General features: G+C 56.8%; 52 protein-coding genes, 2 tRNA genes and 1 riboswitch (1 of these 55 running past the window's edge). Of the genes, 31 read left to right on the forward strand and 23 right to left on the reverse strand.

All coding sequences use genetic code 11. The features are described from left to right. The first annotated feature begins 49 nt into the window (after positions 1-49). Positions 50-126: transfer RNA gene (locus IB226_RS21035), tRNA-Asp, on the forward strand. An 8-nt stretch (positions 127-134) separates the two neighbouring features. Continuing rightward, positions 135-210: transfer RNA gene (locus tag IB226_RS21040), tRNA-Trp, on the forward strand. A 105-nt stretch (positions 211-315) separates the two neighbouring features. On the opposite strand, the gene hdfR is transcribed toward IB226_RS21040, so the two are convergent. Beyond that, the gene (hdfR, locus tag IB226_RS21045) at positions 316-1,137 is read right to left on the reverse strand and encodes an HTH-type transcriptional regulator HdfR (RefSeq protein ID WP_192236907.1); all 822 of its coding nucleotides are present in this window, start codon (positions 1,135-1,137) and stop codon (positions 316-318) included. Between the two features lie 121 nt (positions 1,138-1,258). Here hdfR and IB226_RS21050 point away from each other — a divergent pair, with 121 nt between their 5' ends. Beyond that, positions 1,259-1,597, forward strand: coding sequence for a DUF413 domain-containing protein (locus tag IB226_RS21050; protein WP_008106616.1), 339 nt, complete (start codon positions 1,259-1,261; stop codon positions 1,595-1,597). Positions 1,598-1,627: 30 nt separating this feature from the next. Here IB226_RS21050 and IB226_RS21055 read toward each other — a convergent pair whose 3' ends face one another. Beyond that, positions 1,628-3,148, reverse strand: a complete 1,521-nt coding sequence (locus IB226_RS21055; RefSeq protein ID WP_110867717.1) for a YifB family Mg chelatase-like AAA ATPase — start codon at positions 3,146-3,148, stop codon at positions 1,628-1,630. Between the two features lie 328 nt (positions 3,149-3,476). Here IB226_RS21055 and ilvL point away from each other — a divergent pair, with 328 nt between their 5' ends. From ilvL to ilvA, 6 genes are all read left to right on the forward strand, one after another. Further along, the gene (gene ilvL / locus IB226_RS21060; RefSeq protein WP_071531048.1) at positions 3,477-3,575 is read left to right on the forward strand and encodes an ilv operon leader peptide; all 99 of its coding nucleotides are present in this window, start codon (positions 3,477-3,479) and stop codon (positions 3,573-3,575) included. Positions 3,576-3,724: 149 nt separating this feature from the next. Continuing rightward, the gene (ilvG, locus tag IB226_RS21065; protein WP_110867716.1) at positions 3,725-5,371 is read left to right on the forward strand and encodes an acetolactate synthase 2 catalytic subunit; all 1,647 of its coding nucleotides are present in this window, start codon (positions 3,725-3,727) and stop codon (positions 5,369-5,371) included. Then, a complete protein-coding gene (gene ilvM / locus IB226_RS21070; RefSeq protein WP_101762784.1) occupies positions 5,368-5,625 on the forward strand; it encodes an acetolactate synthase 2 small subunit in 258 nt (85 codons plus the stop codon). Before ilvG ends, ilvM begins: the two co-directional genes overlap by 4 nt. Positions 5,626-5,643: 18 nt before the next feature. Next, positions 5,644-6,573 (forward strand): branched-chain amino acid transaminase, encoded by a 930-nt coding sequence (locus IB226_RS21075; RefSeq protein WP_007888821.1) that lies wholly within the window; start codon positions 5,644-5,646, stop codon positions 6,571-6,573. Between the two features lie 62 nt (positions 6,574-6,635). Then, complete coding sequence (gene ilvD / locus IB226_RS21080; RefSeq protein ID WP_008106626.1) at positions 6,636-8,486, forward strand: dihydroxy-acid dehydratase; 1,851 nt, start codon at positions 6,636-6,638, stop codon at positions 8,484-8,486. Positions 8,487-8,489: 3 nt separating this feature from the next. Next, on the forward strand, positions 8,490-10,037 hold the full coding sequence (ilvA, locus tag IB226_RS21085; RefSeq protein WP_101762783.1) for a threonine ammonia-lyase, biosynthetic: 1,548 nt from the start codon (positions 8,490-8,492) through the stop codon (positions 10,035-10,037). Here the strand turns inward: ilvA and ilvY are convergent, their stop codons facing one another. Then, positions 10,038-10,919, reverse strand: a complete 882-nt coding sequence (gene ilvY / locus IB226_RS21090; RefSeq protein WP_110867714.1) for an HTH-type transcriptional activator IlvY — start codon at positions 10,917-10,919, stop codon at positions 10,038-10,040. A 161-nt stretch (positions 10,920-11,080) separates the two neighbouring features. On the opposite strand from ilvY, the gene ilvC reads away from it, so the two are divergent. Next, entirely contained in the window at positions 11,081-12,556 is a 1,476-nt protein-coding gene (gene ilvC, locus IB226_RS21095) for a ketol-acid reductoisomerase (RefSeq protein WP_008106632.1), read from the forward strand. Between the two features lie 273 nt (positions 12,557-12,829). Here the strand turns inward: ilvC and IB226_RS21100 are convergent, their stop codons facing one another. The 3 genes from IB226_RS21100 to IB226_RS21110 form a co-directional block, all read right to left on the reverse strand. Further along, positions 12,830-14,164 (reverse strand): MFS transporter, encoded by a 1,335-nt coding sequence (locus tag IB226_RS21100; protein ID WP_101762781.1) that lies wholly within the window; start codon positions 14,162-14,164, stop codon positions 12,830-12,832. A 289-nt stretch (positions 14,165-14,453) separates the two neighbouring features. Beyond that, positions 14,454-15,461 carry an inner membrane protein YhjD gene (gene yhjD, locus IB226_RS21105; protein WP_110867713.1) on the reverse strand — a complete coding sequence of 336 codons (1,008 nt, stop codon included), beginning with the start codon at positions 15,459-15,461 and terminating at the stop codon, positions 14,454-14,456. A gap of 45 nt (positions 15,462-15,506) precedes the next feature. Further along, a complete protein-coding gene (locus IB226_RS21110) occupies positions 15,507-16,406 on the reverse strand; it encodes a LysR family transcriptional regulator (RefSeq protein WP_101762793.1) in 900 nt (299 codons plus the stop codon). A 115-nt stretch (positions 16,407-16,521) separates the two neighbouring features. Here IB226_RS21110 and IB226_RS21115 point away from each other — a divergent pair, with 115 nt between their 5' ends. Further along, the gene (locus tag IB226_RS21115; RefSeq protein WP_110867712.1) at positions 16,522-17,280 is read left to right on the forward strand and encodes an SDR family NAD(P)-dependent oxidoreductase; all 759 of its coding nucleotides are present in this window, start codon (positions 16,522-16,524) and stop codon (positions 17,278-17,280) included. Between the two features lie 82 nt (positions 17,281-17,362). On the opposite strand, the gene IB226_RS21120 is transcribed toward IB226_RS21115, so the two are convergent. Next, complete coding sequence (locus IB226_RS21120; protein WP_192236908.1) at positions 17,363-18,211, reverse strand: PhzF family phenazine biosynthesis protein; 849 nt, start codon at positions 18,209-18,211, stop codon at positions 17,363-17,365. A 113-nt stretch (positions 18,212-18,324) separates the two neighbouring features. On the opposite strand from IB226_RS21120, the gene IB226_RS21125 reads away from it, so the two are divergent. Then, positions 18,325-18,948, forward strand: a complete 624-nt coding sequence (locus IB226_RS21125; RefSeq protein ID WP_101762777.1) for a glutathione S-transferase family protein — start codon at positions 18,325-18,327, stop codon at positions 18,946-18,948. On the opposite strand, the gene IB226_RS21130 is transcribed toward IB226_RS21125, so the two are convergent. Further along, positions 18,915-20,405, reverse strand: coding sequence for a PLP-dependent aminotransferase family protein (locus IB226_RS21130; RefSeq protein WP_192236909.1), 1,491 nt, complete (start codon positions 20,403-20,405; stop codon positions 18,915-18,917). The genes IB226_RS21125 and IB226_RS21130 overlap by 34 nt on opposite strands. Positions 20,406-20,541: 136 nt before the next feature. Between IB226_RS21130 and IB226_RS21135 the strand changes: the two genes are divergently transcribed. Next, a complete protein-coding gene (locus tag IB226_RS21135) occupies positions 20,542-21,129 on the forward strand; it encodes a LysE family translocator (RefSeq protein ID WP_176972553.1) in 588 nt (195 codons plus the stop codon). Between the two features lie 59 nt (positions 21,130-21,188). Here the strand turns inward: IB226_RS21135 and mqo are convergent, their stop codons facing one another. Together mqo and IB226_RS21145 are read right to left on the reverse strand one after the other, a co-directional pair. After that, positions 21,189-22,799, reverse strand: a complete 1,611-nt coding sequence (mqo, locus tag IB226_RS21140) for a malate dehydrogenase (quinone) (protein ID WP_192236910.1) — start codon at positions 22,797-22,799, stop codon at positions 21,189-21,191. Positions 22,800-23,334: 535 nt separating this feature from the next. After that, positions 23,335-23,574: a DUF1158 domain-containing protein gene (locus IB226_RS21145; RefSeq protein WP_192236911.1), complete on the reverse strand. Its 240-nt coding sequence runs from the start codon at positions 23,572-23,574 to the stop codon at positions 23,335-23,337. 284 nt (positions 23,575-23,858) lie between these two features. Between IB226_RS21145 and mntP the strand changes: the two genes are divergently transcribed. The 10 genes from mntP (at position 23,859) to IB226_RS21195 (ending at position 35,186) form a co-directional block, all read left to right on the forward strand. After that, positions 23,859-24,431 carry a manganese efflux pump MntP gene (gene mntP / locus IB226_RS21150; protein ID WP_101762773.1) on the forward strand — a complete coding sequence of 191 codons (573 nt, stop codon included), beginning with the start codon at positions 23,859-23,861 and terminating at the stop codon, positions 24,429-24,431. 479 nt (positions 24,432-24,910) lie between these two features. Then, positions 24,911-25,918 carry an N-acetyltransferase DgcN gene (gene dgcN / locus IB226_RS21155; RefSeq protein WP_192236912.1) on the forward strand — a complete coding sequence of 336 codons (1,008 nt, stop codon included), beginning with the start codon at positions 24,911-24,913 and terminating at the stop codon, positions 25,916-25,918. A gap of 1 nt (position 25,919) precedes the next feature. Then, positions 25,920-26,885 carry an N-acetyl-D-Glu racemase DgcA gene (gene dgcA / locus IB226_RS21160; RefSeq protein ID WP_192236913.1) on the forward strand — a complete coding sequence of 322 codons (966 nt, stop codon included), beginning with the start codon at positions 25,920-25,922 and terminating at the stop codon, positions 26,883-26,885. Positions 26,886-26,903: 18 nt separating this feature from the next. After that, positions 26,904-28,766, forward strand: coding sequence for an ABC transporter ATP-binding protein (locus IB226_RS21165; RefSeq protein ID WP_192236914.1), 1,863 nt, complete (start codon positions 26,904-26,906; stop codon positions 28,764-28,766). Between the two features lie 21 nt (positions 28,767-28,787). Continuing rightward, positions 28,788-30,329 (forward strand): glutathione ABC transporter substrate-binding protein, encoded by a 1,542-nt coding sequence (locus tag IB226_RS21170; RefSeq protein WP_192236915.1) that lies wholly within the window; start codon positions 28,788-28,790, stop codon positions 30,327-30,329. A gap of 265 nt (positions 30,330-30,594) precedes the next feature. After that, positions 30,595-31,524, forward strand: a complete 930-nt coding sequence (locus IB226_RS21175) for an ABC transporter permease (protein WP_008106670.1) — start codon at positions 30,595-30,597, stop codon at positions 31,522-31,524. Beyond that, on the forward strand, positions 31,524-32,408 hold the full coding sequence (locus IB226_RS21180) for an ABC transporter permease subunit (protein ID WP_007891891.1): 885 nt from the start codon (positions 31,524-31,526) through the stop codon (positions 32,406-32,408). Before IB226_RS21175 ends, IB226_RS21180 begins: the two co-directional genes overlap by 1 nt. Positions 32,409-32,410: 2 nt before the next feature. Beyond that, positions 32,411-33,451, forward strand: a complete 1,041-nt coding sequence (locus tag IB226_RS21185) for a P1 family peptidase (protein ID WP_192236916.1) — start codon at positions 32,411-32,413, stop codon at positions 33,449-33,451. Beyond that, complete coding sequence (locus tag IB226_RS21190) at positions 33,451-34,272, forward strand: M55 family metallopeptidase (RefSeq protein ID WP_110867703.1); 822 nt, start codon at positions 33,451-33,453, stop codon at positions 34,270-34,272. The genes IB226_RS21185 and IB226_RS21190 overlap by 1 nt, the downstream gene beginning before the upstream one ends. A 77-nt stretch (positions 34,273-34,349) precedes the next feature. Next, positions 34,350-35,186, forward strand: coding sequence for a fumarylacetoacetate hydrolase family protein (locus tag IB226_RS21195; RefSeq protein ID WP_192236917.1), 837 nt, complete (start codon positions 34,350-34,352; stop codon positions 35,184-35,186). Between the two features lie 111 nt (positions 35,187-35,297). Here IB226_RS21195 and IB226_RS21200 read toward each other — a convergent pair whose 3' ends face one another. Genes IB226_RS21200 through IB226_RS21225 form a run of 6 tightly spaced genes read right to left on the reverse strand, consistent with a single transcriptional unit; the run spans position 35,298 to position 41,894 of the window. Beyond that, entirely contained in the window at positions 35,298-36,824 is a 1,527-nt protein-coding gene (locus tag IB226_RS21200; protein WP_192236918.1) for a serine hydrolase, read from the reverse strand. After that, positions 36,821-37,561, reverse strand: coding sequence for an ABC transporter ATP-binding protein (locus IB226_RS21205; protein WP_110867700.1), 741 nt, complete (start codon positions 37,559-37,561; stop codon positions 36,821-36,823). The genes IB226_RS21200 and IB226_RS21205 overlap by 4 nt, the downstream gene beginning before the upstream one ends. A gap of 3 nt (positions 37,562-37,564) precedes the next feature. Then, positions 37,565-38,392, reverse strand: coding sequence for an ABC transporter ATP-binding protein (locus IB226_RS21210; protein ID WP_192236919.1), 828 nt, complete (start codon positions 38,390-38,392; stop codon positions 37,565-37,567). After that, positions 38,393-39,292 carry an ABC transporter permease gene (locus tag IB226_RS21215; protein WP_061719814.1) on the reverse strand — a complete coding sequence of 300 codons (900 nt, stop codon included), beginning with the start codon at positions 39,290-39,292 and terminating at the stop codon, positions 38,393-38,395. Beyond that, complete coding sequence (locus IB226_RS21220; protein WP_008106687.1) at positions 39,289-40,299, reverse strand: ABC transporter permease; 1,011 nt, start codon at positions 40,297-40,299, stop codon at positions 39,289-39,291. Before IB226_RS21220 ends, IB226_RS21215 begins: the two co-directional genes overlap by 4 nt. Then, complete coding sequence (locus IB226_RS21225; protein ID WP_192236920.1) at positions 40,299-41,894, reverse strand: ABC transporter substrate-binding protein; 1,596 nt, start codon at positions 41,892-41,894, stop codon at positions 40,299-40,301. Before IB226_RS21225 ends, IB226_RS21220 begins: the two co-directional genes overlap by 1 nt. A gap of 198 nt (positions 41,895-42,092) precedes the next feature. On the opposite strand from IB226_RS21225, the gene IB226_RS21230 reads away from it, so the two are divergent. Beyond that, on the forward strand, positions 42,093-43,148 hold the full coding sequence (locus tag IB226_RS21230; RefSeq protein WP_101762792.1) for a dipeptidase: 1,056 nt from the start codon (positions 42,093-42,095) through the stop codon (positions 43,146-43,148). A 2-nt stretch (positions 43,149-43,150) separates the two neighbouring features. Further along, complete coding sequence (locus IB226_RS21235; RefSeq protein WP_192236921.1) at positions 43,151-44,059, forward strand: LysR family transcriptional regulator; 909 nt, start codon at positions 43,151-43,153, stop codon at positions 44,057-44,059. A gap of 105 nt (positions 44,060-44,164) precedes the next feature. On the opposite strand, the gene IB226_RS21240 is transcribed toward IB226_RS21235, so the two are convergent. Both IB226_RS21240 and IB226_RS21245 read right to left on the reverse strand, forming a co-directional pair. Beyond that, the gene (locus tag IB226_RS21240; RefSeq protein ID WP_192236922.1) at positions 44,165-45,517 is read right to left on the reverse strand and encodes an MFS transporter; all 1,353 of its coding nucleotides are present in this window, start codon (positions 45,515-45,517) and stop codon (positions 44,165-44,167) included. 174 nt (positions 45,518-45,691) lie between these two features. Continuing rightward, positions 45,692-46,594, reverse strand: coding sequence for a GntR family transcriptional regulator (locus IB226_RS21245; protein ID WP_192236923.1), 903 nt, complete (start codon positions 46,592-46,594; stop codon positions 45,692-45,694). Positions 46,595-46,729: 135 nt separating this feature from the next. Between IB226_RS21245 and IB226_RS21250 the strand changes: the two genes are divergently transcribed. From IB226_RS21250 to IB226_RS21260, 3 genes are all read left to right on the forward strand, one after another. Next, positions 46,730-47,758 (forward strand): zinc-binding alcohol dehydrogenase family protein, encoded by a 1,029-nt coding sequence (locus tag IB226_RS21250; RefSeq protein WP_192236924.1) that lies wholly within the window; start codon positions 46,730-46,732, stop codon positions 47,756-47,758. Positions 47,759-47,903: 145 nt separating this feature from the next. Then, positions 47,904-47,979: riboswitch (Fluoride riboswitch) on the forward strand. Positions 47,980-48,069: 90 nt separating this feature from the next. Continuing rightward, complete coding sequence (gene crcB, locus IB226_RS21255) at positions 48,070-48,447, forward strand: fluoride efflux transporter CrcB (RefSeq protein WP_101762757.1); 378 nt, start codon at positions 48,070-48,072, stop codon at positions 48,445-48,447. Between the two features lie 106 nt (positions 48,448-48,553). Beyond that, entirely contained in the window at positions 48,554-49,351 is a 798-nt protein-coding gene (locus tag IB226_RS21260) for a sugar phosphate isomerase/epimerase (protein ID WP_192236925.1), read from the forward strand. Here IB226_RS21260 and IB226_RS21265 read toward each other — a convergent pair. The 3 genes from IB226_RS21265 to IB226_RS21275 form a co-directional block, all read right to left on the reverse strand. Beyond that, positions 49,348-49,953, reverse strand: a complete 606-nt coding sequence (locus IB226_RS21265; protein WP_192236926.1) for an alpha/beta hydrolase — start codon at positions 49,951-49,953, stop codon at positions 49,348-49,350. The genes IB226_RS21260 and IB226_RS21265 overlap by 4 nt on opposite strands. Positions 49,954-49,964: 11 nt before the next feature. Next, on the reverse strand, positions 49,965-50,906 hold the full coding sequence (locus tag IB226_RS21270) for a glutathione S-transferase family protein (RefSeq protein WP_192236927.1): 942 nt from the start codon (positions 50,904-50,906) through the stop codon (positions 49,965-49,967). Between the two features lie 99 nt (positions 50,907-51,005). Next, complete coding sequence (locus tag IB226_RS21275) at positions 51,006-51,905, reverse strand: LysR family transcriptional regulator (protein ID WP_192236928.1); 900 nt, start codon at positions 51,903-51,905, stop codon at positions 51,006-51,008. 195 nt (positions 51,906-52,100) lie between these two features. On the opposite strand from IB226_RS21275, the gene IB226_RS21280 reads away from it, so the two are divergent. Next, positions 52,101-53,225, forward strand: a complete 1,125-nt coding sequence (locus tag IB226_RS21280) for a GNAT family N-acetyltransferase (RefSeq protein WP_192236929.1) — start codon at positions 52,101-52,103, stop codon at positions 53,223-53,225. Here IB226_RS21280 and IB226_RS21285 read toward each other — a convergent pair. Then, on the reverse strand, positions 53,222-55,054 hold the full coding sequence (locus tag IB226_RS21285) for an ABC transporter ATP-binding protein (RefSeq protein WP_192236930.1): 1,833 nt from the start codon (positions 55,052-55,054) through the stop codon (positions 53,222-53,224). The genes IB226_RS21280 and IB226_RS21285 overlap by 4 nt on opposite strands. Before the next feature lie 64 nt (positions 55,055-55,118). Here IB226_RS21285 and IB226_RS21290 point away from each other — a divergent pair, with 64 nt between their 5' ends. Further along, positions 55,119-55,613 (forward strand): GNAT family N-acetyltransferase, encoded by a 495-nt coding sequence (locus tag IB226_RS21290; RefSeq protein WP_110867682.1) that lies wholly within the window; start codon positions 55,119-55,121, stop codon positions 55,611-55,613. An 82-nt stretch (positions 55,614-55,695) separates the two neighbouring features. Here the strand turns inward: IB226_RS21290 and IB226_RS21295 are convergent, their stop codons facing one another. Continuing rightward, a complete protein-coding gene (locus IB226_RS21295; protein WP_192236931.1) occupies positions 55,696-56,610 on the reverse strand; it encodes a sugar ABC transporter substrate-binding protein in 915 nt (304 codons plus the stop codon). 411 nt (positions 56,611-57,021) lie between these two features. Between IB226_RS21295 and IB226_RS21300 the strand changes: the two genes are divergently transcribed. Then, on the forward strand, positions 57,022-57,671 hold the start of the coding sequence (locus IB226_RS21300; RefSeq protein WP_192236932.1) for an MFS transporter. 742 nt of this gene lie beyond the right edge of the window; 650 of the gene's 1,392 nt are visible here — the first part of the coding sequence; its start codon is at positions 57,022-57,024; the stop codon falls past the right edge of the window.

Genomic DNA, 57,671 nt, shown 5'->3' on the forward strand with positions numbered 1-57,671 from the left:
CGAAACACCTGAAATCAGAACGATTGTCTGATATCAGTACAGAATCGGTGGAGCGGTAGTTCAGTTGGTTAGAATACCTGCCTGTCACGCAGGGGGTCGCGGGTTCGAGCCCCGTCCGTTCCGCCACCCTAATTAGGGGCGTAGTTCAATTGGTAGAGCACCGGTCTCCAAAACCGGGTGTTGGGGGTTCGAGTCCCTCCGCCCCTGCCAGAAAATAATCCTTTGCTTCGGCAAAGGATTTTTTTTGTCCAAAATTCAGCAGTGAAATGAGTTTGAGTTTCACTGTGATCCACTCAAACTCCCTCTTTTATTATCTTATTGTGTCAAAACCGGATATTTAAGCAGCTGACGAATGTGACTTTGCTGATCGCTATTCTGCAGCCACACCGCATATAACGGTCGCACGGCGACGGGTGTATCTGGAATAACCATCAAATCACTAAAAATGCCGTGCCAAAAATCAGGTAAAAAGGCACAAGCACCGGTGGTATGCAGTAATTCGCGTGTTAAATGTGCGGATGTGGTGGTTAATACGGGAACATCATCACTAGACAGATAACTTTCATGCTGATGAAAATCTGCGCCCCATTCCAGCTTGATATAGTCATATTTTTCACGCTTCTCGGTTTTACGCGCCCGGAATAATGCGAGCGAAATATGCCCTATTTGCTGGCTGGTTAACTCATCCATTTTTGGCGCTTCAGTTGTGATCAACAGGTCCAACTGACGTTCATGCAATTGCTTAACCAGTAAATGTCGCTGGGCGATACGTGCCTCGAGATGAAGGCTTTCTCGATTCTCATAAAGTGTTTGCAACCAGGGAGTTAAGTACGCTTCCCAAAGGGATGCGCTACCTCCTATTGAAAGCTCATGATGCTGTTGTGTATGCGAAACTTCCTTTTTGGCCATCAGCCAGGTGCTCATCAAGCTTTCGGCATAGGGTAATAAACGCTCGCCTGCTGAAGTCAGCCGGATGTTATTACGGTGACGAGTAAAAAGGTTTACGCCCAGCTGATTTTCCAGCTGACGAATGCGAAAACTAACGGCAGATTGCGTGAGGTAAAGCGCTTCAGCAGCACGCCCGAAATGGCGTGTTCTGCTCACTTCGAGGAAAGTTTTCAGTAATTCCGTATCCACTGCATTCTCCCAAAAATTGTTTGTCGTACTGATTTAAATGTTTTGTTTTACACTCTGTCAAGCCTATCTAATACTCCGCGCCATAAATAGCACGGCCATATGAGAGTCAGGAGCGTGTAAAATGGCGGATAGCTTCGCAACAACGAATCGTTTCTTTGATAACAAACATTACCCACGTGGTTTTTCGCGTCATGGTGATTTCACCATTAAAGAAGCTCAGCTTCTGGAGCGCCACGGTTACGCCTTTAATGAACTGGATCTCGCTAAGCGTGAACCCATTACAGAAGAAGAGCGTTCATTTTTAGAAGTATGTCGTGGTCTTCGTGAGCCACAAACGGAAGCTGAACGTGTATGGTCGAAATATACCGCACGTATCAAGCGACCTAAGCGTTTCCATACGCTATCTGGCGGCAAGCCGCAGATGGATACGGTGGAAGATTTTAGCGATAGCGATGATTAAGAATAGCGGGGCTTATATAAGCCCCGTTTTTTATTCCAGAGTCTTGTGCAGATAGATCATTAAGCGGTCGATACTGCGATATCCCACCGCTTCCTGCAAATGACTACGAGTAATCTGCTCTTCACCTGCTAAATCAGCGATTGTCCTGGCCACCTTTAAAATCCGCTGCCAGGCGCGTACTGAAAGCCCCAACGAATTCAACACTTCTTCCAGCCATTCAGCATCCTGTTGCTTCAATGGACACCAGCGTAAAATCTCTGGGTTAGAGAGATGAGCATTCACTTTTCCGCTGCGTGCTGTTTGAATCTTTCGTGCGGCGAGGACGCGAGTTAAAACTTCAGCGCTGCTTTCGCTGACTTGTTGTTTCTTACTTAGCGATCCACTGGGCAGAAGTGGGACCTCTAACGATAAATCAAAGCGATCGAGAAAAGGTCCTGATAACCGATTGAGATAGCGCAACACTTGCTGAGGTGATGAGCGATTATGGTTGCCCTGATAATGCCCGGTCGGGCTGGGATTCATCGCGCCGATCAATTGAAAGCGCGCGGGATACGTCACTTTAGCGCGCGTGCGTGAAATGGCGATTTCCCCGGATTCAATCGGTTCGCGCAAAGCATCAAGCGTTCTGCGCTCGAATTCTGGCAGCTCATCGAGGAATAACACGCCATTGTGTGCCAAGGAGATTTCTCCCGGCCGCGGCAAGGAGCCGCCCCCAACCAGCGCATAGAGTGATGAACTGTGATGAGGCGCTCTGAACGGCCGTTTGCGCCACTGATGATGGAGATTGCCACTGCTTACCAGACTGGCGATAGCGGCGCACTCCAGCGCTTCCTGGTCGTCTAACGGTGGCATGATACCGGGCAGACGCGTCGCTAACATGGTCTTGCCGGTGCCAGGCGGCCCAATCAGTAATAGGTTATGCCCGCCAGCTGCGGTGATCTCCAGTGCACGTCGGCCCTGATCCTGGCCAATGATATCGCTGAGGTCCTGCTTTTCCTGTTCAAGCGTTTCGGGCTGATAATGCGCGACAGTGAGAGTGGTTTTGTTATGGAGAAACGCACAGATTTCTACCAGATGTTTGCCAACCAGCGTCTCGCCTTGTTGAATCAACCCTACATCCTGTTGATTCTGTTCAGCTAACACCATTTGTCTGCCTGCTTGCAGTGCCGCCATCGCAGCTGGAATAGCGGCCTGAACGCCACAGAGCGCGCCGTTAAGTGCTAACTCACCCAGGAATTCAAATTGCCCCAGTTTTGCGTCTGGCAGCTGCTCAGAGGCCGCCAGAATGGCGATAGCGATGGGGAGGTCATAGCGTCCGCCCTCTTTTGGCAGATCGGCAGGCGCCAGATTGATGGTGACGCGTTTCGCCGGGAAGGTGAACCCGCTATTGATAATCGCGCTTCGCACCCGTTCCCGCGCTTCTTTTACCGTGGTTTCAGGCAGTCCAACCAGCGTCAGGGCCGGTAAGCCGTTGCTGATGTGCACTTCCACCGTCACCAGCGGAGCCTGAACACCCAGCGCAGCTCGTGTTAATACCTTCGATAAAGACATAACCGCTCCTTGTTGTCCTTATCATCAAAGCAGCCAGACAGATGAACAATGGCTTACTGCTCAACTTCAGAGCCAAATTCCTTACATTCCCTGATAATTGCCGCTCTTTCACTGAAAATCAGAGCTTGATCGTAAACTCCAAATGAAGATTACGACGCGGGCGTTATGAATTTTTATCACAAATGTAAATAACCTTTTATTTACAATGTGATAACGGCGGGCCGCCAGCGGCATCATAAAATTTTCCAATGAAAATTATTGTCAACGACACGCTAACTATGGTAACTCTGTAGGTATTACTTCGAACAATCGAAAAAACAAACAACACATGAAAGCCCTTCTACAAGTGATTAGCCTAGTCGTGATTAGCGTGGTGGTGATTATTATCCCACCGTGCGGGGCATCGCTTGGAGAAAGAAAGGCTTAAAAATCAAGTCTGGAATTCCAAAAACCCCCGCACCGAAAGGTCCGGGGGTTTTTTTTTGACCAGGCTAAATATCAGCAAATTAGCGAGGAACAGATTATGAGCAGTAGCATAAAATTCTGTTGTTCCCCTAGGAATACAGGAGAATAACCATGACAGGTGCACAGTGGGTAGTTCAGGCTTTACGCGCGCAGGGTGTCGATACAGTGTTTGGCTATCCTGGCGGCGCAATCATGCCAGTGTACGATGCGCTCTACGATGGCGGCGTGGAACACCTACTGTGTCGTCATGAGCAAGGTGCGGTGATGGCTGCTATCGGTTATGCCCGCGCAACCGGCAAGACTGGCGTATGTATCGCCACTTCGGGGCCCGGCGCCACCAACCTGATCACCGGTTTGGCGGATGCGATGATGGATTCGATCCCGGTAGTGGCGATCACCGGCCAGGTATCATCGGCCTTCATCGGCACCGATGCCTTCCAGGAAATAGACGTTCTTGGTTTATCGTTAGCCTGCACCAAACACAGTTTCCTCGTTGAATCGCTTGATGATTTACCCTCTGTGATGGCAGAAGCTTTTGCCATCGCGCAATCGGGTCGTCCCGGCCCGGTACTGGTCGATATCCCTAAAGACATTCAGATCGCCAATGGCGAACTGACGCCTCATCTGCTGCCAGTTGAGGAAGAAATCGGCCACTCCGCGCAGCACATTGCAGAGGCGCGCACATTGATGGCGCAATCGCATAAGCCGATGCTGTATATCGGTGGCGGCGTGGGTATGGCGCAGGCGGTTCCAGCCTTACGTGCCATGGCGCAGGAAACCGGTATTCCGATGGTTTCTACGCTGAAAGGTCTTGGCAGCGCGGATGCCAGCAGCGATCTCTATCTCGGGATGCTGGGCATGCACGGCACCAAAGCCGCTAACCTCGCGGTACAATCCTGTGATTTGCTGATTGCGGTTGGCGCGCGTTTTGACGACCGCGTTACTGGCAAGCTGGACACCTTCGCGCCGCACGCCAGCGTCATCCATATCGATATCGATCCTGCCGAGCTGAACAAACTGCGCCGTGCTCACGTTTCACTACAAGGCGATATGAATCAGGTGCTGCCGGCACTGAGCATGCCAATGCACATTGATGGCTGGCGCAAAGAAGTCAGCGCGATGAAAAGCGAATTCGACTGGCGCTACGATCATCCCGGCGAAGCGATTTATGCGCCGTTGTTGCTGAAGCAGTTGTCTGACCGCAAAGCGGACAGCGCCGTAGTCACCACCGATGTAGGTCAACACCAGATGTGGGCCGCTCAGCACATGAGTTTCACCGCGCCAGAAAACTTCATCACCTCGAGCGGTCTCGGCACTATGGGCTTTGGCCTGCCGGCGGCGATTGGTGCGCAGGTGGCACGTCCAGATGACACAGTGATCTGCGTGTCTGGCGATGGTTCTATCATGATGAACATTCAGGAGCTGGGCACCATCAAGCGCGGCAAGCTGCCGGTGAAAATTCTGCTGCTGGATAACCAGCGTCTCGGCATGGTGCGCCAGTGGCAGCAACTGTTCTTTGATGGTCGCTACAGCGAAACCATTCTGACCGACAACCCCGATTTCCTCACGCTGGCCAGCGCGTTTGATATCCCAGGCCAGCGCATTAGCCGTAAAGATCAGGTCGACGCCGCCCTCGATGCTCTGCTGAACAGTGAAGGTCCTTACTTCCTGCATGTTTCGATAGATGAGCATGAAAACGTCTGGCCATTGGTACCGCCAGGTGCCAGCAACGCAAACATGATGGAGAAAACCGCATGAATCAGCATCAATTGTCTATCGAAGCCCGCTTTCGTCCTGAAATATTGGAGCGCATTTTACGTGTCGTGCGTCACCGTGGTTTCCAGGTGTGTGCGATGAATATGGCCACCGCGGTCAATGCGGAGAACATTAATATCGAAATGACCGTTGCCAGCCAACGCTCAGTCGATTTACTGTCTTCGCAGTTAAGCAAACTTATGGATGTCGCTTGCGTCGAGATCCAACAACAGACAACACAACAAATCCGCGCATAGTCGCCAAAGGAAAAAGCAATGAGTACGAAGAAAGCAGACTTTATTTGGTTCAATGGTGAGATGGTTAAGTGGGAAGACGCCAAGGTCAGCGTTATGTCTCACGCCCTGCACTACGGTACTTCTGTGTTTGAAGGCGTGCGTTGCTACGACTCACACAAAGGTCCAGTGGTGTTCCGCCACCGTGAGCATATGAAGCGTCTGCATGAATCCGCTAAAATTTATCGTTTCCCGATTAAAGCCAGCGTTGATGAGTTGATGGAAGCGTGCCGCGAAGTGATCCGCGTGAACAAACTGAAAAGCGCTTATATACGTCCGCTGGCCTTCGTGGGCGACGTGGGTCTGGGTGTGAACCCGCCAGATGGCTACACCACCGATGTAATCATCGCTGCCTTCCCTTGGGGTGCTTACCTGGGCGCTGAAGCGCTGGAAAACGGTATCGATGCCATGGTTTCTTCGTGGAACCGCGTTGCACCAAACACCTTGCCAACCGCCGCGAAAGCGGGTGGTAACTATCTCTCCTCTCTGCTGGTAGGCAGCGAAGCGCGCCGCCACGGCTATCAGGAAGGTATCGCGCTCGACACCAACGGCTATATTTCAGAAGGTGCTGGCGAAAACTTGTTCGAAGTGAAAGATGGCATTCTGTTCACGCCGCCGTTCACCTCTTCAGCGCTGCCGGGCATCACCCGTGACGCCATCATCAAGCTGGCACAAGACATGGGTATCGAAGTGCGTGAGCAGGTTCTGTCGCGCGAATCCCTGTATCTGGCCGACGAAGTCTTCATGTCAGGTACTGCAGCGGAGATCACCCCGGTGCGCAGCGTCGACGGCATTCAGGTCGGCGAAGGTAAACGTGGTCCGGTCACCGGTCGTATCCAGAAGGCATTCTTTGGCCTGTTCACTGGCGAGACGGAAGACAAGTGGGGCTGGTTGGATCCGGTTAACGCATAACGAGATTTTTTGCGGGCGTCAGATGGCGCCCGCAACCTTATTATTACTGGAGTAAATAGAGCATGCCTAAGTACCGTTCCGCCACCACCACCCATGGACGTAACATGGCCGGTGCCCGTGCCTTGTGGCGCGCGACAGGAATGACCGACGACGATTTCGGTAAGCCGATTATCGCCGTGGTCAACTCATTCACCCAATTCGTACCGGGCCACGTGCACCTGCGCGATCTTGGCAAACTGGTTGCTGAGGAAATCGAAGCAGCCGGCGGCGTGGCCAAAGAGTTCAACACCATTGCGGTGGATGACGGTATCGCCATGGGTCATGGCGGCATGCTGTATTCACTGCCTTCACGTGAGCTGATTGCCGATTCAGTGGAGTACATGGTCAACGCGCACTGCGCCGATGCTATGGTATGTATCTCCAACTGCGACAAAATCACTCCAGGCATGCTGATGGCGTCACTGCGTCTCAACATTCCGGTGATCTTTGTGTCTGGCGGTCCGATGGAAGCCGGTAAAACCAAACTGTCTGATCAAATCATCAAGCTGGATCTGGTTGATGCAATGATTCAGGGCGCCAACCCGAACGTCAGCGATGCCGACAGCGATCAGATCGAACGTTCTGCTTGTCCAACCTGCGGTTCCTGTTCCGGTATGTTCACCGCCAACTCGATGAACTGTCTGACCGAAGCGCTGGGCTTGTCGCAGCCGGGTAACGGTTCACTGCTGGCCACACACGCCGATCGTAAAGAGCTGTTCATCAATGCTGGTAAGCGCATCGTTAGCCTGACCAAACGCTACTACGAGCAGGATGACGTCAACATGCTGCCGCGTAACATCGCCACCAAAGCGGCGTTCGAGAATGCGATGACGCTGGATATCGCTATGGGCGGTTCCACCAACACCGTTCTGCACCTGCTGGCAGCGGCGCTGGAAGGTGAAATCGACTTCAACATCTCCGATATCGATCGCTTGTCTCGTAAAGTGCCGCAGCTGTGTAAAGTGGCGCCAAGTACGCCGAAATATCACATGGAAGATGTGCACCGTGCGGGTGGCGTTATCGCCATTCTCGGTGAGTTAGATCGCGCCGGTTTAATCGACACCAGCGCGCGCAACATCTTGCAGCAGAGCATGCGTGAAACCCTGGATCAGTACGACATCATGCTGACCAAAGATCAGGCGGTGAAGGATATGTTCCGCGCCGGTCCTGCTGGTATTCGTACCACCAAGGCGTTCTCGCAGAACTGCCGTTGGGACACGCTGGATGATGACCGTACCGATGGTTGTATTCGTACACGCGAACACGCGTACTCGCAGGATGGCGGCTTAGCTGTGCTTTACGGCAACATTGCCGAAGATGGCTGTATCGTTAAAACCGCGGGTGTAGACAAAGAGATCCTCACCTTCAAAGGCCCGGCGAAAGTGTACGAAAGCCAGGATGATGCAGTTGAAGCGATCCTTGGCGGTAAAGTGGTAGCCGGCGACGTCGTGGTGATCCGCTACGAAGGACCGAAAGGCGGACCGGGCATGCAGGAAATGCTCTATCCGACCACTTATCTGAAATCCATGGGCCTTGGCAAAAGCTGCGCACTGATCACCGATGGTCGCTTCTCTGGCGGCACGTCAGGCTTATCGATTGGTCACGCCTCTCCGGAAGCGGCGAGCGGCGGCACCATCGCGCTGGTGAAAGATGGCGACATGATTGAGATCGATATCCCCAACCGTGGTATCAAGCTGGCGGTACCGGATAATGAACTGCACGCCCGTCGTGAAGAAGAGCAAGCGCGCGGCGATGCGGCTTATACCCCGCACGGCCGCGTACGTGAAGTCTCCTTTGCCCTGCGTGCCTATGCATCACTGGCGACCAGCGCAGACAAAGGCGCGGTGCGCGATAAGTCCAAGCTGGGAGGCTAACCGATGGCTGAGTCTCAACCGCTCTCCGCGACGCCAAACGGCGCGGAGTATTTGCGCGCCGTGCTGCGTTCACCGGTGTATGAAATTGCCCAGGTGACGCCGCTGCAAAAAATGGAAAAAATTTCATCGCGTCTTGGCAACACCATTCTGGTGAAGCGTGAAGATCGTCAGCCGGTGCACAGCTTCAAGCTGCGCGGGGCTTACGCGATGATTGCCGGGCTGAACGAAGAGCAAAAAGCGCGCGGCGTGGTCACGGCTTCGGCCGGTAACCATGCGCAGGGCGTGGCGCTCTCGGCCAGCACGCTGGGTATCAAATCACTGATTGTGATGCCGCTGGCCACGGCAGACATCAAGGTTGATGCAGTACGCGCATTTGGCGGTGAGGCTTATCTGTTTGGTGCCAACTTCGACGAGGCGAAAGCCAAAGCGATTGAGCTGGCAGAGCAGCAGGGTTACACCTTCGTTCCTCCGTTTGACCATCCGGCAGTGATCGCCGGGCAGGGCACGCTGGCGATGGAGTTGCTGCAGCAGGACGCGCATCTTGATCGCGTCTTCGTGCCGGTCGGCGGCGGTGGTCTGGCGGCGGGTGTCGCGGTTTTGATCAAGCAGCTGATGCCGCAGATCAAAGTGATTGCCGTGGAATCGGAAGATTCAGCCTGCCTGAAGGCCGCGCTGGAAGCAGGTGAGCCGGTGGATTTAGCGCGTGTCGGCTTGTTTGCGGAAGGCGTAGCGGTCAAACGCATCGGCAGCGAAACCTTCCGTCTGTGTCAGGAGTATCTCGATGACATCATTACGGTGGATAGCGATGCGATTTGCGCAGCGGTGAAAGATCTGTTCGAAGATGTGCGCGCCGTGGCGGAACCTTCCGGCGCGCTGGCGCTGGCGGGTATGAAGAAATACATCCAGCTGCACGACATCAAAGGTGAGCGCCTGGCGCACGTGTTGTCGGGTGCCAACGTCAACTTCCACGGCTTGCGCTATGTCTCCGAGCGTTGCGAACTGGGCGAACAGCGTGAAGCGCTGCTGGCGGTCACCATTCCAGAACAGCAGGGCAGTTTCCTCAAGTTCTGTCAGACCATCGGCGGGCGCTCGATCACCGAGTTCAACTATCGCTACGCCGATGCGGATAACGCCTGCATTTTCGTCGGCGTGCGCTTAACGCGCGGGCTGGAGGAGCGCAGTGAGATCATCAGCCAATTGAGCGAAGCCGGTTATAACGTGGTGGATCTGTCTGATGACGAAATGGCCAAGCTGCACGTGCGCTACATGGTGGGCGGACGTCCATCCAAGCCGCTGCGCGAACGCCTGTTTAGCTTTGAATTCCCGGAAGCACCGGGCGCGCTGCTGAAGTTCCTGCAGACGCTGGGCGCGCACTGGAATATCTCGCTGTTCCATTATCGCAGCCACGGCACCGATTATGGCCGCGTGCTGGCGGCATTTGAAGCCAACGATCAGGAACCGGATTTCGAAACCCATCTCACCGCGCTGGGTTACGAATGGCATGACGAAGCGAGCAACCCGGCGTTCCGTTTTTTCCTCGCCGGGCAGTGATTACAGCTGGTGCCAGAACGCATTGATAAGCGGCTCTCCGAGCCGCTTTTTTTGTACGCAAACGCCGAGTTCCAGCGGTGCGACAGACTCCACATTCTCCAGCGTTAACACGCGATTGCGCACCGGTTCCGGGCTGTTCTCCAGCACCACATCCGGCAGCAGCGCAATACCACATCCCAGCGCCACCATTGACACAATCGCCTCATGACCGGAAACCGTGGCATAAATCTGCGGATTGGGAATGCGCTGGCGGCGGAACCATAAATCGATGCCGCGGCGTGCAGGTCCTTGTTCCGGGAGGATAAACGGAATTTGCGCCCAATCGGGTTGCTCCTGCGTCGCCTGATTGCGCACCGGGCAAGGCAGCGCCGGGGCGATCAGCACCAGCGGAATCAGGCCCAGTGGCGTAAAATCTATGCTGGCCGGCAGCGATTCTGGGCGACCGGCAATGGCGAGATCGGCCTCGCCGGACTGCACCATCTCAATCGCATCGGCGGCATCACCGGTGGTGAGTTTGATCTCTACCTGCGGATGTTCAGCGCGAAAGCGATCAAGAATCGGCGGCAGATGGCTGTAAGCGGCGGTTACCGAGCAGAACAGGCGCAGTTCGCCGCTCAGCGACGGGCCGTTAAGATCCATCACATGGCGTAACTGCTGATACTGCAGCAACGTCTGCTGCGCAAACTGGCGCAGGCGCTCACCGGCTTCGGTGAGCGTGACGGTGCGGTTATCACGCAGGAACAACGCGTGACCGACATCCTCTTCCAGGCGCTGAATCTGGCGCGAAAGAGTTGAAGGGCTGACGTGCATGGCACGCGCGGTGCGGCCAAAGTGGCAGCTTTCAGCCAGATGGAGGAAGAGTTTCAGGTCTCGTAAATCCATGCGCGTATCGCCTCAAGGTTATGTTGCAAATTATGCAATGTGACCTTGCTAATATATCAATTTAAGCAACGGAATTCCTGTCATATGATGGGGTCATTCGCGGCGTAAGAGATAACGTCGTTACTGAACAAAAACAAACACAACATCTAACCGGAGTACCCATGGCTAATTACTTCAACACATTGAATCTGCGCAACCAGTTAGCGCAGCTGGGCAAATGTCGTTTCATGTCACGCGACGAATTCGCAGATGGCGCTAGCTTCCTGAAAGGCAAGAAAGTGGTCATCGTTGGCTGTGGCGCTCAGGGTCTGAACCAGGGTCTGAACATGCGTGATTCTGGTCTGGACGTGGCGTATGCCCTGCGTGCTGAAGCGATTGCTGAGAAGCGTGCCTCTTTCCGCAAAGCGACCGATAACGGCTTTAAAGTCGGTACTTACGAAGAGCTGATCCCACAGGCCGATCTGGTGGTTAACCTGACGCCAGACAAGCAGCACTCTGCGGTCGTTCAGGCTGTTCAGCCGCTGATGAAAGATGGCGCTGCGCTGGGTTACTCACACGGTTTCAACATTGTTGAAGTGGGCGAAACCATCCGTAAAGACATCACCGTCGTAATGGTGGCACCGAAGTGCCCAGGTACGGAAGTACGTGAAGAGTACAAGCGTGGTTTCGGTGTACCTACGCTGATTGCCGTTCACCCGGAAAACGATCCAAAAGGCGAAGGCATGGCGATTGCTAAAGCCTGGGCAGCAGCGACCGGCGGCGACCGTGCAGGCGTGCTGGAATCTTCCTTCGTTGCGGAAGTGAAATCTGACCTGATGGGCGAGCAGACCATCCTGTGCGGTATGCTGCAGGCCGGTTCTCTGCTGTGCTTCGACAAGCTGGTGGCGGAAGGTCACGACGCGGCTTACACCGAAAAACTGATTCAGTTCGGCTGGGAAACCATCACCGAATCACTGAAGTTTGGCGGCATCACGCTGATGATGGATCGCCTGTCTAATCCGGCAAAAATCCGCGCTTATGCGTTGTCTGAGCAGCTGAAAACCATCATGGCTCCGCTGTTCCAGAAGCACATGGATGACATCATCTCTGGCGAATTCTCTTCAGGCATGATGGCTGACTGGGCTAACGACGACAAAAACCTGCTGACCTGGCGTGAAGAGACCGGCGCAACGGCATTCGAAAACGCACCGCAGTTTGATGGCAAAATCGAAGAGCAGGAATATTACGACAAAGGCGTCGTGATGGTTGCGATGGTGAAAGCAGGCGTTGAGCTGGCATTCGAAACCATGGTTGACGCGGGCATCATCGAAGAGTCGGCTTACTACGAATCACTGCACGAGCTGCCGCTGATTGCTAACACCATCGCACGTAAGCGTCTGTATGAAATGAACGTGGTTATCTCGGATACCGCAGAATACGGTAACTACCTGTTCTCCTTTGCGGCAGTTCCACTGCTGAAAGAGTTCATGACCACGCTGCAGCCGGGCGATCTGGGCAAAGCAGTTGAAGGTACGCAGGTGGATAACGCGCAGCTGCGTGACGTCAACGAAGCCGTTCGTCAGCACCCAATCGAATCTGTAGGCCGCAAACTGCGTGGCTACATGACCGATATGAAACGTATCGCTGTCGCTGGCTAAGCCACGCGCGGCACAGTTTTCAGCACAATAAAAAACCCCGGCTTGCCGGGGTTTTTTTATTCGTGCTCGCTGTTGCTCCAGGTATGTACTCGCTGTCCCCCATCCCGGCCTTCCCCCGCTTGCGGGGGAAGGAGACGCTGCCACATGCAGCTTCAGAACTCACATATGGCAGCATCTTCCTCCCCCATTTATGGGGGAGGACCGAGGAGGGGGACAGCGAGCACATACCTAAGGGACAGCAAGCACACACGACCCAGAGTACAGCCAGCTCAATCACACCGCTTCATACAGCGTCTGATTTCGCGTCTCTTTACAGGCAATCAGCGCGATCAACGTCAACACCGCCATCGAAGCCAGATAGAAACCCACCGCCTGCAAACCGTAATGGGCGTTCAGCCAGGTGGCGATATAAGGCGCTACCGAGGCACCAAGAATCGACGATAGGTTGTAAGAGAACGATGCGCCGGTATAACGCACTTCCGTTGGGAACAGCTCTGGCAGCAGCGCGCCCATCGGACCAAACGTCAGGCCCATAATGCTCAGACCAAGGATCAGGAAGCCCATTACCAGCACCTGAGAACCGGAACCCAGCAGCATTGGGAACATCAATGCAAAGGCGATAATCATCAACGTAATGGTGATCATGGTTTTACGACGACCAAAGCGATCGGCCAGCAGACCGGCAATCGGCACCATCACACCAAAACCAATCACCGCCACCATCAGCATCCACAGGAAGCTGTTACGCGAATAGCCAAGGCCAGCCGGTGCGGGTGCAGTGCCGTAACTCATCGAATACACGGTCATGATGTAGAACAGCGTGTAAGTGGCGAGCATGATGAAGGTGCCGAGAATGGTGGCGGTCAGATGCTTACTCAGCAGCGTGCCGATCGGCATTTTCACCTGTTTGTTCTCTTTCTGCACTTTGGCGAATACCGGGCTTTCATGCAGCGAAACGCGCACATACAGGCCAATTAACACCAGCACCGCAGAGAGAATAAACGGCACGCGCCAGCCCCAGTTCATGAACTGCTCGTCGGTCAGCAACCATGAAAGCAGCAGGAACGTGCCGTTAGCGAAGAAGAAGCCAATCGGCGCGCCGAGCTGTGGGAACGAACCATAAAGCGCACGTTTCTTCGCCGGAGCATTTTCGGTCGCCAGCAGTGCTGCGCCGCCCCATTCGCCACCAAGGCCAAGACCCTGACCAAAACGCGCCAGCGCCAGCAGCAGCGGCGCTGCCACGCCAATGGTTTCATAACCTGGCAGTAAACCAATCAGCACCGTCGAGACGCCCATGGTCAGCAGCGATGCCACCAAGGTGGCTTTACGGCCAACTCGGTCGCCAAAGTGTCCAAACACGGCAGAACCGATAGGACGCGCCACGAAGGCGATCGCGAAGGTCGCCAGCGACTGCAACGTGGCCACGGTCGGATCGCCCTGCGGGAAGAAGATGTGCGGGAAAATAATCACCGCAGCGGTGGCATAGATATAGAAATCGAAGAACTCAATGGCGGTGCCGACAAGCGATGCCACAACCACTTTGCCACGTGAATTGACCGGCGTGTCGTCGTGTTTTTTGTCGAGTGTTTCTGTGATGGAGGCTTGCATAAGTGTTTCTTAATTGTAAATGTAGACAGAGAATCTTACGCACCTGGTTTGCGGCATTCAATGGCGAAAAACCGCGTCAGACCGGGCTTTTTCGGCGAATAAGTGGATAATTTCTGAGTTGCCGCGATCAGTGGCGGATGGGAACGGGAAGTGTCACTTTTTTGGCGGGAATCTCTGCAAAAGGGCCAAATTAAAGTGACCCTTTAGCGTTTCCTGCTGGTTTTTGCTGAAAAAGCAGCCAGCAGGAGACATTTTTAGCTAGTACGGCAATTGTAACAACCTCGTTGGCTTATTTAGCCTGATGCGGCTGCGGCATCTCTTTATCATCTTTGTATTTGGCGGTGGCGATCCACGCGGCGCAGAACAGCGTCAAACGCGCAAAGAAGTAGAAAAACGCCATTAAGCCGAGCACTGAACCAAAAGCCGCGCCCGACGGCGAGCTTGCCAGCTTCGGCAGCGTCAGCGTCATTACAAACTTGATCACCTCAAAGCCAATCGCCGCCAGCAGCGTGCCGCGGAACAGCGCTTTTTTACGCGGCTTGTGGCGCGGTAAAATCCAGAAGATCCACAGGAAAAGCAGATAGTTAGCCAGGATAGAGATAGATAACGCAATCACCGTCATCGCTGGGCGCAGCCACTCAATGTCTTCCAGCCCCAGCGCGTTAACGATCGCTGCCTGCGCCGCGCCGGCAATCGAGGTCAGCGACAGCGTAATCACCAGCGCAAACATCAAACCCAACAGCGAAATCAGATCGCGCGCGTACTTCTTCCAGAATTTCTCCTGATCGTCCGGCGTGCGTTCCCACACGTCGCGTGACTGCGCGCGCACCGCTTCACGCAGGTTGCCCATCCAGTTAATGCCGGAGTAGAGCGCCAGCAGCAAACCGGTTAATCCTACTGTGGCACGCTGCTGAATCGCGGTATTCACCGTATTTTTCAGCGTGGTGGCCAGCGTCGGGTCGCTGATGCTGTTAACGATTTTGTTGATCAACTCGGTGAGCAAATCCTGATTCGACGCCAGCACAAAGCCGACTGCCGCAAAGGAGACCATCAAAATCGGTATCAGGGAGAGAAAGGAGAAGTAAGTGATCGCCGCGCCAAACTGACTACCGAGGCGATCGTTAAAGCGTTCCAGCGCGCGCATAAAGTGCGCCACCGCCGGAATCGCCTGGAACCAGGCAGCGAAGCGCGACACATTTTGAATCGAGCCATCCACGGTTTTATTGCCGGTTTTAATGTCAATCAGCGGCTTGGCTTCTGCCTCGGCCGCGGTCTGTTTAGGGGTTTTGTCCGTCATAGACGATAGTCATCCTGTTCACTGCGAAAATACAATTATAGTCTGCTAAGTTACATATTCCTGCAGGACTTGGCTGAGCCATTCCATAAACACTCGCACGCGGCGCGCCACGTTGCGGCGATGCGGATAAAGCAGCGAGATGGGCATCGGTTTCGCCGGGAAATGATGCAGCACTTCCACCAGTTGCCCCGACTCCAGTAGCGGCTGTACGCCAATCGCCGGCACCTGAATAATGCCGAGCCCTGCCATACAGGCGGCGCGATAGGTTTCGGTGCTGTTTACCGTCACTACGCCGCCGGTTTGAACGTAATGACACTGTTTGCCATCAAAATATTCAAAGCCCAATGAAGGTTGTCCCAGTTGCTGGGTGTAATGCACCATCGCGTGTTGCGACAGATCTTCCAGCCGCACCGGCATGCCGAAGCGGGAAAGGTAGCCGGGGCTGGCGCAGTTGATCAAGGCGTGCGAGCCGATTTTCCGCGCAATCAGCCCGGAATCTTTCAGCTCGCCGACGCGCACCACGCAGTCAAATCCTTCGCGAATCACATCAACCTGACGATCGCTGCTGCTCAACTCAATTTCCAGACCGGGATAGTGCTGCAAAAACTCCGGCAATCGTGGCAGCACAAAGCCGGTCGCCATCGCCACCGACATGTCCACGCGCAATTTGCCGCTTAAGGTGCCGGGATCGTGCTGGAACAGGCTGTCCATGTCGTCGAGCATCGATAGTAAATCGAGGCAGCGATCGTAATAAACCAGGCCGTCCTGCGTCAGATGCACACGTCGCGTGGTGCGATGCAGCAGGCGCGTCCCCATTTGATTCTCCAGCGCCTGCAGCTGGCGGGATACGCTGCCTTTCGGTAAACCTAAGCTTTCTGCCGCACGGGTAAAACTGCCCATTTCTGCCACCCGCACAAAAACCTGCATAGCGTGAATTTTATCCATGTTGTTCACCGATTGTTGTTGTTAGTGAAACAGTGCTGCGTATTCCTCTGCGTTTATAGATCAATTATTCACGAATATCCTTAACACGTGTTCAATTTTCCAACTGGAGCGAAACATGAGTCATAAAATTGCATTGATTACCGGCGGAAATCGCGGTTTAGGCAAGAATGGGGCGCTGAAACTGGCTGCCAAAGGCACCGATATCCTGTTTACCTATCGCGGTCACGCGGAAGAAGCGCAGGCGGTTGTGCAGGAGATTGAAGCGCTGGGCGCGCGTGCGGTGGCGTTACAGCTGGATGTAGGCGACACAGGCACGTTTGACGGCTTCGTGGCGCAGGTGAGAGAAGCGTTGCAGAAAACCTGGCAGCGTGACAGCTTTGATTATTTAGTTAACAACGCCGGTCACGGTCACTACAAGCTGTTCGCAGAGACCAGCGAAGATGAGTTTGACGCGCTAGTGAATGTGCACTTCAAAGGGCCGTTCTTCCTGACGCAAAAACTGCTGCCGCTGATCGTTGATGGTGGACGCATCCTGAATATCTCCAGCGGTTTAACCCGTTTAACGCTGCCGGGTTCAGGCACGTACGCCTCAATTAAGGGTGCAATGGAAGTGTTAACGCGCTATCAGGCCAAAGAGTTAGGCGAGCGCCATATCCGCGTCAACATTCTGGCGCCAGGTGCGATTGAAACTGACTTCGGCGGCGGTCGCGTGCGTGATACCAAAGATCTCAACGACCATATCGCTTCCGTCACCGCGCTGGGCCGCGTCGGTTTGCCAGATGATATCGGCGATGCCATCAGCGCGATCCTCAGCGATGAAACCGGCTGGATCACCGCACAGCGCATTGAAGCCTCAGGCGGCCAAGGTCTGTAAAAATATAAACTGATGCACATATTCGTAGCGGCGCAATTTATTGCGCAATAAATTGCGCCGCTACGGATGGTGCAGATTACAATTACAGCTCAATCGTCCCGTCAATCACCGTCACGGTTTGGCCACCAATCCAGATCGCTTTATCGCTAAAACTCACCTGAATGCGACCTTCCCGGTGAATCGCGCTGCCCTGACGTGCCCGATAATCGCGCGTTTGCTTGTTAGCCTCGAAATAGCGCGCCAGACAGGCGTTGGCGCTGCCGGTCACCGGATCCTCAGTCAAGCTGCCGTTCTCAACCAGCAATGCGCGCACTTCATACTGCTCGTTTTCGCCCGACGGTAACGCACCAAAAATCGCCGTACCGTTAACCTCAGCATGCTGATGTAAACGGTGTAAATCGGCTGCTGACGGCACCACATCCAGCACCGCTTGCGCGCTACTCATCGGAATCAGCAACCAGCGAATACCCATATCAACGATGCTCGGCATTTGGCTGAGATCGAAGCATTCACTGTTCAGCGCGCTGCTCATCAGCGCATCACTGAACGGCGTTAATGTGGCGGCAGGCGCGGCAAACGCCAGCGCACCGTCATCGCTGATTTTCACCTCAACCAGACCAACGCCGCACTCCTGCACGATTTTGCCCGGCGTTTTCAGCGGCCAACCGGCTTCCAGCAGCGCATGCGCGGTGCCTAACGTCGGATGCCCGGCAAAAGGCAGTTCACCTTCGACGGTAAAAATGCGCACGCGGTAATCCGCCGCCGCATCCTGTGGCGGCAGCACAAAGGTGGTTTCCGACAGATTGGTCCAGCGCGCAATCGCCGTCAGCTGCGCGTCACTCAATCCCTGTGCATCCATGATCACCGCCAGCGGATTACCTTTAAACGCTGATGAGGTAAACACGTCCACCTGTTTAAATGCGACCTTCATTGTCACTCCTTCCTCGTTGAGGTTGTCTGAAATCGGGATTTACATCCTGCTGATTGCGAAAGGCCAGCAACAGGGCTATGAATAGATTAAGAATTCTGGAATCGGAGTCCGCAATGTTAAAAGTTCTTGGCCGTACTTCATCAATAAACGTGCGAAAAGTTCTGTGGCTGTGCGCAGAACTCGATATTGCGTACGAATTAGAACCCTGGGGCGATGATCCACAATCGCTGCACTCGAAAGAGTTTATGGCACTCAATCCCAACGCCATGGTCCCGGTAATAATCGAGGACGACTTCGTGCTGTGGGAATCCAACGCTATTCTGCGCTATCTCGCCAACAGCAATGGCGGCGAATGGCTCTATCCCGACAATCCCCGCGCGCGCGCGCCAGTTGATCAGTGGATGGATTGGCAAGCCACCGAACTTAACACGTCCTGGCGTTACGCATTTATGTCGCTGGTGCGCAACTCGCCGGCGCATCAGGATCCCCGCTTGCTGGCGGCGGCGGTGAAAGGCTGGACGCACACCATGAACATACTCAACCAGCATCTGGAGAAAACCGGGCGCTATGTCGCAGGCCGCAATTTCTCGCTGGCCGATATTCCGGTTGGGCTGGCGGTGAACCGCTGGTTTGAAACCCCGCTGGAACACCCTGACTTCCCGGCGGTTCAGACTTATTACGAACGCCTGACCGAGCGCGAGCCTTACACCACCTGGGGCCGCAACGGCAAACCCTGATCCTGTCCCGGCGCGAGGCCTGTCATTTCACAGGCCAGCGCGCCGGTGCGCTGCAGCGCCCAAGTATAACGTTCATCAAACGGGTAGCAGCAGGAGAGGCGCAACGCATGTTTATAGCGATCGCTCAGGGAGTAGAGCGCGCCCGGCGTCACACAGATTTGCTCCTGCAGCAGACGATGAAACATCTCTACGGTATCAATGTTCCCCGGCAGTTCGACCCAAAAAACAAACCCGCCGCGCGGCAGGGTCGCGCGCGTGCCCTGCGGAAAGTGGCGTGCCAGAATCCCGCGCGCCGCATCCAGATTGGCGGCATAGCGCCGACGCAGCGTGCGCAGATGATGATCGTAGCCGCCGCTGGCAAGAAATTCCGCCAGGGTTTCACTTAACAAGCGTGATTCCGCCATCGACGACACCGCTTTGAGGTGAGCGATAGCGTCATGAAAACGCCCGGCAGCAGTCCAGCCGACGCGGAAATCAGGCGCCACGGTTTTGGTAAAGCTGGTGCAGTAAATCACCCAACCCTCGCTATCAAACGCCTTTACTGGCGGCGACAGCGGCCACTCAAACTGCAATTCGTCGTACAAACCATCTTCCAGCAGCGGAACGTGGTAAGTGTTCACTAACTTCGCCAGCCGCTTTTTATTCTCTAGCGGCATCACATATCCCAGCGGGTTCTGCGCGCCGGGCATGGCAATCACCGCCTGAATCCGCTTCTCCTGCAGCAGCATCTCCAGCGCATCCAGCGACAATCCCTGCTGCGGATCGGTAGGAATTTCCAGCGCTTTCAGCCCCAGTGACGCCAGCAGCGGGAACAGGAAGAAATAGGTCGGCGACTCCAAACCGATGCAATCGCCGGGTTTAGTCACCGCGCGCAGCGCCAGCTGGAGTGCTTCCATGCAGCCGTGCGTCAGTGTGATCGCCTGCGGCGGCAAGTTGATGCCGTTGTGCAGGGCACGACGCGCAATCTCCTCCCGTAAGCGCTCACTACCGGGTGGAAGCGCATAGCGTCCGATAATGTCGGGATTCTGGCGCAAAATCGACGCAGTAATTCGCCCGATCCGCGCCGCCGGATAGAAGGTGCCATCCTGCGGACAGGCTAATGAGATATTGGTGTAATCGGGATTATTTTGCGCCGCGAACACTTGCTCAATCAGCTCCAGCTTCTGCGCGCTGGGATCGTTGATTTTTGCCGGTAGCGGTTTTACTGAACGCGTCACGGCGGGCAGCACGCCACGCACGTAATAACCCGACTGCGGCCGCGATTCAATCAGGCCGCGATCTTCGAGGATTTGCCATGCATTGAGCACGGTATTGATACTCACCTGATGCGATTGTGCCACGCGGCGTATCGCCGGCAGCCGTTTACCCGGCTTCAGCGTGCCCTGATGTATCGACTCGGCAAAGCTATCGACCAACTGTTGATACAGCGTTTGACCGGATGAGAGTGGAAGGGACACAAAAGCCTCCGCGCGCGATGGGTACAATTCATTTTTGAAACAACTGTACCCATTACAATAGTGGTTTTGTGTCTCTGTTTCCATTGCAACATACGCATTAGCATGAAGGCATCATTGATTCTTCAGGAAGCGCATCATGCTCGATCCCTCATTCTTCAGCTACGTCACCGTAATGTCGATCACGCCGGGTCCAAATAACCTGCTGCTGGCAACGTCGGGTGTTAACTTTGGCTTTAAACGCACGCTGCCGATGCTGTTTGGCATCCTGCTAGGCTGCGCAATACAGATGCTGCTGGCGAGCGTGGCGCTGGATGCGCTGCTGCACTGGATGGGCGCGATTCGCCTGCCGCTGACGGTAGTCGGCTGTAGCTATCTGCTGTGGCTTTCGTGGAAGATTTTCCGCGCTGGCGCGCCGCAACTGCGTGAACGCCCGCGTCCCATGACGCTAATTGGCGGCATCTGTTTCCAGGCGGTGAATCCCAAAGCCTGGCTGATGGTCACCAACGTGGCGCTGATGTACGCCAACAGTAACGGCGTGCTGACGGTGCTACTGGGATTCGCCGCACTGAATCTGCCGTGCATTTTGATTTGGGCAGCGCTGGGCGATCGCCTTCGCAGCCATCTGCAGGTCGCGTGGAAACGTCAGGCGTTTAACAGTTTGATGGCGCTGTCGCTGGTGGCGACAACAGTGTGGATGTTGTACGACGCGGTGCTGCTGAGCTAGCCATAAAAAAGAGGCCGCTTTCGCGGCCTCTCATCTTGCCAACATCTGATACTACCTTGTTACTTGCCCACCACGTGCGCGGTTTCGCGCGCTTCATCGTTGGCGGCATCGGGTGTAATCACCGGTTCGTAGTCGAGTTGCAGCACGCGACTGGTATCGGCCAGCACTTTCTCGGTCAGTGCGACGTCGCCGTTCAGCTTGCGGCCCCACGATGGGATCACCATGCGGATTTTGGTCTGCCACTCCGGTGAACGCATCTGTTCCGGGAAGGCTTTCGCCATCAGCTCGAGCATAATCGGTGCGGCGGTGGAGGCGCCCGGTGAGGCACCCAGCAAGGCGGAAATGGTGCCATCTTCCGAAGTCACCACTTCAGTACCAAGACGCAGCACGCCACCTTCAACGGCATCGTTCTTGATGATTTGCACGCGCTGGCCAGCAGTGACTAAACGCCAATCTTCCTGCTTCGCCTGCGGCACGTAAGCGCGCAACGCTTCCATACGATCGCTGTCGCTTTGCAACACCTGATCAACCAGATATTTCACCAGGTCGAAGCTCTTCAGGCCAACCTGCACCATCGGCTTGAGGTTGCTGGTGTTCATCGCGCCGAACATATCCAGCAGCGAACCCTCTTTGAGGAATTTGGTTGAGAAGGTAGCAAACGGCCCAAAAAGCAGCACCTGTTTGCCATCCAGCACGCGGGTATCGACGTGCGGCACCGACATCGGCGGTGCGCCGACGCTGGCTTTGCCATACACCTTCGCCATATGCTGTTTCACCACGTCAGGATTTTCCGTCACCAGGAATGAACCGCCCACCGGGAAACCGGCGTAGCCTTTCACTTCCGGAATGCCGGATTTCTGCAGCAGCGGCAACGCCGCACCGCCGGCACCGATAAACAGCTGGCGCGTGGTCAGCACACGATTTTCACCGCTGGCCAGATTATGCAGCGTGACCTGCCAGCGACCGTCGCTCAGGCGTTTGATATCACGCACTTCCTGGCGCAGACGCAGGCGGAAATTGGCTTTCTTCTCTAAAGAGGCAATCAGCTGACGCGTTACTTCACCGAAGTTCACGTCGGTACCCATTTCGGTCCAGGTCGCCGCCACTTTCTGTTTGCTGTCGCGGCCGTTCATCACCAGCGGAATCCACTCCGTGATTTGATCGCGATCTTCAGAATAATTCATGCCGCGGAACAGCGTGCTTTTCTGCAGCGCATTGAAACGCTTACGCAGGAATTCAACGTTATCGTCGCCCCAGACGAAACTCATGTGCGGCGTACTGTGGATAAAGCTTTTGGGATTGCGCAGGTTGCCTTTCTGCACGTGATACGCCCAGAACTGACGCGAAATCTGGAACGATTCGTTAATTGCGACCGCTTTGGCGATGTCGATGCTGCCATCCGCCTTCTGCGGCGTATAGTTGAGCTCCGCCAGCGCGGCGTGACCGGTTCCGGCGTTGTTCCAGCCATTAGAGGATTCAACGGCCACATCATCAAGACGTTCAACCATCTCAATCGACCAGTCAGGCTCGAGATCTTGCAGCCATGCGCCCAAAGTCGCACTCATCACGCCTGCGCCAATCAGCAGTACGTCGACGTCTTTTCGTTCCTGAAGGTTTGCACTTTCCATTGAAGCGGCGGCGAGCGCCAGATTTACCGCAGTAGTACTCATGAGGCGACATCTCCTCTCTCTGTTGACCTGAAGCTCAACAGGTTCGCAGGCGAAATAGCCGCGCTTCTTTCGAGCGCGTGGCGCTATCTCTCAAAGGTTAAGACTCAGGTATAAGTCACGGGGACGATAACGGTTAACTGCACGTTATGCATATGCATTCGAATATAACATTCTCGTATCGGAATTAAACGTTTGTTTATTTTTTAAAGGCGGAAATGATTCAGCATAAGAATTAATCAGCTCAACCTCGTGGTTATAAGGGATTTTTATCTCTTAATCAGACGGTTAGCGTAATGCAGTTGTTACGCTATTGTGAGGGGTTTTGGCGGGGGTGAAAACGGCGGGTGATATGCATCACATTTTAATATGTTGAAAAATATATGTTTTAACTAAATTGATTATTTATGCGGATTTTATGTTGCGCGATATTTCGCCATGTCGTGTAAAAGTAATGTTACATTTTTGTGGTGATGAATTGAGGTATGGCCGCGTAAAGCTGCCAGAAGAAAAATGCATCACCTTGCCGGAAAAACGATCAGCGCGATCGGCGGCGCCACAGGAAGCGAATGACGAAAAACTCGATCGCGCCCAGCAGCAAAAACCACAAACTAAAGACGATGGTATACAGCTGATTAACATCCATCAAATGCAGGCTTTCCTGCAATTGTCTTGCCAGCTCAATACCAAATGAAGGCGCGGGCAGCAGCAGGGCGGAAAGAAAGCCTAGCAGCAGAATGCCGCCTGGGATGATCAGCGTTTCGAATGGGTTATTCATGGTCATTGTCCAAATCAGTTAGCGCGGGCATTAGCGCATAAAACCGCGCTACGGTGCAATCCCCGCGCCGGCTCGCGCTCAGAAATTTCTTCTATTCCATTCACTTAGCGTAAAAAATAGCGGAAGTTAAGAGTTATAGCCTTTGCTATACTTAAATCCCTGATTTTACTGTCTTTTTTTTGCCGTTTTTGCGTGTTAGACTGCGCGCACTTTTTCATTACTGAACAATAAATGCGGAGAAGTAGCGGCTTTAGCGCCGGTTCCGCGACATTGATTGAAAACCCATGACATTTATCGCAACCCTGATTTTGGCCTTTGGCATGTCGATGGACGCTTTCGCCGCAGCACTGGGCAAAGGCGCGTCGCTGCATCGCCCAGGTTTCAAAGAGGCACTGCGAACCGGCCTGATTTTCGGCGTTATCGAAATGTTGACGCCGCTGATTGGCTGGGCAATTGGCCTCGCGGCCAGCCGCTACATCATGGCGTGGGATCATTGGGTGGCATTCGTGCTGTTAACCGTGCTGGGCGGCCGTATGATGATGGAAGGTTTTCGTCAAACCGCTGACGAGCCGTGCGAAGCGCCGCAGCGTCATGGTTTTATGGTGCTGGCGTTAACCGCCGTCGCCACCAGTCTTGATGCGCTGGCCGTCGGTGTTGGCCTGGCGTTCCTGCAGGTGAATATCATCATGACCGCCGTCACCATCGGCGCGGCGACCACTATCATGGCAACCACCGGCGTATTGGTTGGACGCTTTATCGGCCCGGTGATGGGCAAATGGGCGGAAGTGTTGGGCGGAGTAGTGCTGATCAGCATTGGCTGCACCATTTTAAGCGAGCATTTAGGCTGGTTTAACTAACCACGTTGTCGTTGTGCCATTCATGGCGACCTCTTCTTAACACCCGCACCAACCCCCAATTCTGTGATCTACTTCAAAAATAATTGCGGTAAAAACGCTCAGCGGCTATACTTTTTGCGTATTTCTTCAACAATTTTTGAACCAGGTGCTTTATGAAACGCTTTTTCCGCTACGTGTTCCGTTCTTATGTCGAGACTTTCAAACACGTACCGCCGGGTGCTTTAAACTAAGCATTCCGTCAAATACCCTCGATAATCGCGGTCAGGGATCGACCTGTGGTTATCAACGATTTTCTTATCTATCCAGCCGCTAATCTCCCCATTTTTCCCCTAACTCGCTGATAAAACTCCTCAGCCATTAGATTTCGATCTGGCTATAGCCGCACGTTATACCCCGCTACTAAACAAGCATTCGTCACCCCATCTTCTGCGTGAAATAGTCAATTCAGGCCCTATAAACCGTCTGAAACGAGAAACATCATGCTGATCCCACAACCTTATTTACTCTTCCTCGGCGACGTTACCGATCCACTGGCCGCTAAAACCGCACGCGGCATTCACGTCTGGCGTCCAGAGCAGTGCGTTGGCGAAATCAAACTGCCGGGCTGCACCGTCACGCTTGGCCTCGACGTCCTCGACATCGCCGCTGCCAAAGCGCGCGGTGCCAAAACGCTGGTGCTCGGCACCGCCAATGCTGGCGGTTACTTGCCCACGCATTGGCTCGACACGGTAAAAAGCGCCCTCTCTGCCGGGATGAACGTGGCCAGCGGTTTGCACCATCGTCTGGTGGATGAGCCGGAGCTGGTGGCGTTGGCCAAAGAGTTCGGCGTTGAACTGTTCGACCTGCGCCACATGCGCCCAAAACTGGAGGTCGGCAGCGGTAAAAAGCGCACAGGTAAGCGTGTACTTACTGTCGGCACCGATTGCTCGGTAGGCAAGATGTACACCTCGCTGGCGCTGGAAGCCGCGATGCGTGAACGCGGCATGCAAGCCGATTTCCGCGCCACCGGCCAGACCGGTATTTTGGTCGCGGGCGAAGGTATCGCGATTGATGCAGTGATTGCCGACTTCATCGCCGGCGCGGTCGAAGCGCTGTCGCCAGCCAATGACGCCGATCACTGGGATATCGTTGAAGGTCAGGGTTCGCTGTTCCATCCTTCCTACGCTGGCGTCAGCATGGGCCTGATCCACGGTGCGCAGCCGCACTGGCTGGTGATGTGCCATGAAATGGGGCGTCCGCATATGCGTCATCTGCCGCATCAGCCAATGGTCAGCCTGAAAGATTGCGTTGAAGCCAACCTGCGCGCAGCGCACGTCACCAGCGACGCGGTTCAGCTGGCCGGTTTCGCCATCAACACCTCGAACTACAGCGAAGACGAAGCGCGCGCCTATTGTGCAGAGATCAGCGCCGAATTCGGCGTGCCTGCCACCGATCCGGTGCGTTTTGGCATTGCGGATATCGCCGCGCTGCTGCAGGAGCGTGGCTAACATGCGGCGCATGCAGATTGAAGTGCTGGAGCTGCCGCTGGCGCGTCCTTTCGCCATCTCACGCGGTACGCGCACCGCAGTCACGGTGATTCGCGTAACGCTGGAGCAGAACGGCTTTATTGGCCGCGGCGAATGTACGCCAACGCCGCGCTACGATGAAACGCCAGAAAGCGTCAACGCCGAACTGGAAGCGCTGCGCGCTGCCATGGAAGCGGGCCTGAGCCGCCTCGATCTGCAAAGCCGTTTATCAGCGGGTTCAGCGCGTAATGCGCTGGACTGTGCGCTGTGGCGTCTCGATGCCGCGCTGGCGAAGCACACGCTGTGGCAACAGTGCGAGCGTCGTCAGCCGCCATCGGTGATCACCGCCGAAACTCTCAGCCTCGACTCCATCGAAAACATGGCCGCCGCCGCTGCCGATGCGGTATCACGCGGCGCCATCCTGCTGAAAATCAAACTTAATCGCGACGACATTCTGGAGAAAGTCGCCGCGATTCGTCAGGCCGCGCCGCGCGCCACCTTAATCATTGATGCCAATGAAGCCTGGTCGGGCGTGGATTTGCCCAGCCTGTTCAACGCGCTGGCGAGTTTTAACATCGCGATGGTCGAGCAGCCGCTGCCGGCGGGTCAGGATCAGGCGTTGCAGCGCTTCACGCACCCGATTCCGGTGTGTGCCGACGAGAGCTGCCACACCCGCGAGGACATCGCGCCGCTGCGCAATCGCTACGAGATGATCAACATCAAGCTGGATAAGTGCGGCGGTTTGACCGAAGCGCTGGCGATGGTGGAGGAGGCGCAGAAGCACGATATGCGGTTGATGGTCGGCTGCATGCTCGGTTCTTCACTGGCGATGGAAGCGGCGCTGCCGGTGGCGATTGCCGCTGAACATGTCGATCTCGATGGCCCCATTTGGCTGGCCGCCGATAGCTCGCCCTTCCTTTCTTACGCTCAAGGCCAAATCTGGCTGTAACCCGCACGCGGAGCAACGATGACGGACACTTTACTTACACCCAACGCCGCCAGCGTTGCCGGTTCAGAACCGGTGCTCGCGATTCAGGATCTCAGCGTCAGTTTTCGCGGCCGTAGCGGCGAAAATCAGGCGTTGAAGGGCATCAGTTTTAACATTCATCAGGGCGAAATTGTCGCCGTGGTGGGCGAAAGTGGCTCGGGTAAATCGGTCACCTCGCTGGCGGTGATGGGCTTGCTAGCCGCATCCGGGCGTATCGATCGCGGCAGCATGCAGTTCCGCGATCGTCAGGGCCACGCGCATCAGCTTGCCACGCTGAATGAAACCCAGCGCCGTGCTTTGCGTGGCCGCGAAATGGCGATGATATTTCAGGAGCCGATGACCTCGCTCAATCCGGTGCTGCGCGTCGGCGATCAGCTGACCGAAGCGCTGCGTGACCATCAGATTTGCGACAAAAGTCAGGCCGACGCGCGCGCACGTGAATTACTGCGCCAGGTACGCATCGCCGATGTGGATCGCGTAATGAAAAGCTATCCGCATTCGCTGTCGGGCGGCATGCGCCAGCGCGTGATGATTGCGCAGGCGCTGGCCTGCGATCCGCAACTGCTGATCGCCGATGAGCCGACCACCGCGCTGGATGTCACGGTGCAGGCGCGCATTCTGCATATCCTGCGCGACCTGCAACGCGAGAAGCAGATGGCGGTGCTGTTCATTACTCACGACATGGGCGTGGTGGCAGAAATCGCCGATCGCGTGGTGGTAATGCTGCGCGGCGAAGTGGTTGAACAGGGCACGGTAACTGAAATCTTCAACGCGCCGCAGCATCCTTACACCAAAGCGTTACTGGCGGCGGTGCCGAAGCTCGGCGATATGCGCGAACACGCATGGCCGCAGCGTTTTCCGCTGTTGGGCAGCAATGCCAGCGATAACGGCGAGCAGCGCACCGCGCGCTATGACGAAACGCCGCTGCTGGATGTGCGTGGCCTGAAAGTGTACTACCCGATTCGCAGCGGGATTTTCTCGGCGCTCACCCATCAGGTGCACGCGGTGGAGCAGATCGACTTCAGCCTGTGGCCGGGCGAAACCCTGGCGATTGTCGGCGAAAGCGGCTGCGGCAAATCCACCACCGGCCGGGCGCTGATGCGGCTGATTAACAGCGACGCCGACAGCATCCATTTCCAGGGCAATGAAATCGCCAACCTGAAAGAAGCGCAGTTCCAGCCGCTGCGCCGTGAAATCCAGATGGTGTTTCAGGATCCTTACGCCTCGCTCAATCCACGTCTCACTGTCGGCTTCACCATTGCCGAACCGCTGCTGCTGCACGGCAGGGTGAAATCGCTGGAAGAAGCGTCGCCGCAGGTTGATGCGTTGCTGAAAAGCGTGGGCTTATTGCCGGAACATGCGCGGCGCTATCCGCACGAATTTTCCGGCGGCCAGCGCCAGCGTATTGCGATTGCGCGCGCCATGGCGTTGAAACCCAAAGTGATCATCGCCGACGAAGCCGTCTCGGCGCTGGACGTCTCAATTCAGGCGCAGGTGGTGAACCTGATGATGGATCTGCAACAGCAAACCGGCGTGGCGTGGATTTTTATCTCGCACGACATGGCGGTGGTGGAACGTATCGCTAACCGCGTGGCGGTGATGTATCTCGGCCAGATTGTTGAGCTGGGCCCGCGCCAATCGGTGTTCAACCAGCCACAACATCCTTATACCCAACGTCTGCTGGCCTCGGTGCCGGTGGCCAATCCCCAGAACCGGCAACCCCGCACTTTCGAAGAGGGCGAAATTCCTTCGCCGCTACGCAAGGTGGGAGAAACGGTCATTAAACCGCGTTATCGCCAGGTTGCTCCGCAACACTGGGTCGCTGATTTTGTTTCGCGTTAACCCTCAATACCAGGAGATTTCATGAACCCGATTTTTCGCCGTACTGCGCTTGCGCTGGGATTGACCCTCTCGCTGGCCGCCGCCGCTCAGGCGCAGGATCTGCGCATTTCGATGTATGCCGACATCACCGGCCTCGATCCGCACGATACCTCCGATAACGTCAGCTACTCGGTGCAGAGCGGCATCTTCGAGCGTCTGTTCCAGTTCGATGCAAAGATGAAGCTGCAGCCGTGGCTCGCCACCAGCTACACCAGCAACGACAGCGCCACCGAATTTACCCTGACGCTGCGTAAAGACGTGACCTTCCAGGACGGCACGCCATTCGATGCCGCAGCGGTGAAAGCCAACCTCGATCGCCTTGCCGACCAGAGCAAAGGCCTCAAGCGCAACAGCCTTTACAAGATGATTGCTAAGGTAACGGTGCTGGCGCCGGATCAGGTGAAAATCGATCTGAACCAATCGTTTGGTGCCTTCATTAACACGCTGGCGCATCCGTCGGCGGTGATGTGGAGCCCGGCGATTCTCAAGCAGTATCCGGAAGAAGCGCAGCTGCGTCTGCATCCGGTCGGCACCGGCCCGTTCAAGTTTGTAACGTGGCAGCCGGGCAAAGCGGTGACGCTGGCGAAATACGACGGCTACTGGCAAAAAGGCTGGCCGAAAGTGGATAACGTGATCTTCTCGCCCAGCCCGGAAGATGCCACGCGCGTTGCGGCGCTGAAGTCGGGCCAGGTGGATGCGATCTGGCCGCTGCCATCCGATCTGATCGCCACCGTGCAGAGCGACAGCAAACTGGCGGTGCAGCGCGATCCAAGCATTTATCTCTATTACATGGCGATTAACACTCAGCACAAACCGCTGAATGATGTGCGCGTGCGGCAGGCGATCAACTACGCCATCGACCGCGATCTGTGGCTGAAAGTGGCGTTTGCCGGTATGGGTAAACCGGCCAGTTCAGCGATTCCGGAAGGCGTGCAGTTCTACCAGAAACAAGCTACGCCGAACTACCGCTATGCGCCAGATGAAGCCAAAGCGCTGCTGAAGGCCGCCGGTTATCCGAATGGCCTCGATCTTAAACTGTGGGTCACCAACGCCACCGCCAGCGTGCGTGCCGCGCAGGTGTTGAAAGCGCAGCTGGCAACGGTGGGCATTCGCGCCACGGTCACGCCGATGGATTCCGGCACGCGCAACGCCAAACTGTGGGGCGTGAAGGACCCGAAACAGGCGGAATTTGATCTCTATTACGGCGGCTGGTCGACCTCAACCGGTGATGCCGATTGGGCCTTGCGTCCACTCTACGCCACCGAATCCTGGGTGCCGACCTCGTATAACGTTTCGTACTTCAGCAACGCCGAAGCCGACAAAGCGATTGCCGGTGGCTTAGCCACCGCCGATCCGGCCAAGCGTGGTGAAGCCTACGCCGAAGCGCAGAAAGTGTTGTGGAAAGAGGCACCGGTAGCGTTCCTCGGCACGCCAGACAACCTGGTCGGCAAACGCAGCACGCTGAGCGGTGTGTCGATGCTGCCGGATGGTAACTTCCTGTTTAATCAGGCGACGTTTAAGTAAAGGTTGGGTGGGGTTGGGTGCTCGCTGTCCCCCTACGAATGTGCTTGCTGTCCCCCACGAATGTGCTCGCTGTCCCCCTCCTCGGTCCTCCCCCATAAATGGGGGAGGAAGATGCTGCCACATGTTAGTGATAAAGCTGCATGTGGCAGCATCTCCTTCCCCCGCAAGCGGGGGAAGGCCGGGATGGGGGGCAGCCAGCACGATCTGGAGACAGCCAGCACGATCTGGGGGCAGCCAGCACCATCCCAAAAAATAAAGGAACCGCATGTTCGCATACATCATTCGCCGACTGCTGGAGATGATCCCCGTATTGCTGGTGGTCTCGCTGCTGGTCTTCGGCTTCATCAAACTGCTGCCTGGCGATCCGGCGCGTATCTACGCCGGGCCGGATGCGCCTTTGGCCGCGGTGGAAGCAGCGCGTCAGCATCTCGGACTTAACGATCCGCTGCCGCAGCAATATATCAACTGGATCGGCGGCCTGCTGCGTGGCGATCTGGGCGTCACTTATCGCACCCAACAGCCGGTGCTGGACGTGATCAAACAGGGCTTTATGCCGACGCTGTGGCTGGCGCTGGCCGGGTTTGCCTGGTCGGTGATTCTGGGCTTATTCCTCGGCGTATTTGCCGCACTGAAACGCGGTAAATGGCAGGACTGGACCTTAATGAGCGTCGCCGTCGGCGGCATCTCCATGCCCACTTTCTGGCTCGGTCTGCTGCTGATCCAGTTCGTCGCCATGCCGTTTGGCCTGTTCTCCGTCAGCGGCTTTAACCAGCCCAGCGACATCGTATTACCGGCGATCACGCTCGGTTCCTCGGTGGCAGCGGTGATGGCGCGCTTCACCCGTTCGGCGTTTCTTGAAGTGGCGCAGGAAGATTACGTGCGTACCGCCAAAGCCAAAGGGCTGCGCAATCGGCTGGTAACGTGGAAACACGTGATGCGCAATGCGTTGATCCCGGTGATCACCATGCTCGGTTTGCAATTCGGTTTCTTACTCGGCGGATCGATCGTGGTCGAAAGCGTGTTCAACTGGCCGGGATTGGGCTGGCTGTTGATCGAGTCGATCAAGGCGCAGGATCAGCCGGTGATCCAGGCATTAGTCATGCTGTTCGTGTTTGAATTTATCGTCATTAACCTGCTGGTCGATCTGCTGTATGCCGTGGTCAACCCAGCAATTCGCCTGCGACAGGAGCCCTGATGAGTCTGCAATCTCTGCCTGCCCACGCGCAGGAGGCGATCCGTTCGCCGTGGCGCGATTTCCTGCACGCGCTGGTGCGTAATCCGCTGGCGCTGGTCTCCGGTGGCTTTGTGCTGCTGCTGGTGCTGGTGGCTATTTTCGCACCCTGGCTGGCGCCATGGGATCCGATGGCGCCGGACTGGATGGCGCTGTCATCGCCGCCGTCCAGCACGCACTGGATGGGCACCGACGAACTCGGCCGCGATCTGTTCAGCCGCATCATTTTCGGCGCGCGTATCTCACTGTACGTTGGCGTGCTGTCGGTAACGCTCGGCATGGTGGTCGGCGTGCTGCTGGGCCTGCTGGCGGGCTATTACGGACGCTGGATCGATATGTTGATTATGCGTGGCTCCGACGTGCTGTTCGCCTTTCCCGGCATGCTGCTGGCGATTGCGGTGGTAGCGATTCTCGGTCCGGGACTCAACAACGTCATCATTGCGGTGGCCATCTTCAGCGTGCCGGTATTTGCCCGTATCGTGCGTGCTTCTACGCTGTCGCTGAAACAGGCAGCTTATGTTGAAGCGGTGCGCTGCGCCGGTGCGCCGGATCGCGTGATTCTGCTGCGCCATATTCTGCCGGGCACGCTGTCAAACGTGATTGTCTATTTCACTATGCGTATCGGCACCAGTATTCTGACCGCCGCCGGGCTGAGTTTTATCGGCCTCGGCCCGGAACCCGATGTGCCGGAGTGGGGCAATATTCTGGCGATGAGCCGCAGCATGATGATGGCGGGCTTGTGGCACGTCAGCGTGTTTCCGGGTCTGGCGATATTTATTACCGTGCTGGCGTTTAACCTGCTGGGTGATGCGCTGCGCGACACGCTCGATCCCAAACTGAAGAGCTAAGCATGGACTTTCAACAACTGCAGCGCGACCTGCTGCTGCAACGCTGGCGCAGCGAGCGCCAGCTGGGACAACCGCGCAGCGCCAGCGGGCCAACCAACCGCATCAGCGATGTGCCCGGCGTGCGTGTCGGTCACTACACGCTAGCCGACGGCGAGCGACAAACCGGCGTTACCGCGATTGTGCCGCCGGGCGACAATCTGTTTATCCAGCCGCTGCCTTGTGCGGCGGCGGTGTTTAACGGTTTCGCCAAGCCGGTTGGCCTGGTGCAGGTTGAAGAGTTAGGCGTGCTGCAAACGCCGATTCTACTGAGCAACACGCTGGCGGTTGGCACGCTGTTTACCACGCTGGTGCGCGATGCCATCAGCCGCAACCGCGAGTTGGGCCGCAGCTTGCCCACGGTCAATCCGCTGGCGCTGGAGTGCAATGACGGCTGGCTTAACGATATTCAGGCGCTGGCGATCACCGAAGCGATGGCGCAGCAAGCACTCTATGACGCCACGGCAGATTTCGAGCGCGGCAGCGTCGGTGCCGGGCGCGGCATGAGCTGTTTCAGTTTGAAAGGCGGCATTGGCACGGCATCGCGCAGTATTCCGTCGCTCAACGCCACGCTGGGCGTGCTGGTGCTGGCGAACTTTGGCGCGTTAACCGCGCTGACGCTGGATGGCGTACGCTTGGGTGAAATGATCGCGCCGCTGCTGCCGGAACTGACGCCGCAGCGCGATGCCGGTTCCATCATCATTATTATGGCGACCGATGCGCCGCTTGATGCACGTCAGCTGAAGCGCGTCGCCAAACGCGCCGGTGCCGGTTTGGGACGACTAGGCAGTTATTGGGGCCACGGTTCGGGCGATATCGCACTGGCGTTTTCCACCCAGCCGCAGCCGCAACCGCCAGAAGAGTCCACGCTGGAAGCGCTGCTCGCCGCCGCCGCCGATGCCACCGAACACGCGGTGCTGGATGCCTTACTCAGCGCCGAATCTGTCACCGGTTTTCGTGGCCATCATCGGCCGTCGTTAACGGAAGTATTGGATAAATTAATTTGATGAAAATCTTTATCTCAGCCGATATCGAAGGCATCGCCGGCGTGATGCGGCCGGAACAGTGTTCACCCGGCCACGCCGAATACCAACTGGCGCGTGGACTGATGGAACAGGAAGTTAACGCCGCAATCGATGGCGCCTTTACTGGCGGCGCAACGGAAGTGGTGGTGGCCGACAGCCACGCGCAGATGACCAACCTGCGTGCGGAAAATATCGATCCCCGCGCGCGCATGGTGCAGGGCAAACCGCGCGGCTTATCGATGGTAGAAGGCATTGAGCAGCAGCCGTTTGATGGCCTGTTCTTTATCGGCTATCACAGCGCGGCGGGTGAACCGGGTGTGCTGGCGCACACCATTAACGGCCGTGCGTTCTGGCGCATTCACATCAACGGCAAGGTGATGGGCGAAAGCGACATTTACGCTGCAGCCGCGGCTGAACAGGGCACGCCGCTGTGGCTGGTGAGCGGCGACGACCAGCTTAAAGGCTGGATTGCCGAGCATTATCCTTCGGTGGATTACGTCTGTGTGAAACGCGCCATCTCGCACACCTGCGCCGAATCCATTAGCCCGCAGGCAGCGCAAAATGCCATTCGCGCTGCAGCGACGGCCGCCGTGCAACGCAAACGCCAGGTCAGCACCACGCGGCTGAGCGCGCCCTATGAGATGCAGCTGCAAGCCAGCAAACCGGTGCTGGCGGATCTGTTCAGCCTGATCCCCGGCGTGACGCGCATTGACGCGGTCACCGTTGGCTATCGCGCCGATGACATGAACACGTTGATTAGCCTGCTGAGCGCCTTCTCCTATCTGGCGACCACGCAGTCGTGATTTTCATCAGGTCGGTCCGCATTTCCTGCTGAATTTTGCTAACCTGCGCGCAATTTATATATAACAACGAGGCAGTCATGCAGCTCTGCAGTTTTTATCTTATTGAACAGAAAAGAAAAAGTTACGGTATTGTGCAGCAAGAGGGCGTGATTGATATCGGCTTGCGTCTTGGCGCTGACTGCCCGGACCTGAAATCCTTGCTGCAACGCGGCGCGTTAAGCGATCTCGACGCCTATGTGTCACAGCCGATTGATCACCCGTTTAGCGCCATTCGCTTCCTGCCAGTGGTGGAAAATCCTGGCAAAGTGTTCTGCGTTGGCATGAACTACGCCGACAAACGCAAAGAGTTTGCCGAGACCCTTGAAGCGCCGACGCTGTTTGTGCGTTTCGCGGATTCGCTGGCGGCGCACCAGCAGCCGCTGCTGAAACCCGCTACCACGCAGGAATTTGATTACGAAGGTGAGCTGGCGGTGATCATCGGCCAAGCGGCCTATCAGGTGAAAGCCGCCGATGCGCTGCAGCACGTTGCGGGCTACAGCTGCTTTATGGATGCCACGGTGCGCGACATGCAGTTTACCTGGTTCACCGCCGGGAAAAACTGGCAGCAGACCGGCGGTTTCGGACCGTGGATGACCACCGCTGACGAGATCCCCGATCCGCAGCAGCTGGCGATCAAAACCTGGCTCAATCAGCGCGAAGTGCAGAACGACACCACCGCCAGCATGGTGCATCCGGTGGCGAAGATCATTGAGTACATCTCCGCGTTCAGCCCGCTGTCGCCAGGCGATGTGATCATCACCGGTTCACCGGGCGGCGTCGGTAAAAAACGCACGCCACCGCTGTTTATGTTCCCCGGCGATGAGATTGAAGTCGAAATCGAGAAAATCGGTCGTTTACATCATTACGTGGCTTAGCGCCCGTCATACTTCGAGCCGCCGCTGCGTTGGCTACGTGTGCTCACCCCAGTCACTTACTGATGTAAGCTCCTGGGGATTCACCCACTTGCCGCCTTGCTGCAACTCGAATTATTTAGGGCGTGCTGTCTGTAAAAAGCGCACCACGCGGCTGCGGTTCAACAGCAGCCGCAGCGTGTCGCCTTCGCGCGCAATCGCGAAGCGCTTCTCCCACGGTCCATCCTGCGCGGTAGCTAATAGGCGATCGTTGCCCAGCGACTGCAAACGCGCACGAATCGCTGCCGGGCCGATGCCCATGATTAAGCTGTCGCCCTCAATCACCAACTCGCTGCGCCACTGCGGCGCGAACCAGCGGCCCTGCAGATGATCGAGGCTGGCCTGATCGGCCTGCACCGGCACAAAACGTCGGGCGGCATGACCAATCTCTCCCACAATCGCCGCGCCAGCATGGCGTAGTTGCATCGGGAAAGTGCTGGAGAGCGACACCGCCGTGCCGTGCACATCGTCACGCCACAAGGTTTCGCCTGCGCCGAGCCAGGTGGCGGTCACGCCTTTGATTTCCAGCCAGTCGGCGGCGTCTTCCGCCACGTAAAGTCCGGGCGTTAAATCGTGTCCTTTCTCCGGTAACGCGCGATTGAGCAGCGCCGCCATCACGCGCAGCACGCTTTCCGACGTGGTGACATCTTCGCGGTTGGCGACCAGCGCCACGCCGATTTTCAGCTCCGGATGCAGCAGGAAATAGCTCTTATAACCGGCATGCGAACCGCCGTGACCGAACAGCGTCTGGCTGCCAAGCGTCGAGCTGGTGATGCCCAAACCGTACCCGCTGGTGCGGCCATCGTTGAGATTGCGCGGCGCGCTCAGGCGCTGCAGCACGCCCGCGCCTGGTCCGCTATCGGCCAGCAGGCTTTGCAGCCAGCGCGTCAGATGATTCAGGCTGCCAGTGACGCTGCCCGATGCCGAGAGATGCAAACCGGCGCTGGAGAGCTGCCACTGCGCGCCGTTTTGCCAGTAGCCGGGCACTAAACCGGGCACAATATCGAACCAGCTTTCCGGCGCAATCAGGTTGATGTCCAGCGGATCACAGATGTACTGCTGCAGCAGGTCATTAAATAACACGCCTTTGGCTTTCAGCGCCTCTTCAACCAGCCGATAGCCGGTGTTGGTGTAGGAGATTTCGCTGCCGGGCGCGTAGTTGAGATCGCCTTCGCGCGCGACAAAATCCAGCAGGTCGTCGGCGCGGGTGGCGTTGTACACCGACAATCCCAGCAGCGATAAGGTTTCGCGCACGTCCTGCAAACCGCTGCTCATATCCAGCGCCTGGCCGACAGTGATCTGGCCGTTGGCGCCGCGCAGCTGCGGCAGATGCTGCACCAGCGGATCGTCGAGCTTGAGATAGCGGCGTCCCGGTCCGGTCACCAGCGCGGCAAACAGATGTTTGGTGATGGAGGCGAAACGCACCACGCTGTCGGCGCTAAACGGCGTTTGCTGCGCCAAATCAGCCAATCCGGCGCAGTGCGTTGAGTGAATCTGCTGCGCATCAAACAGGATCATCGCACCGCCCGGCGCGCCTGGCTGTTGCCAGCTTTCAGTGATCTGTTGTGCGACATCCGCGGCGCGTTGCCAGTAAGCGGTCATGCCGGTTCCTCCAGCGTCATGCTGAGATCGAAAAGTTGGGCGGTATGTGGATGCTGGATGCGCCGCGCGCGCAGATCGTCGGCGCTCAGCTGTTCCACCATCTCGCCATTCTGCATCACGCCAATGCGCTGACACAGATGCGTTACCACCGCGAGGTTATGCGTCACCATAATGTAGGTGAGTTTGCGCTCGCTGCGGAGATCGCTGAGTAAATTGAGGATTTCGGCCTGCACCGACACATCCAGCGCCGAGGTCGGCTCATCCAGCAGCAGCACTTCCGGTTCGGCGATCAGCGCGCGCGCAATCGCCACGCGCTGACGCTGGCCGCCCGACAGCTGATGCGGATAGCGGAAACGCACCGACGCGGGCAACCCCACTTCGCTTAACGCCTGGCTGATGCGCTGTTCGGCGCGATCGAGCTGATGCACCAGCAGCGGTTCGTGCAGGATGCGATCGATGGTCTGGCGCGGGTGCAGCGAACCAAACGGATCCTGAAATACCATCTGCACCTGACGATAGAAGGCGCGGCTGCGTTTGGCGCTGAGCTGCATGCCACCAAACAGCATGCTGCCTTGCCAGTCGGCATTCAGTCCGGCGAGCGCGCGCAGGATGGTGGATTTGCCCGAGCCGCTTTCACCGACCAGGCCAAAGCTTTCGCCGTTACCGACCGAGAAACTGACGTCTTTTACCGCCGTGTGCGCACCGAAGTTGATGCGCAGGTTATCGATTTGAATCATAAATTATTCTCGCCACGCGGCATCGCGCTGCAATACGGGTAAACGTTCGCGCGGATGGCGCAACGACGGCAAACACGCCAGCAAACCGCGCGTATAGGGATGCTGCGCCTGCTGCAACTGCCCGGCATCGAGCAGCTCAACGATGCGGCCGGCGTACATCACCGCCACGCGATCGCAGAAGTGCGACACCAGCGGCAAATCGTGGCTAATCAGGATCAGCCCCATGCCGCGCGCCGATACCAGCTCGTCGATCAGCTTCAGAATCTCCGCCTGCACCGTGGCATCCAGCGCGCTGGTGGGTTCATCGGCGATCAACAGTTCCGGATCGGGTGCCAGCATCATGGCAATCATCACGCGCTGACCCATGCCGCCCGAGACTTCATGCGGATAGCGTTGCGCCACGGCTTCAGGGTCGCGAATCTTCACCTGCTCCAGCAGCTCAATCGCCGCCTGCATCGCCGCTTTATGGCTGCCGCCTTTGTGCTCGCGCCAGGCTTCGGCAATCTGCTGGCCGATGGTCATCACCGGATTGAGCGAATATTTCGGGTCCTGCAGGATAAAACCGACGCGCTTGCCGCGAATTCTGCGCAGCACTTTCTCGCTGGCTCCGCGCAGATCGATGCCGTCAAAGCGCAGCACATCGGCGCTGACTTCCGCGTTGCCCGGCAGTAGCTGCATCAGGCTACGCGCGGTCAATGACTTGCCTGAGCCGCTTTCGCCGACAATGGCGAACTTCTCGTGGCCAACGCTAAAACTGACGCCGCGCACTGCTTCAACGGTTTCGCTGCGCGAGCGGAAGGCAACGCGCAGGTTCTCAATTTCCACCAACATTTAGCGCTCCTTAGGATCCAGCACGTCACGCAGACCGTCGCCGAGAAAGTTGAACGCCAATGACGTCAGGAAAATCGCGATACATGGCATCAATGGCACCCACCATTCGCTGAACAGGAAACGACGCGCGGTGGCGATCATCGTGCCCCATTCCGGTGACGGCGGCTGCGCGCCCATGCCGAGAAAACCGAGGCTGGCAGCGGTGATGATGATGGAGCTCATGTCCAGCGTGACGCGCACAATCAGGCTCGGCACGCACAGCGGCATGATGTGGCGCAGGATAATGCGCAGCGGCGAAGCGCCGGTCAGACGGCTGGCGGCGATAAAGTCGCTGTGGCGGAACTGCAGGGTTTCGGCCCGCGCCAGACGCGCATATGGCGGCCACGACGTCAGGGCAATCGCCAGAATCGCGCTCTCCACGCCGGGTTTCAGCGCGGCGACAAACGCCAGCGCCAGAATCAGACGTGGGAAGGCGAGGAAGATGTCGGTCAAACGCATCAGCGCTTTATCGATAAAGCCTCCGGCATATCCGGCGATGCAGCCAATCAGCAGGCCGAGCGGCGCGGTAAGCAGCACCACGGCGATCACCATGCCGAGCGTGGTGCGGCCGCCGTAGATAATGCGCGTCCAGACATCGCGGCCCAGCTCATCGGTGCCGAGCCAGTGCGCGGCGGAAGGGGCCGCAAGACGGTTTTCCAGATGCTGCATGCCGGGTTCGAACGGCGTTAGCCACGGCGCAAACAGCGCCAGCAGCAGCATCACCGCCACCACCAGCAGTCCGGCCATCGCCAGTGGATTACTGCGCAGGCTGAGCCACAAGCGATAACGCCGGCCCCACACCGCCTGGCGACGATTGGCTGGCGTGTCGTCAAGCAGCCATTCTCGTGAGAAGAAGATCATTTTACGCGCGGGTCCCAAAGTCGATAGAGAAGGTCAGCCAGCTGATTGAGCAGCACATACACGGTTCCGACCAGCAAGGTGGCGCCGATCACCGGGTTCATGTCGGCGTTCATCAGCGATGTGGTGAGATATTGGCCGATGCCAGGCCAGGCGAAGACGTTTTCCGTCACCACCGCGCCCTCCAGCAATCCGGCGTAGGTCAGCGCCAGCACCGTTACCAGCTGAACCGCCACGGTGGGAAATGCATGCCGCCAAATCACCCGCCGTGACGACAAGCCTTTGGCGCGCGCGGTGATCACGAACTCGCCGCTCAGCGCGTTAAGCATAAAGGTGCGCGTCATACGCGTGATGTAGGCCATGCTGAAGTAGGCCAGAATCAGCACCGGCTGCGCCATGTGGGCCAGCGCATCCCAGAAGGCGTCTGTTTCCCCGGCCAGCAGCGAATCGATGGTGAGAAAGCCGGTGACCTGCGGCACCATATCCTGCCAGATGATGTCCTGCCGTCCGGGGCCGGGCGCAATGCCGAGCACCGCGTAGAACACCAGCAGGCTCAGCAGCGCCAGCACGAACACCGGCAGCGAATGGCCGGCGAGACAGATCACGCGAATGGTTTGGTCGACCCACGAACGTTGACGCACCGCCGCCCACACGCCGAGCGGAATACCGATCAGCGCCGCGATGATGATGGCCGCCGTTGCCAGTTCCATGGTGGCGGGGAAGAAGCGGGCGATGTCGGTAATCACCGGATTCGAGGTGAGAATCGATTTACCGAGATCGCCATGCAGCAGTTGATTGAGGTAGTGACCAAACTGCACGTAAAGGGGCTGATCCAGCCCCATTTCCGCACGTACGCGCTCAACCACCGATTGCGGTGCGTTATCACCGACCGCCGCCAGCACCGGATCGGTGGGCATGACGCGGCCAATGAAAAAGGTCAACACCGACAGACCAAACAGCGTCAGCACCAGGCTTCCCAAGGTGCTGACGATTCTCTTCAGTAACGGCATCAGGCTTTTTTCACCTGCGCATACGGCCACTGCTCCAGCACGGTCATGTGGACATCACTCAGCGCTTTGCTGGTGGCCACGTTTTTGGTCTTTTGCATCATGAAAATAAACGGGCTCTTCTCGCGGCCTAACTGCTGAATCTGCTGATAGAGCGCGATGCGCTTCGTCGGATCCGGCTCATGCAGCGCCTGCTCGGTGAGTTTGTTAAATTCATCGTCTGACCAGCTGCAGCGCCACGCCAGCGTTCGCGCACGCGCGTTATCGCTGTTGTCGGTGTTAACGCAGAAGGCTTCGGTGTTGGAGTTGGGATCAAAGTAATCGGCGCCCCAAACCGTCAATGCCAGCTGATGCTGACGCGCACGCATCTTGGTCAGCACCTGGCGGTTTTCGGCGGCGATAAGGGACACTTTGATGCCAATCGCCCCCAATTGCGTCTGAATCGCCTGCGCGATGTCCGGATACGGTTGCATTGAGTAGTGATCGAGGGTGATTTCGAAACCGTCCGGATATCCCGCTTCGGCCAGCAGCGCTTTGGCTTTCGCCACATCTTTGTGGAATGGCGTATCGTCTAGCGCCGCCGGGAAGCCGCTCGGCAGGAAGCTTTGATGGGTAACAAAGCTCATCGACAGAATGTTTTTCTGAATGCTGTCGTAATCCAGCGTCCACTTCAGCGCCTGCCACACCTGCGGTTTTTTCAGATACGGATTATTGGTGTTGCACGACATCAGCATGATGGCCGACAGCGACTGATTCACCAGCGACACGCTGCTGTCGTTTTTCACCTGCAGCAACTGTTCGGTGGTGAGGTCATATGCGGCATCAACATCGCCTTTTTTCAGCATCAGCGCCTGCGCGGCTGGGTCGGCGATGTGCTTGAGGATCACGCGTTTAGTTTTGCTGGCGCCTTTATATTGCGGGCTAATCTCCAGGATCACCGTTTCGCTGGCATTCCAGGTGCGCAGGGTAAAGGCACCGGAACCGGCGCTGTGCTGTTTCAGCCAGCCGTTACCGAAGTCATTGTTCTGCTGGTTCGCCAGACAGGCTTTCTTCGACACGATGCTGCCGACGGTGGCGGACAAGCAGTAGAGCAGGAAGGTTTCGGCCGCCGGCGCGCCGAGTTTCATCTCCACGGTGTGCGCATCTTTCGCGGTGACCAGTTGCGTCACGTTGTCTTTGGTAAAGCCGAACTGGTTGATAATAAAGGCCGGACTCTTGTCCAGCTTGACGATACGCTCAATCGAGAACGCCACGTCTTCTGCGGTAAGCGGCGAACCATCGGCGAATTTGGCCGCCGGATCGAGATGGAACGTGTAAGTGCCGTTATCGCTGCTGACGTCCCAGCTTTGCGCCAGTTGACCAATCACTTTATCGGCTTGCTTGGGATCGGGCGTGACCAGACGTTGATAGAGGTTGCCGCAGATCTGGCCGCCGGTGGCTTCGAAGCTTTCGTGTGGATCGAGGCTGGTGATGTTATCGAGCTGCATCGCGATCACCAGCATGGTCGGCGGCGTCGCGGCAAAGGAAGAATTCAGGCTGAGGTAGGAAACAACAGGTACAGCAGTGCATCCTGCAAGAAAACGTCTTCTGGTAACCATGTAAACTCCCAACTTATTGATAATTAAAATAAAAAATCGTTATTTGATTGTTTTTTGTCTTGACTTTAGGCACCCACCGGAGGATTAATACCGGTTCTACGTCCTCTGTTTCACGCGTGTGGTTTTGCCCTTTTATGGTGCAATTTGCTCCGCTAGCTGGCAGTGCTGCGCTTTCCCCCGAACATGGAACTGAACAACATGTCTGACTCGATTACCCTCGATATTCCGGTCTTTGACGGCCACAACGATGTGCTGAATAAGCTGTGGCAGCACCATCAGCCGGACGCGGTTAATGCCTTTTTTACTGGCACCAAAACGGGCCAAATGGACTTGCCGCGTATCCGTCAGGGAAATATGGTAGGTGGCATTTTCGCCACCTGGGTGCCGTCCCACCCTCTGATTGCAAGAAGTGCGCCAGACCTCGCAGATTTTCCTCAGGAAATTATCAACTCAGCGCGCGACGCGACGTTTTCCATGCTGGCGCTGCTGCTGCGCATTGAGCAGGCCTCGAATGGCCAGGTGAAGATTTGCCGCAGCGTGCGCGAGATTCGTCACTGCATGGCGAACAAGGTGTTAGCGGTGGTGATGCACGTCGAAGGTGCGGAAGCGCTGGATACCCACGGCGAGCTGCTCGACATGCTGTATGCCAGCGGCTTGCGCACGCTGGGACCGCTGTGGAGCCGCCCGAATCAGTTCGGCGACGGCGTACCGTTCCTCTATCCCTCGTCGCCAGATATCGGCAACGGCCTGACGGCAGCAGGCAAGCAGCTGGTGCGCGACTGTAATCGCCGCCGCATCATGGTCGACTTGTCGCATATGGATGAGAAAGGCTTCTGGCACACCGCGGAAATCAGCGATGCGCCGCTGGTGGCGAGCCACTCCAACGCGCATGTGCTCAGCGCGCAGTCGCGTAATCTCACCGATCGCCAGCTGGCGGCGATTGCCGAAACCAACGGCTTTGTCGGCGTCAATTTTGCCGTGCCGTTCCTGCGTGAAGATGGCGATCGCCATGCGCCGACCGGCGTCGATGCCATCGTGCGTCACGTTGAGTATCTGCTGGAAAAAGTGGGGGAAGAGGGCGTCGGTTTTGGTTCGGATCTCGATGGCGCCACCATGCCGGGCGATCTGAAGGACGTGGCCGGATTCCCGCTACTGGTGCAGGCGCTGGCGCAGCGCGGCTATTCGCGTGAGCTGCTGGAGAAGATTTGCCACGGCAACTGGCTGCGCGTGCTTGAAGCCACCTGGGGCGAATAATCATGCGGCTGCGGCATATTGAAGTCTTTCAGGCGATTGTGCAGACCGGCAGCATCAGTGCGGCGGCGCGTTTGCTGAATGTGTCGCAGCCGAATGTCAGCCGCGTGCTTAATCACGCCGAGCAGCAGCTCGGTTTTGCGCTGTTTGAGCGGCGCGCGCAGGGCATGGTGGTGACGGCAGAAGGGCGGCGCTTGCTGCCTGAAGTGGAAGATATCTATCAGCGTTTACAGGCGATTACCCAACTGACCGAGCAACTGCGGCGCGGCGAAGGGCAAACGGTGCGCGTCGGTGCTGCGCATGCGTTTGGTCAGATGGTGTTAGCGCCCGCGTTGGTGAACTGGCGGCAACAGGCGGCATCGGTCAGCGTGGAACTGGTCACCGAGCACTTCAGCACCTTGTGCCGCATGCTGATGGATAATCAGCTCGATTTCGCGCTGGTGTTTGGTCAGCAGGTGGATGCCGATTTACTGGCGGAACCGCTGTTTCAGTCGTCGATGGTGGCGTTGCTGCCGCGCGATCACACCCACCATGAGCCGGTGACGCTGGAGTGGCTGTGCGCCAACAACCTGTTGATGATGCAGAATCAGGATCCGCTTGGTCGGGTGCTGCACCGCGCGCTGCGCGATAAAGGGCTCAATCCGGCGGTATCACTGTCGATTAAAACCTATTCGGTGATTGCCGATATGGTGCTGGCGGGCGGCGGCGTCGGGATTGTCGATCTGTTTACCGCGTGCCGTTATGCCGACCAGCTCAAGTTGTTGCCGGTCGCGCAGCCGCTACCGTTTGAAGTGATGTTAATCAGTCGCCGCGATCAGCCGCAGTCGCAATCAACGCTGCAGCTGAAACAGGTGATTCGCAACAAGCTGTGGGAGATCGCGCGCCAGTGCGAATCGCAGTTTTTCACCCCCTGAATCTGTAGCGGCGCAATGTATTGCGCATTGCTCGGTTGGGCACGTTGCCGACATCGACATGCGCGATAAATCGCGCCGCTACGGTATGTGCGGCGCTATGCACGATCAAACCCCATCGGTAATCGGCTTACGCACCAGCAGCAAATAGGCCAGCGCACCCACCACCGTCACACCGGCGCAAATCATCAACGCCAGGCTAAACGACTTGGTGGTATCCAGCACCCAACCGGTGATCACCGGGGCGAACGAGGCGAACACGAAGCTGGCGAAGTTCTGGATGCTGCCGACCGAGGCGGTCATGCGCGCCGTGACGTTGGCGTGAATCAGACCCCAGCACGATGTACCGGCAAAGTGGATGCAGAACAGCGCCATACCAATCATGGTGACCGCGCTGGTGGTGTCGGTGGCACGCGTTACAAAGGCGGTAAACGCGGCGGACAACAGCATGCCCGTGACGATTGAGACCTTACGCACCTTCACCGCATCATGGCCACGACGCACCAGCGCATCGACCACATAACCGTTCAGCAGCATGCCCGCCGCGCCGAACAGGAATGGAATCGCAGCCAGTAAACCGGTGCTTTTCAGATCGAGATTATAAGTGGATTGCAGATAGCCCGGCAGCCACGCGATGTACAGCCACGCGGTGTAGTTGATGCCGCTGAAGCCAATCATCATGCCCCACATGGTGCGCTGCTTAAACAGGCCGCGCCACTCGGCAAAACTCAGCGGCTCTTTGCGCGATGCCACGCTGCCCGCCTGCAGATAGTGAATCTCTTCACCGCTCAGTGTGTTGTTATCGCGATCGCGGTACATCAGATACCAGCCGATGGCGAGAAACATGCCGAGCACGCCGATAGTGATAAACATGCCGCGCCAGCCCATCACCATCATCATCGCGGCCAGAATCGGTGGCGCAATCGACAAGCCAATCATCGAAGCGGCGTTAAACATGCCCATCGGCATGCCGCGATCTTTGATGTTGAACCAGTCATTGATCACCTTCACGCCGCACGGGTTCATCGGTGCTTCGCCAATACCTAACCCGATACGCACCAAAATAAACTGGGTGAAGTTATGCACCAAACCGGCGGCCGCCTGGAACAGCGACCAGAAGAACATACCAATCGCCAGCATGATGCGCGGCCCTTTGCGATCGAGCAGCGCACCGCACGGCAGCTGCGCTAAGCCATACGCCAGCGAGAAGGCCGACAGCAGCACGCCAATTTCAGTCGCGGATAAACCCAGTTCTCCCCGGATGGTCATATTGGCCACCGACAGCGAACTGCGGTCGAGATAGTTGATCATGGCGGCGAACAGCAGCAGCAGCATGGCGGTAATCTGGATCTTTCTGATGCGCGGCGAGCGCACCACGTCACTGCGTGCCGGGATAAAATCTTGCCCGTCTGCAGCAGGTTGTGGCGCGTTTTCGCGGCCACGAGCCGAAGTATTTTCCATTGCGACCTCCCGGATCTGGGTACTTATCGTTATGCGTTTGTGTGGGATCCTGCGGCAGCAAAACGGTGCTGCCCCAACGGATTGACTTCGAGACTAGAAGCAATCAGATCGGGATGTTGCGGAGATGTTTCAGATTCGTGCGGGAGCTAATGCTTTGTGGTTTTTAATCGGTTTTTAATTGTACTGGCGGATCGAACGGATCATCGATGTCTTGGCGGTGCCGAGATGAGTGTGCAGGGCGCACAAGGCTTCGACATCCTGACGGCTAATTAGCGCTGTCAGGATCGCCATATGTTCCTCCAGCGCCACGATATTTCTCTGCTTAAGATCGGTTTCATCCCATTGATAATGCGAGTGAAAAATCACGGAAATAATCTCCAGCGACTGATTAAAAAACGGATTGTTGGCGGCGGAGAGAATCAGCGTGTGCATCTCTTTATCCAGCGCGGCGAAGTGGCGGTAATTGCTGGCGATGGTGTCACGCATCGAACGATGGCGATCCAGCAGGTCGCGCGCCTGCATCCAGCGCTCATCCTGCGAGGGCAGGTTGAGAAAACGGGTCAGCGCGTGGGTTTCCAGCATTTCACGCAGCTCAAACAGGTTCTCGGCATACTTCTGATCGAACTTCTTCATGCGCCATTGTCCGCGCTTTACCGGTTCCAGCAGGTCATAACGCATAAAGCGCAGCAGGAATTCACGTACCACAACCGGACTGACCTTCACCTGCTGGGCTAACTGCAGCTCGCTAAAGGTATCGCCCGGCATCAGCTGACGCTGATTAATCAGGTTAAAAAAGGTCTGCTCAAACTGCAGCGCCTGCTGATCGATCGGCGGCGTCAGGGCGTTAAAACCATCTTCTTCGCTGGGATCGCGCACGATAACGTAGGTTTCATCCACCTTTTCCAGCACGCCGCGCTCATGCAGATGCTGCAAAGTGTGGCGCACCGTAGTGCGGCTGATGTTGAACATCTCAGCCAGCGCCGCCTGCGGGGGCAACGGCGAACGGATATGCCGTTTGGCAATGCCTTCCAGCATCTGGTTAATCACGTTCTGACGTAGATTCTGGCTGCGGCTCATACGCGTCTCCGGTTTTTTATCTATTAAAAACCATACAAAGCCCAAAAAAAGCGGTTGGCTTCACACTTCCCCCAACGCAAAACGCTGCCATCGGCGATTTTCGCCATAACTGCGACAACAGCACAGGAGAAGCCAATGACAACGATGAAAACGCTGGTGGTCGCCGAGCCGCGCCAGATGGTATGGCAGCAGCGCGCGAAGCCGACGCCCGCCGCCCATGAAGTACTGATCAAACCGATCGCCGCCGGCATTTGTGGCACCGATATCCACGCCTGGGCCGGAAATCAGCCGTTTTTCAGCTATCCACGCGTGTTGGGGCATGAGCTGTGTGGCGAAGTGGTAGAACTCGGCAGCCAGGCCAGCGGCTTCAGGCTGGGCCAGCGCGTGGCGCTGATTCCTTACGTTGCCTGCCAGCAGTGCGATGCCTGTTTAAGTGGCAAAACCAACTGCTGCGAAAAAATCTCGGTGATTGGGGTGCATCAGGATGGCGGTTTCTGCGAATACCTTAGCGTGCCGACCAGCAATTTGCTGGCGGTGGATGAGGTTGATCCCGAAGCCGCCGCGCTGATTGAACCCTTCGCCATCAGCGCGCATGCGGTGCGCCGTGCGGCCGTTACGGCGGATGAGCAGGTTTTGGTGGTGGGCGCAGGTCCGATTGGCCTTGGCGTGGCCGCGATTGCCGCGGCGGCGGGTGCGAATGTGGTGGTGGCCGACACCAGCGAGCAGCGCCGTGCGCACGTAGCGCAGAAGCTGGGTTTGGCGACGTTGAATCCTTTAGAAGCGGATTTTGAGGCGCAGTTGCGGGCTGAGTTTGGTGGACGTTTGGCGGCCAAAGTGATTGATGCCACCGGCAGCCCTGCGGCGATGAACGGCGCGGTGAAACTGATTCGTCATGGCGGCACCATCGTGTTTGTCGGCCTGCACAAAGGCGATCTGGTGATCCCGGATATCGAGTTCCACAAAAAAGAAACCACGCTGCTGGGCAGCCGCAACGCCACGCTGGAAGATTTCGCGAAAGTGGGCGAACTGATGGCGAACGGGCAGCTTCGTGCCGACATGATGCTCAATCGGCATTATGATTTTTCTACGCTGGCAGAGCGCTTTGAAGCGGATGTGATTAACAACCGGGAACTGATTAAGGGCGTGATTCACTTCGAACGTTGATATTGGCACCAACCGTAGCGGCGCAATTTATTACGCAAAGAGGGATTGGCACGGTGCCTTCACTGATGCGCGCGATAGATCGCGCCGCGACACCATTGTGCCTCCTTCACCATATTGTCTGCATTGCCAAGCCAGCGTATTATCTCCCGCCTAAGGTGATGGCGTGCCACCTTCCCCAACCGCCGTTCTGGTCACAGACGGCTGATGACGCCTGACAACACTCGTATCCCTGCGCGGGAGACGGCGGTGTGTCAGGTGTTATTCTGTCCTGCCGCGTCCCTGCGCGTCATTCATATCAGGAGCTCCAAACTATGTTGAAGTCTTTACTGGCGGTGGTGCTGGGCGGGGCGGTGGGCTGTACGCTGCGTTGGTTGATCTCATTACGTTTTAACGCGCTGTTTCCCAATTTGCCGCCCGGCACCTTGATGGTGAATCTGGTGGGCGGTTTTATCATCGGTGCGGCGCTGGCCTTTTTTGTGCGTAATCCTCATATCGATCCCTTTTGGAAACTGTTAATTGTCACTGGCTTGTGTGGCGGCTTAACCACCTTTTCCACTTTTTCTGCAGAAATTGTTGGGTTGCTACAATCAGGTAAATACCTTTGGGCGATGTCGAGCGTGATGGTGCATGTTATTGGTTCGCTGCTGATGACCTTCGCCGGTTTTGCCGCGGTCAATCTGCTCGGATAACCATCGCGCTTGAAATAACTCCTCAGAGGTAGATACTGATCGCCATTCTGTGCGCGTGACGCACAGAATTTGTCACCGATTATCCGGACGATTAAGGAGCTGTGTCATGCGTTGTAACCCTAAATTCCTTAACCTGGTGTTGTTAAACGGTGAACCTGAGGAGAAGCTGCGTGCCGCACGCGCCGCCGGTTTCGATCAGGTTGAGATCTGGCGCGACGATGTGCAAGCCAGTACGCCACAGTTAGCGAAGCAGTTGCAGCTTGGCTTCACCAATGTGCAGGTGCTGCGCGATTTCACCGGTGCGCCGGATCGCGACCGCCAGCAAAAACGCGAAGAGCTGCGTCAGTTCATTCAGATTGCCCAAACCATCGGCTGCGACACCATTCAGGCACCGGCCAGCACGCGTGAAGATTGCGTGGCGGCGCGCATTGACGAAGATTTGCGTTGGATGGCATCGGAAGCCGCGCGCTACAACATGCGCATCATGTATGAGCCGATGGCGTGGTGCAGCGTAGATAACACGCTGCCGCTGGCGTGGGAACGGCTGCAACGGCTGGACCAGCCGAATATCGGTTTGGTGGTCGATCTGTTCCACATCTGCGCGTTAGGCGGAGATGCGTCGCAGCTGGATGGCATTCCCGCCGACCGTATCTACGAAGTGCAGCTGTGCGATATGGCCGACATGCCACCGCAGGATAAGCAGCCGCTCAGTGAGTACGCGCGTCACCAGCGCCTGTTGCCGGGCGATGGCATCATCGAAGTGGAACGCTTTGTCGATAAGCTGAAAAGTGCCGGTTACAGCGGGCCGGTCGGCATTGAAGTGTTCAACGATAAGTTGAAGGCGCAGCCAGCAGACGTGGCTGCGCAAAAAGCGTGGCAGGCGTTAAATCGTTACTGGCCTTAATCCTGTAAACATTGCGCAATGAAACCGGCGGCATCCATCGCACCCTGCGATGAAATGGTGTGGCCGGTTGCCGCTTCATAACGCGCTTCCACCGTCACGCCAGCCTGCTGTAAACGTTGCTCCGCCGATACGCTTTCGCTAAACGGAATCACCTCATCGGCTTTGCCGTGAATCAGCAGCGCAGGCGTATACGGCTGCGGCGTTAATGCGCCATCAAATGCCAGACGGCCGGAAAAGGCCACCACGCCGGCTAGCGGATAACGGCCCGACGCCAGCGCATCTAACGCCATGATCGCACCCTGCGAAAAGCCCACCAGAATCACTTTGTCCCACGCATCCGCCATGCCGTGCTGCGCCATCAGCTGCTGCAGCGTGTTATCAAAGGCCGCGCGCGCTTCACGCACGCGCGCCGGGCGGTTTTCGGGCGTGATGCCGGTCAGGCTAAACCACTGATATCCCATCGCGTGTTCAAAAGGATAGGGCGCATTCGGCGAGGCAAACGCCACATCCGGCAGCAGGCGCTCCCAATGTTCGCCGAGCACCGCGAGATCATCGCCGTTGCTGCCGACGCCATGTAAAAAAATCACTAACGCTTTTGCCATCGCCCTGTTCCTTATAAATCGTAGGCCGCCATATCCGGGCCAACCGGCACAATGCCGTTGGGATTCAGCGCTTTAATTGAATAATAGCCCTGCTTGATGTGATCGATATTCACCGTCTGACGCACGCCAGAGACCGAAAGCATACTCTTTAGATAACGATCGAGCAGCGGATAGTCGCGCAGGCGGCGCAGGTTGCATTTAAACAGGCCGTGATAGGCGGCGTCAAAGCGCACCAGCGTGACGAACAGGCGGATATCCGCTTCGGTTAAGCGCTCGCCGAGCAGGAAAGTACGGCCATCCTGCAAGCGCAGCTCCAGCTCATCCAACTGGCTGAACACATCGTTAAACGCCTGCTGATAACTCACCTGCGTGGTAGCAAAACCGGTGCGATAGACGCCGTTATTCAGGCGCGGATAGATCGATTCGTTCAGCGCGTCGATCTCTGCGCGCAGATCTTCGGGATAAAGATCGATGCGATCGTCCGCCAGCGCGCCAAAGCCGCTGTTCAGCATGCGCAGGATATCGGCCGACTCGTTATTGACGATGGTTTGCGTCTTTTTGTCCCACAGCACCGGCACGGTGGCGCGGCCGGTGAAATCGGCATCGGCGCGGGTGTAGAGTTCGTGAATATATTCGGCTTTATTTAGCCAGTCGCGATCCGCGCCAGGATAATCACCGAAGTGCCAGCCTTGCGCGCCGAGCTGCGGCTCAACCACCGACACGCTGATCACCTTCTCCAGCCCTTTCAGACTGCGCGCCAGCAGCGTGCGCGAGGCCCACGGACAAATCAGCGCCACATAGAGGTGATAACGATCCGGCTCGGCAGCGAATGCGCTGGAACCATCTGCACTAATCCAGTGACGAAAACTGGAGGTCTGGCGCACAAATCCGCCTTGTTGATCGGTGGCTTGCACCGGATGCCACTCTGCACTCCACTTACCGTTTACCAGCATCGTCTTCTCTCCTCAGTGTTGATGAAGTGAGCATACAGCGCTGCTGGTTGGGTGATAATCCGGGCAAAATGGCTTTCATTGCTTCCAAATTGGAAGGAATCAGCCGGGCGGATGGTGCTGGAAATGGGCGGCGAGGAAATCGATCAGCAGCCGGGTTTTCTGCGCCAGATGACGCGCCGGCGGATAGAGCGCGAACAGGCCCATCGGCGGCGTGGCGAATTCCTCTAATAGCGAGACGATTTCACCGCGCTGCAGGGCGGGTGCGGCAATAAAACCTGGTAGCCGCGCAATGCCCAATCCGGCGATGGCCGCCTGCAAACAGGCTTCGGTATTGGAGAAACAGAGACGACCGCGAATCGGCATGCTGACGCTGTCGCCGCACGGCGTCACGAACGGCCAATGCCAGGGATCGCGGAAGTTGGTATCGCTGATGCACTGATGATCCGCCAAATCGCGCCAGTGCTGCGGCGTGCCGTGTTGCAGCAGATAACCGGAAGACGCCGCCACGCGAATCGGCACATCGCCGAGGCGGCGCGCGATTAGGCTGCTGTCATCAAGCTTGCCGATGCGAATCGCCATATCAAAGCCTTCATCGACGATGTTAACTGCACGATCGGAGAAGTTAACGTCGAGTTCGATCTGCGGATAATGACGCGCGAACTCCACCAGCACGCTGGCCAACACCGCAGTACCAAAGGTACCGGGCGCGCTGATTTTCAGGCGGCCGCTCGGCGTAGTGGCGCTGTCGCGCACCGTGGCATCCAGCGTATCAAAGGCTTCCAGCAGGGTTTTTACCCGCTCGTAATAGGCGCGACCGATTTCGGTGGGCGAGAGCGCGCGCGTGCTGCGTTTAAACAGCTGCACCCCGAGTTCCTGCTCCAGCCGGGAGACCAGCTTCGACGCCTGGCCGCTGCTGGTGCCGAGGCGTTCAGCCGCACCGGCAAAGCTGCCCACTTCCAGCACGGCGACAAACATGCGGTCACAATCGAGGCGATCCATGGCGTTTCCTGACGGCTAAAAAGCCTGAGTATACACATGCCTAAAGGGCGCGCGATAAATGGCGCCGCTACGGAACTATCCACAGGTCGGTTGCGGGCACAAAGCAAGGTATACACATTCAGTGCGCTGCACCTTTTCCCACGCGGGAAAACCTGTTGAACTAGGCGCCTGCTTTCATCAGGCCGGGAGCCGTGAATGTCTTTGCTACATCTGTCGTCGCTGGCGGAGATTGCCGCCGTCGAATGGGATGCGCTGTTACCTGACGATCAACCGTTTTTACGCCACGCATTTCTCTTGTCACTTGAAGAGAGCGGCAGCGTGCGGCCCGAAAACGGCTGGCAGACGGATCACCTGCTGTGGCGCGAAAACGGCACGCTGCGTGCGGCGCTGCCGGGCTATCGCAAACGCCATTCGCGCGGTGAATATGTGTTCGACCATGCGTGGGCGGATGCCTGTCAGCGCGCCGGTATTCCTTACTATCCGAAATGGCTGGGCGCGATTCCGTTCAGTCCGGTGACTGGCGGACGCCTGCTGGGCGATGAAGAAGCGGTGCTGAAACTGCTCAGCGTGCTGCCGGATAACCTCTATCAACACGATCTGAGCGGCGCGCACATCAACTTCACCACGCCGTTCGCCAACCACATTATGCAGCAGCAGCCAGACTGGCTGGAACGCCTCGGCCTGCAGTATCACTGGCACAACAAAGGCTACCGCGATTTTCAGGATTTCCTCGACACGCTGATGTCACGCAAGCGCAAACAGCTGCGCAAAGAGCGTGAGCAGGTGATGAGCAGCGGCTTTGAATTCAGCTGGTATCGCGGCGATGAGCTGCGCGAAGATCAGTGGGATTTTGTTTACACCTGTTATGCCAACACTTACGCGGTGCGCGGCCAGCGGCCCTATCTGACGCGCCACTTCTTTAGCCTGCTGGCGGAGCGCATGCCGCATTCGATTCGCGTGGTGATTTCCTCGCTACAAGGGCAACCGGCAGCGATGGCATTCTGCTTAATGGACGGCAGCACGCTGTACGGCCGCTATTGGGGCTGTCTGGCGGAGTTTGATCGGCTGCATTTTGAAACCTGCTTCTATCAGGGCATGGATTTCGCCATCGCGGAAGGTGTGCAGCGTTTTGATGCGGGCGCGCAGGGCGAGCATAAGCTGGTGCGCGGCTTTGAGCCACACATTACCCATTCGTGGCACTATCTGTGTCATCCCGGTTTGCGCGATGCGGTGGCGGATTTTCTGCTGCAGGAACGGGAAGGCGTGCGCGACTGGGCGATTGAAGCGCGCGACGCCTTACCGTATCGGCGTGGTGATTAATCCGCGCCGACAAAACCGCCGGTCTGATGCTGCCACAGGCGCGCGTAAAGCCCGCCTTGCGCCAGCAGTTCGCGGTGGTTGCCCATCTCGACAATCTCACCTTGCTCCAGCACCACCAGACGATCCATTTTGGCGATAGTGGAGAGACGGTGCGCGATAGCAATCACCGTTTTACCCTGCATCAGCGTTTCCAGGCTCTCCTGAATCGCCGCTTCCACCTCGGAATCCAGCGCCGAGGTGGCTTCGTCCATGATCAGAATCGGCGCGTCCTTCAGCAGCACGCGCGCGATGGCGATACGCTGACGTTGACCGCCCGACAGCTTCACGCCGCGCTCGCCCACGTGCGCATCCAGCCCGGTGCGGCCTTGCGGATCAGAAAGCAGCGGAATGAACTCGTCGGCGCGCGCGCGGATAATCGCCGCCTGCAACTCCTCTTCCGTCGCATCCGGACGACCATACAGCAGGTTTTCGCGAATTGAGCGGTGCAGCAGCGACGTGTCCTGCGTGATCATACCGATTTGCCCGCGCAGGCTTTCCTGCGTCACTTCAGCGATGTTCTGATCATCAATCACAATACGGCCGCTGTTGATGTCATACAGCCGCAGCAGCAGATTCACCAGGGTGGATTTACCGGCCCCGGACGGGCCAATCAAACCGATCTTCTCGCCCGGCTTGATGTTGAGGTTGAGGCGATTGATCACCTGTCGACTGCCGCCATAATCAAAGCGCACATCCTCAAAACGAATCTGGCCGCGCGTCAGCTGCATGTTTTTCGCATTCGGTTCATCCTGCACGCTCAGCGGCTGCGCGATGGTATTCAGGCCGTCCTGCACCATGCCGATGTTTTCGAAGATGCCGTTCACCACCCACATGATCCAGCCGGACATGTTCACCAGACGAATCACCAAACCGGTCGCCAGCGCAATCGCGCCAACGCTGATCAGCGACTGGCTCCACAACCACAGCGCCAGGCCGGAGGTGCTGACAATCAGCAAGCCATTCAGCGTCGAGAGCGTGATATCCATGGTGGTGACCATGCGGCTGGCGTGCTGGGTTTTGTCGGTTTGCTCCTGAATCGCCTCACGCGCGTAACGCTTCTCCAGATCGTTATGCGAAAACAGTTTGATGGTGGCGATGTTGGTGTAGCCGTCGACAATGGTGCCCATCAATTTCGAGCGCGCTTCCGATGACACCACCGAACGCTGTTTAACGCGCGGCACAAAGAAGCCCAGCGACACGCTGTAAGCCACAATCCAGATCACCAACGGAATCATCAAGCGCCAGTCGGCTTCGGCGAACAGCACCAGCGAGGTCACCGCGTAAATCACCACGTGCCAGATGGCGTCCACCAGCTGTACCGCCGAATCACGCAGCGAGTTACCGGTCTGCATGATGCGCTGGGCAATGCGCCCGGCAAAATCGTTCTGGAAGAAATTCAGGCTTTGACGCAGCACGTAGTTGTGATGCTGCCAGCGGATCATGCTGGTCATGCTCGGGTTAATACTTTGATGTACCAGCATATCGTGCGCAGCAATCACCACCGGCCGCAGAATCAGCGCGACAAAACCCATCCACAGCAATATTTGCCAGTTATCGCTGAACAGCGAAGCGGGCGTCGAGTGATTAACCAGGTCAATGATGCGGCTGAGATAGCTGAACAGCGCCACTTCGATCAGCGCCTGCGCCAGCCCGACAATCAGCAGCGCGACAAAGCTCGGCCACACCTGACGCAGATAGTAGAAGTAGAACGGCCAGACGCTGGCGGGTGGGGAATCGGTTGGCGCATCCTGGAAAATATTGATAAAACGTTCAAAACGGCGATACAACATAGAATCACTCTTCCCGAAATGGTGAGAGTTAACAGCTTAGTGCAAGTGAAAAGGGATTACCGACATGGATTTACACATTCGCGGTCGTGAGCCGGGCGATGCCGCCGCCTACCAACGCCTATACAGCCATCCTGACGTTTATCGCTGGACCACGCAGTTGCCGTGTCCGAGCATAGTGACCTGGCAGAAAAAATTCGAAAAGATGGATGAGCTGGGATACATCGGCTTTGTTGCGGAGATTGAGGGTGCGATGGTCGGTGAGCTCACGCTGTTTGTCGAACAGCGTCCGCGTACGCGTCACAGCATCAGTTTTGGTATCAGCGTCGATCCGGCGTTTGGCGGGCGCGGCATTGGTGAAAAGCTGATCCGCAACGCGATGGATTACGCCTTCAACTGGCTCGGCATCATGCGTATTGAGCTGGAAGTGTTCCACGATAACGAACGCGCGCTGCGCCTGTATCAAAAGCTGGGCTTCGAGCGCGAGGGCGTGAAGCGCAAAGCCTGCCTGCGCGACGGCGAATATCACGATATCGTGCAGATGGCTAAACTAAAAAACTGATGGGTTTTGCGCAATAAATTGCGCCGCTACGGAATTGTGCACGCATTCGTAGCGGTGCGATTCATCGCTCGCGTTTGACCTTTTACTGACTCTTCTCAACGTACTTCTGCATATTCTCTTTGGTCACCAGCTCGAACGGGATCCACACGTGTGAATCCACTTTCTCGCCTTTGATCAGCTTCTGCGCCACATCCACCGACGTTTTGCCCTGGCCGACCGCATCCTGGAAAACCGTGACCTGAATTTTGTCCTGCGACAGCGCTTTCAGGCCGTCTGGCGTAGCATCGATACCGCCAATCAGCACCTTTTTATTGCTTTTAGCCAGCGCCATGGCCGCGCCTATCGCCATCTCATCGTTATTAGCCGCAACGATATCAATCGCTTCATCGTTGCCCAGCCAGCTATTCATCAAATCCATGCCTTCATTGCGCGCGTAGTTGGCGGGCTGTTTCTGTACCACTTTCATGCCGGGATATTTCGCCACCACTTGCTCAACGTCTTTGGTGCGTTGCAGCGCACCGGCGTCGGTCAGGTTACCGATCATGATCGCCACATTGCCTTTGTAGTTAGCCATTTTCGCCAGCGCTTCCATCTGCAAGGTGCCGGATTCACGCTCGTCGGAGCCGACAAACACCACGCCGGCCGGCAGCGATTTATCGCCCGGCGTGCGGTTGACGTACACCAGCGGAATTTTTGCCTGCTGCGCCAGCCTGGTGAGCTGCGGCGTGCTGGCGGAATCGACCGGATCGACGATGATCGCATCCATGTCCGCACCGATAAAGCTCTGCACCTGATCGGTCTGACGTCCCACGTCACCGCGTGCATCTTCAAACTGAATATCGAGTCCGCGCGCTTTGGCTTCTTTATCAATCGACTGGCGAATAATGGTGAGGAAGTTTTGATCGAAGTAGGCCATCGACACGCCAATTTTTTCCGCCAGCGCCGAGACTGACGTTGAGAGCAGGCCGAGCAACATCATCGCCTTGAGGATTTTCATCGCAGACTCCAGAGTAAGCTTGTTATTAGAATGAATGTTTCATCGATATTAAAAATGGCTCAATGAAATCATTTTCAGCCTACGAGCGCGCCACCCGGCTGACAATCGGCAAGGTTGGATTTTGCAGCTAAGCGCACACTTTGCTCTCGGGTGCGTCTTACTTTGCGCGCTCATAGTTGCACTGCGAAGGATTTTCTTAGAGTTGGCGCACATTGCGGTGCAACAGCCTGCTGATTTTTGAGGTTCTGTGCAGCGCCGCACCTTGCTTTGTGCTGGCTGCCAATTCTGGCGCTAATTAGCACTGTCGATTCCGCCATTCGCACAATGACCGTGGGTGAAACTGCTTCCTATAGTTGCTCAACAGGGAAATAAAGCGGTATTCCGGCATGTTTCATTTGAGGAATTCAGCCCATGCAAAAAGCCAATCATCGTCCACAGAACAGCCACGTACGTATTGGGATCCTTTGCCTGATCCTGTTTCTTTCCGTGGTGGCGTACGCCGACCGCTCGATCCTGTCGATCTCAGGATCGGCGATCAAAGATGAGTTTGGACTTTCAGCGATCCAGCTTGGTCTGATCCTCTCGGCATTTAGCTGGGCCTATGTGATCGGCCAGATCCCCGGCGGCCTGTTTCTCGATCGCTTCGGCACCAAAAAAGTGTATGGCGTGACGCTGGCGCTGTGGTCGATCTCCACGTTGCTGATGGGCTTTGTCGGCGAGTTCTCCAGCGGCATGACCATGGCGCTCACGCTGATGTTTGCGCTGCGTTTCGCGCTGGGCCTGATTGAAGCACCGAGTTTTCCCGCCAATGCGCGCGCAGTGATCATGTGGTTCCCCAGCGCTGAACGCGGCCGTGCTTCTTCACTCTTTGCCTCGGCGCAATATTTTGCCGTCGCCATCTTTTCGCCGCTTTCCGGCTGGCTGGTGTCGCGCTTCGGCTGGGAATGGCCGTTCTTTGTGCTGGGCGGCATTGGCGTGCTGGCAGTGTTTGTCTGGATGGGCTTTATGCGCAGCCCGCGCCATCATCCGCAGGTCTCGGAAAAAGAATTGCGCTACATTGA

It is taken from the genome of Pantoea sp. PNT03, from assembly GCF_014852515.1.
Classification (GTDB): domain Bacteria; phylum Pseudomonadota; class Gammaproteobacteria; order Enterobacterales; family Enterobacteriaceae; genus Pantoea; species Pantoea leporis.

Bases quoted from the DNA above. Each gene is read 5' to 3' on its own strand.
- IB226_RS21050 (WP_008106616.1), top strand. From the start codon at position 1,259: ATGGCGGATAGCTTCGCAACAACGAATCGTTTCTTTGATAACAAACAT.
- IB226_RS21055 (WP_110867717.1), bottom strand. From the start codon at position 3,148: ATGTCTTTATCGAAGGTATTAACACGAGCTGCGCTGGGTGTTCAGGCT.
- ilvL (WP_071531048.1), top strand. From the start codon at position 3,477: ATGAAAGCCCTTCTACAAGTGATTAGCCTAGTCGTGATTAGCGTGGTG.
- ilvG (WP_110867716.1), top strand. From the start codon at position 3,725: ATGACAGGTGCACAGTGGGTAGTTCAGGCTTTACGCGCGCAGGGTGTC.
- ilvM (WP_101762784.1), top strand. From the start codon at position 5,368: ATGAATCAGCATCAATTGTCTATCGAAGCCCGCTTTCGTCCTGAAATA.
- IB226_RS21075 (WP_007888821.1), top strand. From the start codon at position 5,644: ATGAGTACGAAGAAAGCAGACTTTATTTGGTTCAATGGTGAGATGGTT.
- ilvD (WP_008106626.1), top strand. From the start codon at position 6,636: ATGCCTAAGTACCGTTCCGCCACCACCACCCATGGACGTAACATGGCC.
- ilvA (WP_101762783.1), top strand. From the start codon at position 8,490: ATGGCTGAGTCTCAACCGCTCTCCGCGACGCCAAACGGCGCGGAGTAT.
- ilvY (WP_110867714.1), bottom strand. From the start codon at position 10,919: ATGGATTTACGAGACCTGAAACTCTTCCTCCATCTGGCTGAAAGCTGC.
- ilvC (WP_008106632.1), top strand. From the start codon at position 11,081: ATGGCTAATTACTTCAACACATTGAATCTGCGCAACCAGTTAGCGCAG.
- IB226_RS21100 (WP_101762781.1), bottom strand. From the start codon at position 14,164: ATGCAAGCCTCCATCACAGAAACACTCGACAAAAAACACGACGACACG.
- yhjD (WP_110867713.1), bottom strand. From the start codon at position 15,461: ATGACGGACAAAACCCCTAAACAGACCGCGGCCGAGGCAGAAGCCAAG.
- IB226_RS21110 (WP_101762793.1), bottom strand. From the start codon at position 16,406: ATGGATAAAATTCACGCTATGCAGGTTTTTGTGCGGGTGGCAGAAATG.
- IB226_RS21115 (WP_110867712.1), top strand. From the start codon at position 16,522: ATGAGTCATAAAATTGCATTGATTACCGGCGGAAATCGCGGTTTAGGC.
- IB226_RS21120 (WP_192236908.1), bottom strand. From the start codon at position 18,211: ATGAAGGTCGCATTTAAACAGGTGGACGTGTTTACCTCATCAGCGTTT.
- IB226_RS21125 (WP_101762777.1), top strand. From the start codon at position 18,325: ATGTTAAAAGTTCTTGGCCGTACTTCATCAATAAACGTGCGAAAAGTT.
- IB226_RS21135 (WP_176972553.1), top strand. From the start codon at position 20,542: ATGCTCGATCCCTCATTCTTCAGCTACGTCACCGTAATGTCGATCACG.
- mqo (WP_192236910.1), bottom strand. From the start codon at position 22,799: ATGAGTACTACTGCGGTAAATCTGGCGCTCGCCGCCGCTTCAATGGAA.
- IB226_RS21145 (WP_192236911.1), bottom strand. From the start codon at position 23,574: ATGAATAACCCATTCGAAACGCTGATCATCCCAGGCGGCATTCTGCTG.
- mntP (WP_101762773.1), top strand. From the start codon at position 23,859: ATGACATTTATCGCAACCCTGATTTTGGCCTTTGGCATGTCGATGGAC.
- dgcN (WP_192236912.1), top strand. From the start codon at position 24,911: ATGCTGATCCCACAACCTTATTTACTCTTCCTCGGCGACGTTACCGAT.
- dgcA (WP_192236913.1), top strand. From the start codon at position 25,920: ATGCGGCGCATGCAGATTGAAGTGCTGGAGCTGCCGCTGGCGCGTCCT.
- IB226_RS21165 (WP_192236914.1), top strand. From the start codon at position 26,904: ATGACGGACACTTTACTTACACCCAACGCCGCCAGCGTTGCCGGTTCA.
- IB226_RS21170 (WP_192236915.1), top strand. From the start codon at position 28,788: ATGAACCCGATTTTTCGCCGTACTGCGCTTGCGCTGGGATTGACCCTC.
- IB226_RS21175 (WP_008106670.1), top strand. From the start codon at position 30,595: ATGTTCGCATACATCATTCGCCGACTGCTGGAGATGATCCCCGTATTG.
- IB226_RS21180 (WP_007891891.1), top strand. From the start codon at position 31,524: ATGAGTCTGCAATCTCTGCCTGCCCACGCGCAGGAGGCGATCCGTTCG.
- IB226_RS21185 (WP_192236916.1), top strand. From the start codon at position 32,411: ATGGACTTTCAACAACTGCAGCGCGACCTGCTGCTGCAACGCTGGCGC.
- IB226_RS21190 (WP_110867703.1), top strand. From the start codon at position 33,451: ATGAAAATCTTTATCTCAGCCGATATCGAAGGCATCGCCGGCGTGATG.
- IB226_RS21195 (WP_192236917.1), top strand. From the start codon at position 34,350: ATGCAGCTCTGCAGTTTTTATCTTATTGAACAGAAAAGAAAAAGTTAC.
- IB226_RS21200 (WP_192236918.1), bottom strand. From the start codon at position 36,824: ATGACCGCTTACTGGCAACGCGCCGCGGATGTCGCACAACAGATCACT.
- IB226_RS21205 (WP_110867700.1), bottom strand. From the start codon at position 37,561: ATGATTCAAATCGATAACCTGCGCATCAACTTCGGTGCGCACACGGCG.
- IB226_RS21210 (WP_192236919.1), bottom strand. From the start codon at position 38,392: ATGTTGGTGGAAATTGAGAACCTGCGCGTTGCCTTCCGCTCGCGCAGC.
- IB226_RS21215 (WP_061719814.1), bottom strand. From the start codon at position 39,292: ATGATCTTCTTCTCACGAGAATGGCTGCTTGACGACACGCCAGCCAAT.
- IB226_RS21220 (WP_008106687.1), bottom strand. From the start codon at position 40,299: ATGCCGTTACTGAAGAGAATCGTCAGCACCTTGGGAAGCCTGGTGCTG.
- IB226_RS21225 (WP_192236920.1), bottom strand. From the start codon at position 41,894: ATGGTTACCAGAAGACGTTTTCTTGCAGGATGCACTGCTGTACCTGTT.
- IB226_RS21230 (WP_101762792.1), top strand. From the start codon at position 42,093: ATGTCTGACTCGATTACCCTCGATATTCCGGTCTTTGACGGCCACAAC.
- IB226_RS21235 (WP_192236921.1), top strand. From the start codon at position 43,151: ATGCGGCTGCGGCATATTGAAGTCTTTCAGGCGATTGTGCAGACCGGC.
- IB226_RS21240 (WP_192236922.1), bottom strand. From the start codon at position 45,517: ATGGAAAATACTTCGGCTCGTGGCCGCGAAAACGCGCCACAACCTGCT.
- IB226_RS21245 (WP_192236923.1), bottom strand. From the start codon at position 46,594: ATGAGCCGCAGCCAGAATCTACGTCAGAACGTGATTAACCAGATGCTG.
- IB226_RS21250 (WP_192236924.1), top strand. From the start codon at position 46,730: ATGACAACGATGAAAACGCTGGTGGTCGCCGAGCCGCGCCAGATGGTA.
- crcB (WP_101762757.1), top strand. From the start codon at position 48,070: ATGTTGAAGTCTTTACTGGCGGTGGTGCTGGGCGGGGCGGTGGGCTGT.
- IB226_RS21260 (WP_192236925.1), top strand. From the start codon at position 48,554: ATGCGTTGTAACCCTAAATTCCTTAACCTGGTGTTGTTAAACGGTGAA.
- IB226_RS21265 (WP_192236926.1), bottom strand. From the start codon at position 49,953: ATGGCAAAAGCGTTAGTGATTTTTTTACATGGCGTCGGCAGCAACGGC.
- IB226_RS21270 (WP_192236927.1), bottom strand. From the start codon at position 50,906: ATGCTGGTAAACGGTAAGTGGAGTGCAGAGTGGCATCCGGTGCAAGCC.
- IB226_RS21275 (WP_192236928.1), bottom strand. From the start codon at position 51,905: ATGGATCGCCTCGATTGTGACCGCATGTTTGTCGCCGTGCTGGAAGTG.
- IB226_RS21280 (WP_192236929.1), top strand. From the start codon at position 52,101: ATGTCTTTGCTACATCTGTCGTCGCTGGCGGAGATTGCCGCCGTCGAA.
- IB226_RS21285 (WP_192236930.1), bottom strand. From the start codon at position 55,054: ATGTTGTATCGCCGTTTTGAACGTTTTATCAATATTTTCCAGGATGCG.
- IB226_RS21290 (WP_110867682.1), top strand. From the start codon at position 55,119: ATGGATTTACACATTCGCGGTCGTGAGCCGGGCGATGCCGCCGCCTAC.
- IB226_RS21295 (WP_192236931.1), bottom strand. From the start codon at position 56,610: ATGAAAATCCTCAAGGCGATGATGTTGCTCGGCCTGCTCTCAACGTCA.